Genomic DNA, 56,293 nt, shown 5'->3' with positions numbered 1-56,293 from the left:
TGGCAAAACCAACCTCGCTGTAATCGCCGGTGTCGGTGGTCAGGCTGACCTTGTTGGAACCGAGAAATTTTACCGCCGCGCGGGCGCTCTTGACCGTGTTGCGCATGAACTGGTGCTGCAGCACCTCGACCTCGTGGTCGAGCGTCTTGTGCAGGCGCTCGACCAGATCGCCGACCGAGATATCCTGCTTGACCCGGTAACCGCGCCCGTAGAAGCCGCGCTCGCGCCAGCCCGAGAGGTTGAGCACAGTTTCGCGCAGCGTTTTCGATGGAATGGTGCCGGTATGCACGGAGACACCGCCCAGACGCCGGCCGCGGTCGACCACCAGCACCGATTTGCCGAGCTTGGCCGACTGCACCGCGGCACGGCGACCGGAAGGGCCGCTGCCGATGACCAGCATGTCGTAATCCATATTGCCCCGTCCCCTGCCCCTGGAGCGCTTTGTTGCGCCGCAGCAAGCTAATGCCATCCGCGTCGCAAATTCAACCGATTCAGATTGCGTCCCACGCCGTTCGAGCTTGCGCGCCGCAAGAAGCCCGATCTTGATTCCGCGACAGGCCCTCACCATTTCATTGCTGAGCGGCCCGCACCCTATGCAGGGCCCTGTTACGAGGAAATGACATGAACGCGCGCGTTCTCGACGGCGAAATCATCACCAGCAGGCTCGACGATGTCAGGGCCTATGACGGCGTGCGTACGAAGCGCATCCTGGCCTTCGTGGTCGACTATGTCATCGTCGCGCTGCTCACCATTCCGTTTGCCATTCTGGTGTTCTTCCTCGGGCTTTTGACCCTCGGCCTTGGCTGGATGCTGTTTGGCGTCCTGGTGCCGGCCGTTGCCATCCTCTACATCTGGAACACGCTGGGCAGCGCCGACCAGGCCACCACGGGCATGAAGATGATGGGCATCCGGCTCGACCGGCTCGACGGCAGGCCGATCGACGGTCTCACCGCTGTCGTCCATTCGGTGCTGTTCTGGGCCGGCAACGTCATCCTGTCGCCGCTCGTCCTGCTGGTGACGCTGTTTTCCGACCGCAAGCGCACCTTGCACGACCTTTTGCTTGGCACGGTCGTCAGCCGCACCGACCGCTGAAACGGCCCTCTGAAGAGCAGTCGCAACCGATTGAGCGCAAATGTGAAGGCGTCGAGTCGACCACGCCTCCACAATCCTGTTGAATTTTTCGTCGTCCGCGCCAAAGGTAGAGCGATTCGAAGGAGTGTTTCCAAGGCTCGATGACGCAGCATCCGACCCAGTCGCCGCAGTTCTTCCTGACCGCGCCGTCGCCGTGTCCCTATCTCGACGGCCAGTTCGAGCGCAAGGTGTTCACGCACCTGGTTGGCGACAAGGCGGCGGAGATGAACGACCTGTTGACGCAAGGCGGCTTCCGGCGCTCGCAGAACATCGCCTACAGGCCGGCATGCGAGACCTGCCGCGCTTGTGTTTCGGTACGCATCCTCGCCCAGGAATTCGGCGCCAGCCGCAACATGAAGCGCGTGCTGCAGCACAATTCCGACCTCGTCGGCCACATGCACAATGCCGAGCCCTCGACCGAACAATATTCCCTGTTCCGCAGCTACCTCGACGCCCGCCACCGCCGCGGCGGCATGTCCGACATGACGGTGCTCGACTATGCCATGATGGTCGAGGACACCCATGTCGACACCAAGGTGATCGAGTATCGGCGGCGCGGGCCTGACACCTTCATCACCGGCAAGGGACAGGGCGAACTGATCGCGGTGGCGCTCACCGACAAGATGGCCGACGGCCTGTCGATGGTCTATTCCTACTTCAATCCCGATTTCGAGGAGCGTTCGCTCGGCACGTTCATGATCCTCGACCACATCGCCCGCGCCAGGGCGATGGGCCTGCCCCATGTCTACCTCGGCTACTGGGTCAACGGCTCGCGCAAGATGAATTATAAGATGCGCTTCATGCCGCAGGAGCATCTCGGCCCGAAAGGCTGGGAGCGCTACACCAACGAAGCGGTCACGCGCTAATTATCCTTTCCCAAGTCCGGGCCTAAACATTTTCACCTGAGATGATGCCGGTCTTTCCGCTGGTTGGCGGAGAGTGTGCGATTGCGCCGATCCGCCATCCTCTCCCGAATTCATTGCGAAAGTCGCTGCATGTCTTCTCACGATACTCACACCAAAGGACTTCTGCTCACCGCATTTGGCGGACTGACGCTGACCGTGGACATCCCCCTGATCCGGCTCGCCCATGGCGAGGCATGGACGATCTTGCTGCTGCGCACCTCCTGCACCTTGGCTGCCGCATTGATCGTGTGGAGCGTCTGGCGCTCGTTCAGCAAAAATGCGCCGCAACTCATCCCGGGCTGGTCCGGCCTGATCGTGGCCGCGATCTATGGGCTTGGCGCGATTGCCTTCATCACCGGCGTCTACAACACCTCTACCGCCAACCTGGTTTTCATCCTGGCCTTCACCACCATGTTCGCCGCGCTGCTGTCATGGGTATTCCTGAAGGAGCGGCCGCGGCCGCTGACCCTTGCGGCATTGGCAATGATGATCGTCGGCGTCGCCATCATCGTCGGCGATTCCGTCGGCACCGGACATCTGTTCGGCGACCTGATGGCATTGTGCTCGGCCTTCCTGATCGCTTGCGCCATCACCATCTCGCGCGCCAGCGGCAAGGACATGGGTTTTACCGCGCTGATCGGCGTCATCCTGCCTTTCGGGCTGGCGGCATTCATGGTCTCCAGGACCGGCCTTCATGTGGAGGCGCCATGGTGGATCATCCTCAACGGCGCCGTCATCATGCCGATAGCGTTCTTCTGCCTCGCCAACGGGCCGAAATACATTTCAGGCCCTGAAGTGGCGATGTTCTACCTGCTCGAAACCGTGCTGGCGCCGGTCTGGGTGTGGATGATCTTTGCCGAAACGCCGACGCGCAACAGCCTGATCGGCGGCGCGATCCTGATCGTCACGCTGGTCGCGCATTCGCTGTGGCAACTGCACGAGGGACGCAAGCGCCGTAGCGACCTTGCGGTGCATTATCCGATGTAGCGCGAGCCGCCTTCGAATCAGGCGCTGGCCTTCTTCGCCACGTCAGGTTCCGGCAAGGCCTCGATTTGCGGACCGGCTTCGATTTCGGCTGGCGAGCCGGGGACGATTTCATCGGCCAGCTCCACCTCGCGCAGCCATTCGCGCCAGATCGCGACCAGCAGGGCCATCAGCACCGGGCCGATGAACAGGCCGAGAAACCCCATGGTCTTGACGCCACCGATCAGGCCGAAAAACGTCGGCAGGAAGGGCAGTTTTATCGGCCCACCGACGAGCTTCGGGCGCAATGTCTTGTCGACGATGAACAGCTCGACCGCGCCCCAGAGGAACAGCGCCAGCCCGGCCATCGGCGACCCGCTGGCGGCGAGGTAGATCGAGATCAGCGTGAAGGACAGTGGTGCACCGCCGGGGATCAGCGCCATGACGCCGGTCAGGGCGCCTAGTGTTACCGGCGATGGCACGCCGGCCAGCCAGTAGGCAATGCCTAGCACCAGCCCCTCGCCGATGGCGATGACGGTCATGCCGGTCACCGTCGAAGAGATCGTCGCCGGCACGACGCGCGAGATCCGTTCCCATCTGGCCGGCAGGATGCGTTCGCCAAGGCGGTCGACCTGGCCGGCAAAGTGCTCGCCGTCGCGATAGGCGAAGAACAGCGCGATCATCATGAACAGCAGCGTCAACAGCAGGCCGAAAGCGCTGCCGCCGGCGGCAAGGACGCCGCGATAGATACTGCCGATGTTGGCGCCGCTGACCAGCTGGATCAGCTCACCAATGCCGCCGGGATGGCCAAAATTGGTCGTCCACTGCTCGTTCAGCCACTCGCCCACGACAGGCATGGTGGCGATCCAGTGCGGTGTCACGGCACCGTGCCGGTTGGTCTCGATCGCCCAGGCGACCCACTCGCGAACCTCGTTGATCGCGTAGGTGCCGGCGAGCGCGATCGGTATCACCAGGAAGGCGAGGATGAAGAGGATGGCAAAAGTCGCGGCGATCGTGCGGTTGCCGCTGACTGCAACGAGCAGGCGGCGGTAGAGCGGCCAGCTGGCGAAAGCGATGACGAGCGCCGCCAGCACTGGAAACAGAAACCCGTGGAAGAAATAGACGCCAGCGGCGACGATCAGCACCAGCAGCCAGCGCGCCGCCGACAGCGGCGGAATGACGGCCGACCGCAGCGGCGTCGACAGGCCGAACAGGCGCTGCTGCCGTTCCGGTTTCTGGATTCTTGCTTCCTTCAAACGCCTGCCTCTCCCAAACACCCCTCCCGCTTATGCACTGATATAGTGCAGCAATCGTGACGATAGTCCAAATGGTGATCGTGAAGCTGTGATCTCCCCCCTTGAGGGGGAGATGGCCGGCAGGCCAGAGGGGGTCGCCGCGCGTGAAGCGCTAACCTTCTCTGTTCAAGGTAGGAGGCCGCGTCCAGTCGTACCGACCCCCTCTGTCGCCTTTGGCGACATCTCCCCCTCAAGGGGGGAGATTAGCAGCGTCACCCGAACTTGCCTGTCCTCGGGAAACCCTTCGGCACCATGCGGCCGGCCGAGGCACGCGCGCCGATCCACTCAGTCAGTTCTTCACGCGACCGGGTGAAGGTGCGGTCGGCTGAATCCTGCCAGGAGAGGCCGCTCTCCAGCGTGAACGGCTTGAGATCGAGAAGGCCGCCGTCCTTGTATTTCTGCAGCCGCACACCCTTGCCGCGGCCCATCTCCGGAATCTCGGAGAGCGCGAACACCAGCATCTTGCGATTCTCGCCGACGATGGCGAGATGATCGCCGGTGACCGGGATGCAGCGCTTGGCTTCGTCCGGCGCCTTGACGTTCATCACCTGCTTGCCCTTGCGGGTGTTGGCGACGACTTCCTCCTCCGACACGATGAAACCGTTAGCGTCGTGCGAGGCCAACAACAGCTTGCGCTTCGGATCGTGAACGAAGGCGGTGACGATGTCCTGGTCGTTGTCCATGTCGACGATGATGCGGATCGGCTCGCCATGGCCGCGCCCGCCGGGCAGCCGGTCGGCGCCGATGGTGTAGAACTTGCCGCCGGTGGTGAAGACCAGCACCTTGTCGGTGGTCTGGGCATGGAAGGCGAGCTTGAGGCTGTCGCCCTCCTTGAAGGTCAGCGTCGAGAGATCGGCCAGATGCCCCTTCATCGCCCGCAGCCAGCCCTTTTCCGAAACGACCACGGTGACCGGCTCGCGCTCGATCATGGCGTGGGCGATGTCGGTCAGATCATGCTCGGGCGCGTCGGCGAACTGCGTGCGGCGCTTGCCGAGCTCGGTCTCCGGGCCGAACTTGTCGCGGATGTTGGTGACTTCCCACTTGATCGTCGCCCACTGCTTCTCGTTCGAAGCAAGCAGCGCCTCGATCTGCTTCTTCTCGGCGCTCAGGCCGTCGAATTCCTTGCGGATCTCGAATTCTTCAAGCTTGCGCAAAGCGCGCAGCCGCATGTTGAGGATGGCTTCAGCCTGGGTGTCGGTGAGCGACCAGCGGGCCATCATCACCTGCTTGGGCTCATCCTCCTCGCGGATGATCCTGATCACCTCGTCGATGTTGAGGTAGGCGATCAGGTAGCCGGCAAGAATTTCCAGCCGTCTTTCGATCTCGCCAAGCCGGTGTTTCGAGCGGCGGACCAAAACCTCGCGGCGATGCTCGAGCCATTCCTGCAGCACGCCCTTCAGCGACAGCACGTTCGGCACCTTGCCGCGCGAAAGCACGTTCATGTTGAGCGGGAAGCGGCTTTCGAGCTCGGTCAGCTTGAACAGCGATTCCATCAGGATGCCGGGATCGACCGAACGACTCTTCGGCACCAGCACGACGCGAACGTCCTCGGCGCTCTCGTCCCTGATATCCTCGAGCAGCGGCAGCTTGCGTGCCATCAAGAGCTCGGCGATCTTCTCGATCAGCCGCGCCTTCTGCACGCCATAAGGAATTTCGGTGACGACGATGCTCCAGGTGCCCCTGCCCTGGTCCTCCTGGAACCACTTCGACCGCACGCGAAAGCCGCCGCGCCCGGTTTCATAGGCTTCGAGAATAGAGGCACGGCTGTCGACGATGATGCCGCCGGTCGGAAAATCCGGACCCTGGACGAAATCCATCAGCTTCGCCACCGGCGCGTCGCGATGCTCGATCAGATGCAGTGCCGCGTCGCACAGCTCGGCCGCGTTATGCGGCGGGATCGATGTCGCCATGCCCACCGCGATACCGGACGAGCCGTTGGCCAGCAGATTCGGAAAGGCGCCGGGCAAAACCACCGGCTCCTCGTCTTCTTCATTGTAGGTCGGCCGGTAGTCGACGGCGTCTTCGGTGATGCCGGACAGAAGTTCGGTTGCCACATCGGTCATGCGCGCTTCGGTGTAGCGCATGGCGGCTGCGTTATCGCCGTCGATGTTGCCGAAATTGCCTTGCCCGTCGACCAGCGGATAGCGCATCGAAAAATCCTGCGCCAGCCGCACCAGCGCGTCATAGATCGACTGGTCGCCATGCGGATGGAACTTGCCCATCACCTCGCCGACGATGCGGGCGCATTTGGCAAAGCCCTGGTCCGGATTGAGCCGCAGCAGACGCATGGCGTGCATGATGCGGCGATGGACCGGCTTCAGTCCGTCGCGCACGTCGGGCAGCGCCCGGTGCATGATGGTCGACAGCGCATAGGCAAGATAGCGCTCTTCCAGCGCCTTCTTCAGATCGACCGGCTCGATATGATCGCCACCGCCATTTTCAGGCGGCAAAAGCCTTTTTCCCATGGGCTGGGACTAGCCGAGCGGGTGATTCGCGGCAAGAGGCAGGCAACCATGCCGGCCCTTCGGCAACATGAAACCACACACTTGACGATGTCGACCAACATCAGCCTGTTACATGCGGGTTCTATGGCCAAGCGCGACGATATCAGGCAACCGGCTCTTCATGACAAATTCACCGGTTTGCGCAAAGACGGTGGGATCGGGTTTGCCTTTCACCGTGAATTTTGACCAATGTGCCGGGACACGCCTTTTTCCCGTCCAGTTCGTCACGGAATGGTGACGGCGCAAAGAATTGAAAAACAATTTCAGGACACTCTCAGGGACCTTGCGATGACAATCAAACGCTCAACTCTTAGGAAATTCGCCCTTTCGACCTTTTTGCTCACACTGCCGCTGAATGCCGCCCTCGCCCAGGATACTGCGGTTGCCGACCGGCTGAAGGCGGCACTTTCCGCCCAGGGTGTCGACATCACCTGGACCGGCGTGACCGGTGACAACACCAGCATGTTGCTGCAGGGCGTGGCCATCAAACCGGCGGCGGAAAAGGAAGCCCTTCCCATCGGCGATGTCAAACTTGAAGGCGTCACCGAGGCAAATGGCGGCTATGACATCGCCACCGTGTCGACCGCTGCCTTCACGCACAGCAAGGATGGCGTCACCCTCGATCTCAGCCCTTTCGTCATCCATGACATGACGGTTCCGGCCGATGGCGCCACCGGCCCGCTCGGCTCGCTGATGATGTACAAGTCGGCCGAACTGTCGAACATGACCGTCAAGGTCGCCGACAAGACCGCCTTCTCGATGGATGGGCTTGCCGTCGAGATCACGCCGCCGGCGGACGGCAAGGCGATGGAATTCACCGCCACCACGGAAAAGTTCAACGCCGACCTGACGCTGGTCGACGACCCCAAGTCCAAGGAAGTCATCAACGCGCTCGGCTACCAGAACATCGCGGGCAATCTCGAGATGGCCGGCACCTGGCAGCCTTCAGACGGCAAGATGGAACTGTCGAAATATGACATCTCCGTCGAGAATGCCGGCACGCTCGGCATGACCTTCGATCTCGGCGGCTACACCATGGACTTCATCAAGTCGCTGCAGGAAATGCAGAAGAAGATGGCGGCACAGCCTGAAGGCGCCGACAATTCGGCGCAAGGCATGGCCATGCTCGGCCTGTTGCAGCAGCTTTCGTTCAACAGCGCCTCGATCCGCTTCGACGACGATTCGCTGACCAACAAGGTGCTGGACTATGTCGGCAAGCAGCAAGGCATGTCCGGCAAGGACATCGCCAACCAGGCCAAGGCGATCGTGCCGTTCGGCATGGCGCAGCTCAACAATCCCGAGCTGACGGCGCAGGTCACGGCCGCGGTCAGCAAATATCTCGACGATCCGAAGAGCCTGGAGATTTCGGCCGAGCCGCCGGCATCGGTACCGTTCGCGCTGATCATGGCGGGCGCCATGTCCAACCCGCTCGACCTGCCGAAGACGCTCGGCGTCACCGTCAAGGCCAACGAAGACTGATCGAAGCGACCTCAAGATCAAGAAAAAGCCCGGCAGCGATGCCGGGCTTTTTCTTGGGATTAGCGAATCGAAAGAATCGGTTCGGGTGGTTCTTTAAAGCATCGCCCGAAGCGTTCGATCACGCGTCCTTCTTGGGCATCGCAACGCGTAGCGCCAGGTCGCGAAGCTGCTGCGGGCTCGCTTCCGAGGGCGCGCTCATCAACAAATCATAGGCCTGCTGGTTCATCGGGAACATGGTGATCTCGCGCAGGTTCTTCGCCCCGAGCAGCAGCATGACGACGCGGTCGACGCCGGCAGCCATGCCGCCATGCGGCGGCGCGCCATACTGGAAGGCGCGGTAGAGGCCGCCAAAGCGCTCCTCGACCGTGGCGCGATCCAGCCCGACCGTCTCGAACGCCTTGACCATGGTTTCGGGCAGATGGTTGCGGATGCCGCCGCTCGCGATCTCGAAACCGTTGCAGACCATGTCGTACTGGAACGCCTTGATGCCGAGCAGATCCTCGCCGTTCAGCGCGTCGATGCCGCCCTGCGGCATCGAGAACGGGTTGTGGGCGAAGTCGATCTTCTTCTCTTCCTCGTTCCACTCGAAGAACGGGAAGTCGACGATCCAGCACAGTTCGAAACGCTCGCGGTCGACAAGGTTCAGTTCCTCGCTGGCACGGGTGCGCGCAGCGCCTGCAAAGGAGACGAACTTCTTCGGGTCGCCGGCGACGAAGAAAGCGGCGTCGCCGTCGGCAAGGCCGAGCTGAAGGCGGATCGCCTCGGTGCGCTCCTCGCCGATATTCTTGGCCAGCGGGCCGGCGCCTTCGAGCTTGTCGCCCTCCTTGCGCCAGAAGATGTAGCCGAGGCCCGGCTGGCCCTCGCCCTGCGCCCAGGAATTCATGCGGTCGCAGAAGGCGCGGCTGCCGCCGGTCTTGGCCGGAATGCCCCACACCGCGGCCTTCGGATCGTTGGCCAGGATGTTGGCAAACACCTTGAAGCCGGAGTCGCGAAAATGGTCGGAGACAGCCTGCATCTCGATCGGGTTGCGCAGGTCCGGCTTGTCGGTACCGTATTTGCGCATGGCGACATCATAGGGGATGCGCTGGAAGTTCTGCGTCACCGGCTTGCCGTTGGCGAAGGTCTCGAAGACCCCGCGCATCACCGGTTCCATGGTCGACAGCACGTCGTCCTGCTCGACGAAGCTCATTTCGAGGTCGAGCTGGTAGAATTCGCCGGGCAGACGGTCGGCGCGCGGGTCCTCGTCGCGGAAGCAGGGGGCGATCTGGAAGTAGCGGTCGAAGCCCGACACCATGATCAGTTGCTTGTACTGCTGCGGCGCCTGCGGCAGCGCGTAGAAGGTGCCGGGGTGGATGCGCGACGGCACCAGGAAGTCGCGCGCGCCTTCCGGCGACGAGGCGGTGAGGATCGGCGTCGAGAATTCTGTGAAGCCGACATCGGTCATGCGCTTGCGCATCTCGGCGATGATTTTCGTGCGCGCCACGATGTTCTTGTGCAGCGTATCGCGGCGCAGGTCGAGGAAGCGGTATTTCAGGCGGATGTCCTCGGGATAGTCCGGCTCGCCGAACACCGGCAGCGGCAATTCCTTGGCCGCCGACAGCACTTCGATCTCGCGGGCGAAAATCTCGATCTCGCCGGTCGGCAAGTTGGCATTGGTGGTGTCGGGCAAGCGCGCCTTGACCTCGCCGTCGACACGGATGACCCATTCGCCGCGCACGGTCTCGGCGACCTTGAAGGCCGGCGAATCGGGGTCGGCGACGATCTGGGTCAGGCCATAATGGTCGCGCAGGTCGATAAAGAGCAGGCCGCCATGATCGCGCACGCGATGCACCCAACCCGACAGGCGAACGGTCGAGCCGACGTCGCTCTTCCTCAACTGGGCACAGGTATGGCTGCGGTAACGGTGCATTGTCATTGGCAAAGTCCGGGGTGCTGGGTTGCGGGCCGAAGCATTACAGCCCGGCCGGAAAATTTGCGCGAAAAGCGCATGAGAGGCCGGATTTGTCAAGGCAAGTGGACTTCCGTGTCCATGGTGTTCGCCGCCCGGTAGCCGCAGCGAGGCAGCGCGAGGATCAGCGCGGCGCTCAGCCTGTGAAGGAAACCACCACAGGGCCACAACCGTCAGGCTTGCTCTTCAGCTTCATCGTTGCCTTCCAGTTTTTTCCGCAGCGCCGTCATGATCCTGTGCGTGGTGTTGATGTCCTCGACCAGCAGTCCATCCGCGAGGTTTTCGATCCAGGGCGCCTGCAAATGCATCGCGGCATCGAAAGTCTGTCTTCCCTTGTCAGTCAAAACGACAAGCTGCGCACGCTGGTGATGCGGGTTGGCCTCGAAGGCGACGAGCCCCTCCCTATGCAGGTCGTTGACGATCCGCTGGACGTTCTGGCGGCTGGCTCCCAGATCGCGCGCCAGCCACGCGACCGGCTGAGGGCGTTCGGCGGTCACGACAGCGCCGAGAATCTGCCAGCGGGCGCTCGTCAAACCGAGGTCGGCGACCAGCCGGTCACCCGATGTGAGCATTCGGCTGTTGAGCCTGAACAGGTCGAGAACGAGATCAGTCAAGGCATCACCGGCAGGTGTCCGCTTGGAATCAGGCATATGACATCCTATATTGATATTGACATCATGTTGTCAAATACATATGTAATCAGCGTAACAGATTGACACCATAACACCATATTAAACGGAGCCTATCATGTCGCTCATGCGCCCACTGGACCCCGCTTTCCCGATTGACCGCCAGATCGCGATCGATGCCACCGCCATCGTGCTGGTCAACGTCTTCACGCTCGACAAGACCGACGAGCAGACCTTCCGGCGCAAGTCCGGCCTATTTCAATTATGCCATATGGGAATCGACCGCCGCCTTCCGGGCAGCATTCTCCAATCCGGAATTCCGGGCAAAACTCTCGGCCTATCCGTCCTCGGCCGTCGCCTCTCCGCATCTGTTCCAGAAGGTTGCGGTGCCGGGCATCTGCGTCGCATAGCCACGCGCAAGAACGGCGGAAAATCATGATCAAGATTATCCATCCAATCGCAGGCGCGCTCGCGTTTCTCACGATCGCAACCTTCTGGCTTTCGACCGCCGTGGCCGAACTCTTTGCCTCGGAGGCGACAGTCGTCGTCGTCAAGACGGCCATACCGTGGGGCTTCCTGCTGCTGATTCCGGCATTGGCGGCAGCGGGAGGCTCGGGCTTCGCATCGGCAAAGGGACGGCGGGCTGGCCTCGTGGGCACCAAGATCAAGCGCATGCCATGGATAGCCGCCAACGGCCTCCTTGTTCTCATCCCCTCCGCACTGTTCCTCGCATCCAAGGCGAAAGCCGGCGAGTTCGACACCAGCTTCTACGCCGTGCAGGCGCTCGAATTGGCCGCCGGCGCGACGAACATCACCCTGCTCGGCCTCAACATGCGCGACGGGTTCAAAATGAAGGGCCGGTTCCGCCGTCGGCCCGCTCGGCCCGTCAAAGCATCACCTCTATGAGCCAAGCGCCGACAGCCGGAGGCGATGGGCAAGGTGATCTACGACCAGTAGAGCGCTGGCGGAAGACGTCTCGGCCCGGTGAAGACGGATTTCTGCCCCGGGCAGCGACGGTACGTGTCGGCCTGGACGGATGCTGCGCAGGCCAGGCGCAAGCATGCTGCCTTTGACCACGGTGACCGCCAGGCCCTGTTCGACGATTGCCTCCGTGGCTGAAAGGCTCGGGCTGACATAGGCCAATCGCCATGGCCGGCCTGCTTTGTTGAGCGCCTCAATGGCCCAGGAACGAAACAAGCAATCGGGGCTCGACAGAGCGACGGGCAGAGGATCGAGTTCCTCGACAGCATGGGCCGCCGCCGCCGCCCAAATCGCCCTTTCGCGGCATATCAGATCACCCTCGACTGTGCCTTCCGGATGCATGGCGATGACAGCGTCGAACGACGACCCAAGTCGTTTGAGGAGTCGGGCAGTGAGACCGATCTCCATTTCGACCTGTACGAACGGAAATCGCTCAGCGATGTCTGCGAGGAGGCGCGGCAGGATCTTGGTGCCATAGTCTTCCATGACCCCGATGCGAACCTGTCCGGCCACCCGCTGACTGGAAACACGTGCAATCGCCTGCTCACCGAGAGCAAGAATGCGGCGGGCATCGATCAGAAAGCCCTCCCCGGCGGCCGTCAGTTCGACGCGCGCTGTCGAGCGTCGGAACAAGATGGTCTCGAGACGCCCCTCAAGACGTTTCACCTGCAAGCTGATGGCCGCCTGCGTTCTATTGAGCTGCTCGGCGGCTCGCGTGAACGAGAGGCGCTCGGCGACGACGACGAAGGCCCGCAGCAGGTCCGGATCGAGACTCGGGGTATTCATAGCGGAACATTATCAAACTCATTGAGCTTATTCGATTCCTTTTGACCCGCCTGCCCGATATCGCTGGCTCCAAGCCGGCAAGGTCAGGAACAATGGAAATTACAGGGGTGCTCGCCGCCATTCTCTCCAGCGCTTTTGGGGGCACCGCCGTTGGCGCAACGCGATATCTCGCGGGCACGCTCGATCCTCTCACTATCGGTGCGGTCCGGTTCGGCGGCGGCTTTCTGGTTTTGGCCGCCGTAGCTCTTTGGCGGCGAGACAGGTGGCCGCCGAAGAGCGACTGGCTCGGCACTGGTGCATTGGGTCAGCTGTTCTTCGGCCTGTTTCCCGTGCTCTTCAATGGAGCCCTTGTCTACACGACGGCAGCGCGAGGTGCGCTCGCGCTTTCGACACTACCTCTGCTCACCATGCTTGCCGGGGCAGTTCTGAGGATCGAGCCGCCGACCATCCGCAAGATCGTCGGTGTCCTGATCGCAATGGCAGGGGTGGCCGTCGCGCTCGGCACGAGCCTGACGACTGCTCCCCCAAATGCCTGGCGCGGAGATCTCCTCATGGTCGCGGCTGCCTTCTGCATGGCGCTCTACAACGTCTGGTCGCGACCATTTCTATCCCGCACCGCGCCGATCCCGTTCGTGGCGTTTGGCATGGGCGTGGGCGCAGTCTGCCTATCGGTCCTGGTGGTTTCGAACGGAGGCTTCGCGCGACTTGCCACTCTCAGCGCACCTCAGTGGATCGCGAGCGGATATCTGGCCATAATTTGCGGCGCCTTCATTTTCTTCCTCTGGGCATTCGCGCTCGAGCGCGCGTCGCCGACACTGGTTGCCGTCTCCGTTGCGGTAAATCCGGTGACGGCATCGATCTTCGGTGTCGTCTTCCTGGGCGAACAGGTAAGCGCGAACCTGATTGTCGGGCTGATGGCAGTCCTCGCCGGAATAGGTATCGCAACGGGAGCAGCCGAGCGGCTCGGCCTGTGGCCCGACGATCGGCAGTCACGTCGCCGGCAGCGCTGAGCGCAGACCAAAGCGAAATGCGCGAAACGAATCCAGGCGAACGCGGCGATCATCCCTGTTGGCGCAGGGAATTGCTGCTGGCGTTGGCGAAGGCGATGGTCCAATAAGGGATCACCGACACGTGATCGCCTCTTCATGTCCTCCATCCGTCCGCTGATCCCGCTCCTTCTCGCCGCAGGCATCCTGCTCGGCGGCAATGGGCTGCAGAGCACGCTGATTGCCTTGCGCGGCGCGCAGGAAGGGTTTTCGGCCTCCGACATCGGCCTGATGGGCACCTTCTATTTCGCCGGCTTCCTGCTCGGCTGCCTGGCCATTACCCGCATCATGAAGGCGGTCGGCCATATCAGGGCGTTTTCGGCGCTGGCGGCGATCGCCTCGGTCGGCACCTTGCTGCTGGTGCTTGTTCTCGATCCGGTGATGTGGTGCGCGGTGCGCTTTGCCGGCGGTTTCTGCTTCGCCGGGCTGTTCACCATCGTCGAAAGCTGGCTGAATTCCGGCGTCGCCAACAAGGATCGCGCCCGCGTGCTGGCGATCTACCGGATGGTCGACACCGGTTCCGTGACCGGCGCCCAGTTCCTGATCCCGGTCTTCGGCGCCGGCGGGTTCGCCATCTTCGCCATCATGTCGATCATGATCACGTTGTCGCTGGTGCCGGTTTCGCTCGGCGACCGCTCCAACCCGACGCCGCCCGAGGACGTCAAGCTCGACCTGGCGCGCGTCTGGCGGATTTCGCCGCTGGGCTGCTTCGGCTGCATCGCCGTCGGCGTCACCAACAGCGCCTTTCGCACCTTGTCGCCGGTTTATGCCGAGCAGATCGGCATGTCGGTCGCCGATGTCGTCACCTTCGTCAGCGTCGGCATCTTCGGCGGCGCCATCATCCAGTATCCGCTCGGTTACCTCTCTGACCGCTGGGACCGGCGCCGGGTGCTGTTGATCACGACCTGCTGCGCGATGTTTTCAGCATTGGCGCTGGTGTTCATTGCCGGCAGCAATCCAGCGCTCAACTTCATCCTCATCTTCATCTTCGGCTGTTTCGCCATGCCGCTCTATTCGCTGTCGGCGGCGCATTCCAACGACCGCGCCGACACCGGCGAGTTCGTGCTGATCAACGCGGCCTTGATGCTGTTCTATTCCTTCGGCGCCATTGGCGGGCCGTTCGCCGCCTCGACGGCGATGCAATATTTCGGACCGGGCGCCCTGTTTGTGTTCAGTGCCGTGGTCTATGCGATCTTCATCGCCGTCATTCTCTACCGGATGCAGGCCCGGTCAAGCGTGCCGGCAGGCAGGCGCAGCCGCTTCACCGCGCTCTTGCGCACCTCGACGGTTTTCGCACGGTTGGCCAAGAGAAACGGCGATTCCGACGGACCGACGGGGTCGTGACGATGGTGCCAAAGCTTGACGAAAGCCCCGCCTGCTGAAATCTAGGAAGACCTTACTCCTGCCAAAAGCGATTTGATGAACGTCATCACCACCCAGAAAGAACTCGAGACCGTTCTCGCCGCTTTCGAAAAGTCGGATTTCGTCACCGTCGACACCGAATTCATTCGGGAAACGACCTTTTGGCCGATCCTATGCCTGATCCAGATGGCCGCACCCGGCGTGACAGCGCTGATCGATCCGCTGTCGTCAGACATCGACCTGAAGCCGTTCTTCAAGCTGATGGCCAATGAAGCGGTGGTCAAAGTCTTCCACGCCGCGCGGCAGGACATCGAAATCATCGTCCACCTCGGCGATCTGGTTCCGCATCCGGTGTTCGACACGCAAGTGGCGGCAATGGTCTGCGGCTTCGGCGACAGTGTTTCCTACGATCAGCTCGTGCAGCGCATTACCGGCGCGCGGCTCGACAAGTCATCGCGCTTCACCGATTGGCGCCACCGGCCGCTTTCCGACAAGCAGCTCGACTACGCGCTGGCCGACGTCACCCATCTGATCGAGGTCTATCAGCACCTCAGCGCCGAACTGGAGCGGGAAAACCGCGCCCATTGGCTCAACGAGGAAATGGAGGTCCTGACCTCGCGCGAAACCTATGATCCGCATCCCGAGGACGCCTGGAAGCGCCTGAAGATGCGGCTACGCAAACCGCAGGAACTGGCGATCGTGCAGGGCGTGGCGGCATGGCGCGAGCGTGAAGCGCGCGAACGCGACGTGCCGCGCGGCCGCGTGCTCAAGGACGATGCGATCTACGAGGTGGCGCAGCAGGCGCCGCGCGACGCGGCAGCGCTTGGCAAGCTGCGCACGACGCCGAAGGGCTGGGAGCGCTCCTCGACGGCAACGGCGCTGCTTGGCGCGGTCAACACCGCGCTTGCCTTGCCCAAGGAGCAGATGCCGAAGCTGCCGAAGAATTTCCAGCCACCCGAGGGCTCGAGCGCCGCGGCGGAACTGTTGAAGGTGCTGCTCCGGATCGTCGCCGAAAAGGAAGGCGTCGCCTCGAAAGTGCTGGCCTCCAGCGACGACATCGACCGCATCGCCGCCGAGGGCGAGGAGGCCGACGTACCGGCCTTGCAGGGCTGGCGCCGCGCGGTGTTCGGCGAGGCAGCGCTCAAGCTGGTGCGCGGCGAGATCGGCATCAAGTTCGACAAGCGCAAGATCGCGCTGTTTGATCTGTAGACGAGCGTTCTTTCCTTCTCCCCTTGTGGGAGAAGGGAGAACTGCTCTGCTCAGACCACTGTGAGCAGATGCAGCGCGAACCAGATCCAGCCCAGCAAAAGAATCACCGCTCCGACGAAGAAAGAGCGGCTGCGCAGCAACAGATTGTTGCTGGTCAGGTGAACCCAGGCATGGAAATAGCGCGACGCGACAAAAATCCACATCAGCGCCAGGGTCAGATAGTTGACGCCGTTGGTCAGGTGCAGCGTCAGGCACAGCACATAGAAGAGCACCGGCAGTTCGAACTGGTTGGTGAGATTGGCGGCAACGGTGATGCTGGAGGCCGGCTCGGCCGAACGCACCTTGAACTGACCGGCCTTGGCTTCACCTGACTTGACTGCGCCGTATCTGCGACGACCCAGGACTGCGTAGACGATGTAGATCAGCAGCACATGCGCCAGAACAGGCCAGAAGATCGTGGTCTGGTTCATGAAGTGCCCTCTGCCCGGTTGGGTTTTGCTTGCGGCGTCAAGCCTGGCGTTTCTGGCCTGCCAGCCAGAAGGCGGCAATGACGATCACCGGAACAGCGAAAAGCGCGAATTTGGTGACGATCAGCGACGAGGCGAAAGACAGCGAGTCCGGGTTCGCCGACAGGAAATCGGACAGAAGCCGTGCCAGCGCGAGATTCTGGGCGTAGTCGGCAAGCGTGTAGGGCAGCACCAGGACCACCGCGAAGATCGACTGCATTTGTGCCGTCAGCCCGCGGAAAGCCTTCAATCGCCGGCCGGTGGCCAGGATCAGGCTGACCAGCGTCACCGACAGCAGCACCGGGAACAAGAGATCGAAGGTCAGATAGTGCCAGACGAGAATGATCTCGCCGCCGCGCCGGCCGAGCGCCGTCAGCCAGGCCATGCCTTCGTCGGGCGTAAACCCGAAAATACGCATGTCGAGTGATGGCAAGCCGCCGCTCAACTGGCGGAAGTAGAAGAATTCCAGCGCCGTCATGACGATGAAAACCACCGCCGACAGGAAACAGAGTGCGGCCGCGTGGCGCGACAGCCGCAGGATCGTTGCCGTCAGGTTCCGCCCGAGCCCGTACTGGTCAGGCTCCGCCGGGATAATTCGGGCTTTCGCGGGTAATCGTGACGTCATGGGCGTGGCTTTCACGAAGTCCGGCATTGGATATGCGCACAAAGGTGGCGCGCTCGCGGAAATCGGCAAGGTCGCGGCCACCAACATAACCCATAGCGGCTTTCAGGCCGCCTGCAAGCTGGTGCAGCACTCCAGACACAGGTCCCTTGTAGGGAACCTGGCCCTCAATGCCTTCCGGAACCAGTTTCAGCGTGTCGCGCACCTCGGCCTGGAAGTAGCGATCGGCGGAGCCGCGGGCCATGGCACCGACCGAACCCATGCCGCGATACGCCTTGAACGAGCGGCCCTGGTGCAGATAGACCTCGCCCGGGCTTTCGTCGGTTCCGGCCAGCAGCGAGCCGATCATGGCGGCACTTGCGCCGGCGGCGAGCGCCTTGGCGAGATCGCCGGAATATTTGATGCCGCCATCGGCGATCACCGAGACGCCTGATTTGTGCGCGGTCTCGACCGCCGACATGATGGCCGAGAGCTGCGGCACGCCGACGCCGGCAACGATGCGGGTGGTGCAGATGGAGCCCGGACCGATGCCGACCTTGACGGCGTCGGCACCGGCGTCGATCAGCGCCTGCGTGCCCGCGGCGGTGGCGACGTTGCCGGCCAGGATGCGAACCGAGTTGGAGAGCTTCTTGGCGCGCGTCACCGCGTCCAGCACGCGCTGCGAGTGGCCATGCGCGGTGTCGATCACCAGAAGGTCGACGCCGGCATCAATGAGACGTTCGGCGCGCTCATAGCCGTCATCACCGACGCTGGTGGCGGCGGCGGCGCGCAAGCGGCCCTGCGCGTCCTTGGTGGCGTGCGGGTTGAGCTGCGACTTCTCGATGTCCTTGACGGTGATCAGTCCGACGCAATTGCCCCTGATATCGACGACGACCAGCTTTTCGATGCGGTGCTGGTGCAGAAGCCGCTTGGCCTCGTCCTGGTCGACGTTCTCCTTGACCGTGATCAGGTTGTCGCGGGTCATCAGTTCATGGACCTTCTGCGCCGGATCGGACGCAAAGCGCACGTCGCGATTGGTCAGGATGCCGATCAGGCGTCCGATCTTGTGGCCACCGCTGCCGCCGTTCTCAACCACCGGAATGCCCGAGATCGAATAGCTGCGCATCAGGCCCAGCGCGTCGGCGAGCGTCGCGTCGGGGCCGATGGTGACGGGATTGACCACCATGCCGGATTCGAATTTCTTGACCTGCCGCACCTGCTCAGCCTGTTCGGCCGGCGAGAAATTGCGGTGGATGACGCCAATGCCACCGGCCTGGGCCATGGCGATGGCAAGCCGCGCCTCGGTGACGGTGTCCATCGCCGCCGACAGGATCGGCACGTTGAGGTCGATGTCGCCGGCGATGCGGGTGCGGACATCGGTTTCGCCGGGCATCACCTCGGAATGACCGGGCTGCAGCAGCACGTCGTCAAAGGTCAGCGCCAATGCGCCGGTGGACGTTTCTATGATTTTTGCCATGGCCAGTCCTCGGAATACAGAAAAAGCGCTTGACCAGAATGGACAGCGCCGACTCGTCTTCTTCCCTTTCAGGATTGGCGCTGGCTCGTAACACGTCCCGGCGCCAATGAAAAGCCGATGATTTCGCGCTCTCGGAAAGGTGACTTTTCGCCCAAGGAATGCCACCTGTGGTTGCCGGTCGCACAAAAGTGACAGCAAATTAATGCGACATCCAGGCAAAGGCATGATAACCGCCGCCTCAAGGCCGACATGCAATCGGCGACGCAACATTCAGTCTGGACGCGTTCCTTGAATCGCACCATCCCGCTCATACTGGCGGTCGCCCTTTTCATGGAAAACATGGATTCGACCGTCATCGCGACATCATTGCCGGCGATCGCCATCGACATCCACACCAGCCCGATCGCGCTGAAGCTGGCGCTGACTGCCTATCTGGTATCGCTGGCGATCTTCATTCCGATCAGCGGCTGGATGGCCGACCGTTTCGGCGCCAAGAATGTCTTTCGTGCCGCGATCGCGGTCTTCATCGTCGGTTCGATCGCCTGCGCGCTCTCCGGCTCGCTGCCTGCATTCGTGGTGTCGCGCTTCCTGCAAGGCATTGGCGGCGCCATGATGACGCCGGTCGGGCGGCTGGTGCTGGTGCGCGCTACGCCGAAAAGCGAACTCGTCGCGGCGATGTCCTGGCTGACCGTGCCTGCACTGGTCGGGCCGCTGGTCGGACCACCGGTCGGCGGCTTCATCACCACCTATTTCACCTGGCACTGGATCTTCCTGATCAATGTGCCGATCGGCGTGGTCGGCATCTGGCTGGCAACACGTTTCCTGCCGGAGACCGAACCCGCGCAGACCCCGCCACTTGATTTCATCGGCTTCGTGCTGAGCGGGCTGGCGGCATCCGGCGTGGTGTTCGGCCTGTCGGTGGTCAGCTTGCCCTATCTGCCGCCAATCGTCGGTGTCATCACAGTAGCGACTGGCCTCGTGTCGGGAGCGCTCTATCTGCTACACGCGCGCCACGCCAAAAACCCGCTGCTGGCGCTCGAACTGTTCCGCAACCAGGTGTTCCGCTCATCGGTCCTCGGCGGGGGATTGTTCCGCATCGGCATTGGCGCCGTGCCGTTCCTGCTGCCGCTGATGTTCCAGATCGGCTTTGGGCTGACGCCATTCCAGTCCGGCATGATCACCTTCGTCTCGGCGATCGGCGCCATCGGTATGAAATTCGTCACCGCACTGATCTTCCGCGTCGCCGGCTTCCGTCGCGTGCTGGTCGTCGGTTCGCTGGTCGCCGCGGCCTCGATCGCCATCAACGGCCTGTTCACACCCGACACACCCTATCTGCTGATGCTGGCCATGTTGCTGGTCGGCGGCTTCATCCGCTCGATGTTCTTCACCGGCGTCAATGCGCTCGCCTATGCCGAGGTTTCGGCTGAAGACACCAGCAAGGCGACGCCGATTACAGCGGTCTTCCAGCAGCTGTCGGTCGCGCTCGGCGTGGCGCTGGCCGGCGGAATCCTGGAAGTATCGACGTCAATCCATGGCGGCCCGCTGGCGCTGGACGACTTCCACATTGCCTTCTTCATCGTTGCAGCGGTCTCGGCGGCGGCATCGCTATCCTTCATCCGGCTGGCACCCGATGCCGGCAACGCCATCTCCGGCCACGGCCGGCTGACAACACCCAAGACGCTGGAAACGGTAAGCCCACCCGGCAATTGATGCGGCTTACGCTTCGGGCTCGTCCTCTGGACGTTCCGATCCGCCTGACGGCGGACCGGCGGTGGGTTGCCCTGTCAGTCGTCGGCGTCCCCCGGCCCTTCGCTATGGCTCCGGGCGCTCAAGGCCTTCGGAACGTCCACTGGACGTTCCGATCCGCCTGACGGCGGACCGGCCTCTCGCCCCTTGAAGTCCTTGGCCAGCAGGTAGAGCTCGACCGATTCATCCCGCGACGCCGGCGGCTTGACGTGATGGACGGAGCGGAAGTTCTTCTTGAGCATGGAGAGGAGCTCGTTTTCGGCGCCGCCCTGGAAGGTCTTGGCGAGGAAATGGCCGCCCGGCTTCAGCACCGACAGCGCAAAATCGGCCGCCACCTCGCACAGATGCATGGTGCGGATATGGTCGGTCCGCTTGTGGCCGGTGGTCGGTGCCGCCATGTCGGACAGCACGATATCCGGATCGCCACCCAGCGCCTCGGCCAGCTTTTGCGGCGCCAACGGATCGAGGAAATCCATCAACAGCACCGGTGCGCCGGGCACGGCGTCCATTTCGAGATAATCGATGCCGATGACATGCGGCTTGTCGGCCGTCGATTTCGTGCGCGCTGCCGCGACCTGGCACCAGCCGCCGGGGGCAGCGCCCAGATCGATCACCTTCATGCCAGGTTTCAGGAGATGATGCTTGTCGTCGATCTCAATCAGCTTGTAGGCCGAACGCGAGCGATAGCCGTCAGCCTTGGAGCGCTGGACATAGGGATCGTTGATGTGGCGCTGCAGCCAGCGGCGCGACGATTCCTTCAGGCCGCTCTTCTTCTTGATCCGTGTCTTCAGCACGCGAATGCTGGCTGATCCTGGTTTTTCCGGTTTCTTGGTCATTGTTTGATTTCTTGTCTGAGTTTTCTCGCTCGCCGGGTTGTGGCCGTTTTTCGGCGGCTACGCGTTTCATGAACGGCTTCCCCCACTCCGTCGCTGCTTCGCAGCGCCACCTCTCCCCCCTCCGGAGGGAGAGGAAGGGAGCCAAGGTCGGCGAACTCGCGCCTTTCCTCTCCCCGTCGATCGGGGAAGGTGTCGAGCGCAGCTCGACGGAGTGGGGGTCGACTGTTCACGGGATCATGCTCTGCCACGCCCATCATTGCGCCAGACGCCGTCATCGGCCATCAGCTCGCTCAATATGCCTTCGCGCAGGCCACGATCGGCGACACGCAGCCGCTCCGACGGCCACACCGCGCGGATCGCTTCGAGGATGGCGCAGCCGGCCAGCACCAGATCGGCACGATCGGCGCCGATACAAGGGTTGGCGCAGCGCTGCTGGAAATCCCAGCCGACCAGTCGTTCGACCATGCGGTCGACGCTGTCGCGGTCCATCCACAACCCATCGACGCGACGGCGGTCGTAGCGTTCGAGGTCAAGGTGGACGCCGGCCAGTGTCGTCACAGTGCCTGACGTGCCAAGCAGATGGAAATTCGGGCTGGCCTTGAGATGGCTCAGCCGGTCGCGACCGTCGAAGCTGGCCAGCCGGCCGGCGACATCATCGACCATGGCGGCGAAGATGTCGCGTGTCACCGTGCGGCCGCCAAAGCGCTCGGCCAGCGAGACAACGCCGACCGGCAGCGACGTCCACGACACGATGTGGTTGGCGAGCCTTGGCGAGCGGCGGCCGGCGAGGTCGATCAGCGCGATTTCCGACGAACCACCGCCGATATCGAACAGCACGACGCCTTGCGTATCGCGCTCGACCAGCGAGCCGCAGCCGGACACCGCCAGCCGCGCTTCGGTCTGGCGATCGATGATCTCTAGCTTCAGGCCGGCCTCGCGTTCGACGCGGTCGAGGAACTCGACGCCGTTGTCGGCGGTGCGGCAGGCTTCGGTGGCGATCAGCCGGGCTTTGCGGATTTTGCGGTTGCGCAGCTTGTCGCCGCAGATTTTCAGCGCCTCGACAGCGCGGTCCATCGCCGGCTGGCTAAGCCGGCCATTGGCGGTGAGCCCCTCGCCCAGCCGGACGATGCGCGAAAAGGCGTCGATGACGCGGAACTGGCCATGACGCGTCGGCACGGCAACCAGCAGCCGGCAATTGTTGGTACCGAGGTCGAGGGCCGCAAATACGGGAAGCTCGTGCACCGGCGGCCGACGGGTGCCTTGTTCGGGCCGCGCCAATGCAGCGGCGGGCGAGGCCACCGCTTCCGCCGGCCTGTGCACCTCCGCCGCCGGGGCACCGGTTTTGCCTGGCGCCGGCGCTCGATTCTCCGTGGGACGTGCTTCGTCGCGCGCAAAGACCTTGCGCCCGCGCCTTCGCTTGCGCCGCTTCTTGGGCTTGCCCTTCTGGGTCGTGTCGCCCGCCTGCCCGTGTGCGGAGTGGGGCTCCGTCGGGCGGCGTTGCTGCCAGCTTGCGGTCCCCGGGCCAGCTGGCCCCTGGGAAGCGCTGGACACGCCCACCTCCGGCGCGCCGGCGCCGGTGTCGTGGTCTTCCACTGTCGTTCCTTCCGGCGCCGCGCGAACCGATGATGGACGCAGCAGGCGCTTCAGTGTTTTAAGTTGCCGCCAGACTAACAGTGCCGCGCCCGATCACCAAGAGCCGCGTGCCGAATTTTGCCGGCTGGGCGCGCAAACAGCCGTTCCGGCGCCGCCGCGTAATGGATCCGCAAGCTCGGATTGGTAGGTGCAACACCGGTTGGCGTTCCGTTCGGCCGCTTGCAACGTGGACAATCCTGCTGGTTGCCACCGCGAAAAACGATCGCGGTTGAATAGCCGGCTTCAATGAGGCATTTCTGAAATGAGCGGAAGAATCCGGCGCGACCGGTCTCCTCCCATCACCAACAGAAAAGGAAGCGGACCCGCAACGCATGGCAGTCAGGCAATGAACTGGAGACGCTATTTCTGGCCGGTCGTCGGCATTGCGGCGGTGATCTTCTCGCTGCTGCTGCTCTGGCACGAACTGCGCGGCATTTCGCTCGACGATGTCTGGGACGGCATCGCCGCCATTCCGACCCGCGGCTGGATTCTTGCGGCCGTGAGTTCGGTCATCGCCTATGCCTCGCTCGCCGGCTACGACCACATCGCGCTTCTGCATATCGGCAAGCGCGTGTCGTGGCTGTTCGTCACGCTCTGCTCCTTCACCACTTATGCACTGTCGCACAACATCGGCGGTTCGGTGTTTTCCGGCGCCGTCATCCGCTACCGCGCCTACGGCACCAGAGGCCTGACCGGCCAGGATGTCGGCGTGCTGGTGGCTGTGTGCTGGATCACCTTCGTGCTGTCGACGATTCTCGCCTCGGGCCTCGTACTGGTCTTCGAGCCTGAGATACTCGACCGGTTTTCCGGCATCGCCCATCACGGCCTGTCGGAGGCAGCGGGTATCGCAATGCTGATCCTCGTCGCCGCCTATGTCTTCGGCAGTTGGCTTCATCTGCGCCCGCTGAAGATCGCCAGCTTCCAACTGCACTATCCGGCGCTGCCTATCGTCGCGCGGCAATTGCTGATCGGCCCGATCGAACTGCTGGCCGCCGCCGCTATCATCTTCTTCGCCCTGCCCGCAGCCCACAATCCCGGCTACTTCGTCATACTGGGCGTCTTCCTCGTCTCCTTCTCGATCGCGCAGATCTCGCACGCGCCGGGCGGCCTCGGCGTGTTCGAGGTGGTTTTTCTCGCCGGACTTTCCGACATGGACCCGGTCGGCGTGCTGGCGGCGCTGCTGGTGTTCCGGCTGTTCTACCTGATCATCCCGCTGATTCTGGGCTTGGGGGTGGTGCTGTTCTTCGAACGCTCGCAGTTCAGCCGGACGGAGCCTTGAGGCGTGAGATTGGACTTGGAGCCGCACGCCGCATCCGAAGCGTGGTGTCTGAAACCACCTGACGAAACGTGCCATTGAACCACAGAGCAGGCTTGACTATTTTCCGCTGGCGGCTACAAGGCAGCGCTCACAGCGGCTTGCCCGCTCGGCCCGCACGGTTTTCACGTTTGTCGTGATATTCAAGATCGTGCCTGCTGGGGAATAGGTTAACGGTAGACCCACGGACTCTGACTCCGTTAGTCCTGGTTCGAATCCAGGTTCCCCAGCCACACATCTTTTTTCCTTATTTTTCAGCCACTTAGTGAACATTAGAAAATGCTAAGTGTTACAGTCGAGTGGATGATCCACATGGCATTTCATCTGTTTAGATCGGACCGGGAGGCAGGATGAATCTTCGATGGCCAATAAACCTGCTTGAGGACGGCACTGTCGTCACTCAGGAAGGCGAATACCTCGGGACTTGGTGCACCGATGAATCGGACGCGATCTATGAATTCACGCCAGACGGTGCAGCCGAGCCGTTGCTGCGCTCCGGATTTATGAAGTTGCTATGTGACAGCATTAAAGAGTGGCACAGCCAGCAACCAGCCGAACGCGCCTAGCGCGATGATCACGACAAGCGCGAGTAACCTTCACTAACCTGCCAAGAGGTGCTGCGCCCACGTCGCAATTGATTCAGCAACGGCCATGAGATTCGCGTATACAACATCAGGGCCAGCAAGCATCCACGCCGCTCCTACAACAGGCACGGCCCATTTGATCGCACTATCGACTGCCGTGTCTGCCTTGCGCCCCAGCCACGCGAAGATGGAGCCCGCGACTGTTCTCAACGTCGATGCGTGGGCTTCCAGCTTTACTGGGTCCGGCAGCGGTTGCTGAGCTTCTGCCCGTATTTCAACGGTCGCTTCGACAACCACCCGCCATTCGCGCGGCGAAATCGGGTCAGGCTCCACAAGCTCAGGCGGATGGTTGTGGTTTCGAGGGGGCAGGTTTTCTTCGTAGGTCTGCAGTGCGGCCTCGAGCCTATCTAGCCGCGACAGCATCTCACGTCTTAAAGCATCGCCTTGAGCGGTTGCACTCGTTTCTCGTTCTGAGACAGGAATATCACCTATAAGGATGCGACCACCTTCGTCGGTGAGAATGCTGCCATCTTCGTTGGTCAAGTGTGGTTGCCCCGGCGGCAACTCCGGAAATGGATTCCCTACATCCTCATCTTCAAATGAATTCAGAGTATCGGGCAATGGCTCATCGATGGAGTATATCCCGTCATCCGGCTCATCATCCTGTTCGTAATCTTCTCGGCGCACCTTCGGCGCCCAATCGAACAGGCCATCGCTTGTCACTTCAGCAGATGCTGCTTCAACAATATCTTCGTCAGCAATGTCCGAAAACTCGTCTCCGATTTGCTCACGAGCGTCATAAGGCCCGCCCCAAATCCATTGATACCCGCCTTCTGCGCTTTCGTAAGGCGTTCTAACGGCGGGATCTTCGTAATTCTCATGAAACCACTGCACCATGGCCTCGACCTTCCGCTTGCGGGAAAGCCGGCGGAACTGAGAGGGTGTGAAGCGCTCATCATTGATGTAATAGCTGCGCCGGCCATCGTTCAACCGCTCAAGTGGTTCAACAAACTCGAAATCGTCTGGCTCTGGCTCCGGCTCATCAAACGCATTAACACTAAGCTGGCGGGAAAACTGGCCGGGGGTCACGCCAAGCTGCGCCAGAACCTCTGGCGCTGTCCCATCATCGAAGCGCACAATGTATCCATAAATCTCACCGTCATTGCCATCGATTGTCTCGACTACCCAATCAGTCTCTTCCAACAAGTCAACATCTACACCCCATTCGGCGGCAATGGGTTCCGCCTGCCGATCTTCTTCAATTTCCACAGCGCGCGATCCCCTCACCTCCCTCTCAGAATACACTCAACCCTAAAAACGGAAAGCCCGCCGTGGTGAGCGGCGGGCTTCTGGTCGGCTGGCGAGGAACGGGCGTCTATTACGTTTCCTGCACCGTGTCCACGATCATTTCGGCAAGCTCATGCACGCCGATAGCCGGGCCGGCGAGTGCTTCGCTAATCATGGTAGCAATTTCGTAGATCAGCACGTCACGCGGATCGATTTCAAGCGGCTCTAGAGGGGAATGATACCTCGCGCTAGCTGACTCTTTGGAGGCGCGGCGGTAAGGTGCGCAAGGCTCTTCTCGCGACTCATGCTGCACCGCGTATCTCAGTGATCGCGCCGCCCTTCCCGCTCTTGAAGCGCGGCCCAAAGCCGGCCCCAACGCCGACCAAGCAGGTGGGGTCTTCAATAGCCTCCAACGTGAAAGCGATTGCCGTCAGATCTGCTAGATAGTGATTGGTCGAGACGGGAACGAACCCGTCACCAATCCTTGCCTGATAATCGATGATGATCCTTGCAAACGCTTCGATCTGCGCCGCATCAAGGTTGTAAAAGACATTCCTGTAGCGCACCAGCGCGGGGTTGCTCTCTTTAAGGGACCGCAAGTCATTGGCGATACGTTCACACCTCTGCCTCGCGCGACCATAGCTGCGGGCAGCCTCACCAATTGCGTTGTGCTTTTCGGCGCAATGCTCAAGATAGCTGGCAGTCATCTCCAGTGATCTGGCAAGGGCGTCCGGCGCGGCAAACCTTCGGTAAAGGTCGGGTGTTGCCGCCCTGGTAGCGGCTGTAGTATTCCTAGAGCGCATTTGTTGATCTCCTATGGTTGACAATGTTGGCCCTGCCGGGCGGCTCGACGTCCAATCAACGCCGTCCGGTGGGGTATTCCCAAAAGCCTCTCAGCCTTTGATCCTTAGATACCTTTGACCTCATAGGTCGGGATCGAGACGCGTGCTGTCTTGTCGAGATGTTCAAGGATCTTGTGGAGACGAGCGCCTTCTTGAATTGCCACTTTGTGCTCCGGCCACCCTTTTGGCTCAGCTTTTGCCAAATTATCTAGAGCAGTCAGGACTGCTTCCCGCTTATAATCATTTATGATTGCGGCAAGCTCCTGAGCAGCATCGATCCATGCGGTAACCATCAATTCGGCCCGGCCAATAGATCCCTGATACTTGCCATAGTCGAGATACTCGCCCCTTTCGATCTCGCCGGTCGTAGACTGAGCGCCACGTTCGTCACTAAGATCTGGAAAGGGCAAGCCGCCTACGTCAAGCGCCATATGCACATTAAATTGGTTATGATGCCGTTGGACAAACTTAAAGAACGGCTCGGCCGGAAGGCTTCTGGTCGCTTCAGGCATCGCCTCAAGCGCTTCACGCTTGCGGTCTAGCGACTCCCTCTTTCTCTCTAAAGCCGTCTTAGCCATCGCTTTAATCCTCGTTTCGTGAATGTGAATATAGCTTTCACGTTCACGATTAGCAAGGGGCGTTCAAACTTTATTTTGGAGGTCTTCAGGTTGAATGCTAGCCGGCCATATCTCAGCCGCCATGAGCGCCTCGACCATCTGGTAGGGCTCGCGCTTGCCGCTGAAAGGGCAAGCCTCGATCTCGGCGAGTGCCAGGGCGAGCCGGTCGTGTCGGTCGTTCAGGATGTAGACGTTTTCCATGTGCGGGATCTCCGTTGGCTGGTTTGCCCGCAATGTATGAGTCATTGCGCAACGGCGCGCAAGACAAATATCATAATAATTTCAATTACTTAGACTAAGTCACCGATGACTTATCAGCAAAGAAAAACCGCCGGAGCAGAACCCCGACGGTTTGACGCTTGTCGTAGACCAGTGAAGAGGACCAGTCCCCACTTCTTACACTATAGCAGAATCCGAGCCGGAATGACAGGCCAAGAGGAAATAATTCCTATGAGCGATTTGGTAACGTGACCGGTTAGAACCGCCCGTAGTTCGGGTGATCCTCGGTTCTGGTCCGCTTCTTCGGCCCGGTGGCGTTCCCACGGGCTGCGAGTTCGGCGTCGATCATCGCCCGTGTAGTTTCGAGCCATTCGACAGACGCTGATCTGATCGTCAATGAGATATCGGTAACGTTACCCTCAGCCAAAGCCGACAGCTTCAGCTTTTGTCGATCGCGGTAACGTGCCTGCTTTTCTGCGGGTGTAAATGCCATAGCGTCCTATGGTCTTTGGTAACGTTACCGTCAAGGGGCAAACACGTCTACTCGGGCCTTCGGCCCTCCCTGCGCGGCCTTCGGCCTTGCTCGCGCTTCGCGCGACCTCTTCGTCTTCTTGAACCGGTTGTTGTTTCTTTGAAGACCCAAACCATGACACATCAGGAATAGGACTATCCCCCCCCGGTTGGACCTTAACGAAGGATAGGCGCTCAAGAGCGCTGTATGAATCATTCGAGAGAAAGACGGAAGATGTCTGTCTGGTCCAACCGGGGGAGATCGTCTGCTATCAGTCTACAGTTGGTGAAGACGACTGCCTTGCTCAAGGGCGACACGGCCACGTCCTAGCCATATCATCATCGTCCGAATCCAGCGGCCTTCGCCGCTACGTAAGGGTTGTCTGCCGAGGCAGATGCACAAGAGGGAACTTGCCTTCAATTCCGGGTCTTGTAGCAGGTTGAGGCAATTAGCTCAGCGCCTGCTTTAGAGGTCAAACTGGTGATGCCTTGTCGAAACTCCATCCGCAAACAAGCTTTGGTTTGTGTTTCGATATAACTATGTTGGCAACTATGGTCACGACAAGCGGGTCGGATCACAAAATTATACGCGCAACAGGACGAGTCACCTAACGAAATCGCGAAGATACATGCACATTTCTTCCACGAAAATTCGAAGCATTACATTATAGCAGTCTCGCGACCGTGGAGAGAAAGAAAGTTACGCCTGAAGCGAAAAGCTTTCGACCAGTGTAGCCGTCATTTGCCAAATGCCTTGATCGGTCTTCCGGTCCCACTCCTTACAAGTCCAGAGCCGAGCGGCGGCGTCACCGACAGGCGCGAACCAAAACGGTTCGCTGCCACGTCTCGCCCGGAAGAAATCATTGATCTCGACCATCTGCCAATCGGTCAGCCCGCCCCACGCCAATGTCAATGTCTCCCGGATATTGTTGAGACCCTTCGGCGTCGGCTGGGAGTAGCCGTCGCCAAAGTCAGCCTCGAGGATTTTGATAGTCGGCTTGAACGCGGTGCCTGGTGACGGGGCGACAGGCGGCGAGAACGTTGGAAGGCTCATGAGCGTCTACCCCTGTTGTTTGCGAGATTTCCTGGCCGGCTGGCGCGTTGCAATTCTGAATTTACAAGACCGCGTAGGCTTGATTCTACCTGCCGGCCAATCCTCTTTGACAAGTCGGCATTGTCGGCCGGTGTGCCGCCGCCGTTGGTGTTCACGGTAACCTGAGTGTTGATGGCGACGTGCTGGCCAGCGCGATTATCGTTGCCGGCGAACACTGGCGCACCTCCACCGACAAGCCCGCCGTCGGCGAAGCCCGGAAGTCGGTTGTCGTTGATGGCTTCAAGCAGCGCCCGGTTACGAGCCGTTGCGTGAGCATTCACGACAAACTCGCCGTCGCTAAGCCGGGCCGGAATGCTGTCTGACGTAGCCGTGCCGGGCCCGCGAACATGCCCTCCCCCTGCGAGCCGCATGCCGGTCCGGGCATCCGCCTTCGCAAGCCCTCCGCCGCTGAAGCCAAACAGCGAACCGACAATTCCCATGATGCCGCCGCCACCGGTCGTGCTGAAAATCGCGTTCAGGGCAATGTCGAGAAGCTTGTCCTCGATCTTGCCGAGGGCGTTGAACAGCATCTGAGATGCGGACGTGCCGGCCCGCAAATCTGAAATGAAGCCGCCTAGAACGTCCCGACCAAGGCCGGACATTTCTTGCGCCGTCGTGCGGGTTTGATCCTGACTGTCGGATAGCTTCTGTGCCTCTGTGGAGGCGCTGGCGTAGGACCGGGCTATTGCGTCGATCGTTGCCGCCAGTTCGGGCGTGATAGCCTTGCCGGCCTGCTGTGCGGCGCTGAGCAGGTCTTGCTTCGTGCGGGCGAAGGCGAGCGCATCGCCGTAGTCATCGACCAGCGGATTGAGGCTGGCTTGCGCGGCTGTCTCAGCCCGCAATAGCGCCGTGCGCCGTTGCGTCTGCGCCAACTCACGTTCGAAACCGTCTGGCGCAGTTGACTTGGCCTTTGCACCGCCGGCCTTGGTGGTGCTCTCGCCCGGAATGATGGTAGCCCGGTTCACGGCGTTGCCGTATCGGGCCTTCAGGTGCTCGACAATCTTGTTATCGGCCTTGGCGATCTCGCCGCCGAATGCCTGTGGATTCGAACGTCGATCGCGTCCGGCTTGTCGCCCTTGCCCGGCCCGGTCAGCACGTCACCGGGCTTGCCGACCAGCGAGCCCGCCATGTCGCCCATCTCGGCGGCCTGCCGGTTCTTCATGAAGTCCTGCATTCGGCCGTTGAGTTGATCCATGCCCTCCAGCGCGGTCAGGATGGCCGATTGCGAGCTTACGGTGAAGCGGTGCCAAGCAGCGTCCCAGCGGTCGCCCATCTCTTCAGCACGGCGCAATAGCTGCTCATCGATGACGCCACCGGCATCTTCGGCGGCCTTCTTCATGTTGAGGATGCCCTTCGCGCCGTCGTTCAGTCCGACGAGCATTGCGCCGCCACCACGGCCGAACGCTTCGGTGACGAGCAGCATCTTCTCTTGGTCGGAGGTGGCATTGCGGATCAACTCGGCGTAGCTGGCTAGCAGCTGTTCCGACGTGCGTATCTGCCCGTTGCTGTCACGAAGGGCGATGCCGTTCGCCTTCAGGATATCAGCAAGCCGCCCGCCCTTGGTCGCCGCCTCGCCGATGCGCTTCGAAAACTGCTCCATGCCGGTTTCAAATTCGGATTGCTCTACGCCAGCCTGCGCAAAGCCGAAGCCGAGTTCCTGCAACGCGGTTGTTGAAAGGCCGATGCGGTCGGCCGTGTCGACCAAGTGCGAAGCTATGTCGATTGTGTCGAGCGCCTTGTTGAAGAGCGCAAGCGGTGCCAGTGCAGCCGTTGCGGCTGCGCCTGCGCCCAGAAACATGCCGGCCAAGCCGCCCTTAAGCCCGCCGCCGATGTTCGCAAACGTCGCGTCCAGGCGCGATGTCATCGTCTTGGCGCGCGTTTCGATCTTGTCGAAATCCGACACGGCAGAAATGCGGGCGCGCTCGAAGCTTCGTCGGAAATCGCTGTCGCGGGCAATAAGGTCAACAGCTAAGATTTGGTCGTCTGCCATGGTCGTTCCTATGCAAAAAGCTCTTCGGGATCGTCGGAATCATAAATCGAGCGGGCGTTGTCGTTAGCAGCGGCCCGGCTGACTGCCATCGCGGTGGCGATAGCGCCGTCGATCCTGTTGCGGCTGGTCGCCTTGTGCATTCGGGTCAAGCCGGTGTCGCCGGTCGATGCCACGACGCTATCGAAGTGATGACGAAGGACAGGGTGGCCGCTATGCCGGATTTTGCGGCCGTTCACTGTGCGCTCTAGGTCGCCGATCGCCGGTGCCATCGTGAGCGGCCCTTGGCGCATCTCGATTGCCGGGAGCCCATCATTGTGAAGGCGCTGCATCATCATGCGCGCAAGATGTGGGTCGAAGGCGACTTCCTCGACACGGAAGCGCGCGCACAATTCGCGGACGTGCGCCTCCACCACTTCAGGCTCAATGATCGGCCCGTCGATCGCCGTGAGAAAGCCGTCTGCCTTCCACTGCTCATAGGGAACGCCGTCGCGGTCGGCACGGCCGCGCAAATCATCGCCGGGAACAAAGAACCATGGATAGACCGTGATCCGGCCATCGTCGTGCCGCCATGCCGCGACAACCGCCGTGAGGTCGCCATTGACCGACAGGTCGACGCCGACGAAGCAGGGCAAATCTTCAAGATCGGAAAGCTCGAACTCGAACCGGCCTTCGTCATAGACGGCCATGTCGAAAAGCGGTGTCCGGCTGTGAGCCTGCCAGATGTTGAGGTTGAATTGCTTGAAGGCGTGGCGTTCGGCCGGCCTGTGTTCCGCTTCCTTCGCCAGCGAACGCAAGCCGTCCAGATTCGGGAAGCCGTGTTTCAGGCCGGGGTTGACGCGATGCCAGAGGGCTTCGTCATTCCAAACGTTGTCATTGGCGGCTTCGAAGATGATCGGCAGGAACGCGGGGTTGTCGATGTTGCCGAGCGCGATCTTGCGGGCATAGTCGTATTGCTCGAAACCGATGTTCTCGGAACCACGGCCGGCGGTCGTAGCAATCACCATGAGCGTGCCGGGCGTCTTCACCAAGCCAGACTTCAGGGCCTCCCAAAGGTCACGGCCTTTCCAGACGTGGATCTCATCGACCAGGATGAAAGCTGGCGTCTTGCCGTGCTGCGATGCGCCGTCGCTCGAAATGGCCTGAAGCGATACGTCCTGCTTTTTGTAGACGATCTTTTTGACGCTGTTGTGCGCGTCGTAAATCTTGGTCGCGGCAATCAAGCGGCGATCCATGCGGATGATGTTTGCTGCCTCTTTGAAGCCGAGCCCGGCTTGCTCGCGATCGGAAGCGGCAAAAATCACCTGCCCGGCCGGGACTTTCTCGGGGCCGATCGTGTGAAGCAGCGCAAGAGCCGCGGCGAGACTGGTTTTGCGGTTACCGCGGGGAATCATCCAGAAGACAGTTTCGACAATGCGCCGACCATCGGCATGGCGCGGGCCATAGATGCGCCGAACAATGCGTTCCTGCCAGTCATGAAGCTGGAATGCACCACCGGGCGCGGTGCTGTTCGGATGCTTCAGGCTTCGCAGGAACCGCACGGCGCGGTCGCCACAGCCAAGCGGGTCGGCTATCGGCGAGCCGTCAAAAATCCATTCGGGATAGGTGCTGGCGGTCATCGGATATCCAGTGGGTTCGTGTCGTCGTGGTCATCGTCGCGACCACCGACACGCGTCCGCGACGTAGGCGACAGGCCATACTCGGCGGCAAGCTGGCGAGCCGTCTGCATGGCCTTGTCCTGTGCGCGCACAAGCTTCAGGTCGATCGCGCCGTCGGCGCTGCGCATGATGGCGTCGATCTCACGAACGAGACCGCGCGCCAGACAGAAATCTTCGACGCCGCCAAGATCGGCTTTGGTGATGATGCGATCATCAATGAGCCGGGGCATGACACGCGCCCATTCGGCCTTCGCGAACGCGCTGAAGTAGCGCGGCGGTGGCGGTGCCTTTGTGAGCGGGTCGCGATCGTAAGATAGGGCCGGCTTTACGCCGCGAAGATGCGTCACTAGCGAGCGCGCTCGCACCGCAGTTCAAGACCACGCCGCCGGCCGATCTCAGTGATGCCGACAAGGTCGAACGCCACGCCCTCATAGATCACGCGATCGGCCGTGGTGAGGTTGCCGACATAGCGGATGCGGAATGTCATGGAGATCGTCTCGGCCTCGCCGAACGTGCGCGCGGTTTCGTCGGCGGTCGCGTCGATCTTTTCAGCACGAAGGCCGGTGGCAAAATTCGTCCAGACGGACGTGACCGAACCGGTCGAAGATTTGGTTTCGACGTTGCGTTGAAGGTCGATCGACCGATCTAGCTTGCCTGCGCGCATCACAGTTTCCACCGAATAACGGCCTCGAGCGTGAATATGCCGTGCGCGAAATCAGGGTCAGGGTCGCGAGGCCAGCGGATATCTTTCGCCTCGAAGAAATCGAGATCGCAATCGGTCATTACGAGAGGGGCGCGAAGCGCTTGGTGCAGTGCGAACCCGATAGCCTTCGCCAAGTCGCCGCCGGCATCGAGCGCCCAGATGTGAAGGTCGAGCCAGACGCGGGCAAGATATTGGTTGCCCGACGCGTAGCCGAGATACTGAGTTTGTGAGCCTTGCATGATGACGGAAGGCAGTTGCTCGCGGCGCATGCTGCCGGTGCGGATTTGATCGGCCGCGACGAGTGCTGTGACGGCCGGTGTAGAACTCAGGCGGGTGTTGATGGCCGTCTGAAGGGCAAGCGAGGGCTCAATCATGGCCGCTGCCACGCGGCTTTGACCAGCTTGCCGAGCGCCAGCTTGATGGCGCGCTGCGCGCGTGGCCCATAGGTGCGAACCGAAGGCCAGAAATACGGCTGTGCCGCCATCTTGGAAGTGCCGTATTCGATGAGATGCGGGTAGCGAACAACGTGATTTCCGACGGTGATGATTGCTTCGTTGTTCGCAGCGATGCGCGAGCCACCCGGCTGAGAATAGGCAGGTGTCGATTGGCCGGGCGCGGTGACCGCGACGGAATCCTTCAGGTCGCCGCTATCTTCGGGCGCTGCGCGCTGTATACGGCCGGCGATCTTGTTCGCCTCGATGACAAGTTTCGGCTCAATGGCCTTCGCCACGGCTTCGGGAAGCTCCCGCATCACCTTGTCAAAGGCCTGAAGCTGCTTGGAATAGGCCATCAAAGCACCCATTCGCGGTAGGGTCGAATGAGATCGCGGACGCCGAAAGGCACTTCATTAGCGCCCATGCCGATCAACACGGCCTCGCGCTGCTCATACCAAGCGGCGGCAAGCTGAAGGACGGCTTCAGTGAGCGTCGCCGGCATCGGGTCGATCTCGGCAAGATCCTTTCCGATCTGGTCGGAAATCCACTGTTCGGCCGCCGCGATCTTGTGCAAGAGCAGGGCGTCGTCGTCGGTGCCAGTGAGGTTCATCTGTGATTTGAGAAGGTCGAGAGACACGCTCATTTTGAAAATCCTATATTCGTGCTCTCTTGCGCGGTGCTCCCCCCGCCGGTCCCAACGGACACCGTCAGGTCGCGAGGCACCCCCCGGTCATCGCTCTCCTCGACGTGGCTCTCCTCGACGTGGCTCTCCTCGACGTGGCTCTCCTCGACATTGGACGCACGCCTTCTCGGGCCACTCATGGCGACGGCTTCGGCGAGCGAGCGGCCCTTGTGAATGCGGGCAATGAGGGCTTGGTATTTGATGCCGGCATGAGCGGCCCATTCGCGTAGTGTCTTCGACACGCCGTCGATGGTGTGAAGTGTCTTAGGGCGGTCGCCGTGCTTGGCGGTTAGCGCCTGTTCAATGGTTGCGCCTTGCTTCATGCGACGAAGCAGGGTGGCGTATTGAATGCCGGTTTGGGTCGACCAATGACTCAATGATCTGGTCATGCCTTTGAAGCTGTAGAGCTTCACGGGACGAGGTTGACCGACCTTGAAATTAGATCTCCTGCTCTTCGGCAGGTTGCCCTTGCGAAGAACATCCTTCATCGGATGCCCGGCCTTGATGCGCGAGCGCATTGTCTCAGGCGATATGCCGGTGATTGCTGCCCATTCAGTGACTGTGAGGCTCTTGCCATCGTGACTGTGGCGATCGACAGCACGAGGCTTAACGACCTTGATGGTGCGCGGCCGTGCTACTATCGGCTCGGGCAACTGGTCGCCCGGTCGTGCAATCATCGGTTTAGTTATAGCAATCTCGACCGACGCGCCGGCATGAAGTCGCCTCATGATGGTTTGCGGTGTGACGCCGTAGTCCAACGCCCATTCATCAATTGACTGCGTGATGCCGTCGAAGGTGACAAGATCATCGCGTGTCATAGCTGGCGTTCCTGTCGCTGCTTACGGCTTGAATGGCACGGTGACGCGGCCATGGGTTGCCAGTTGGCGCGGTCCCAAAAGAGGCGCTTGTCGCCACGGTGCGGAATGATGTGATCGACCATGTTCGCGACACGGCCACAACCACACGCGCAATGGCGATGTTGGGGCATGGCGAGGAACGCCTTGCTTTCTTTCTCCCACTTGGAGTCATAGCCGCGTTCGCGGGCGCTAGGCCGGGTCTGGTCGAAGCGTGCTTTGCGGGCGCGGTCGCGGATGACCTGACAGGCGCAACGCTGGTCGGCAGGAACGATCTTGCCGCATGTGCAAAGGTGGGGCGGACGGGTTGCCATCACTGTGCCTGACGGGAAAGAGCGCGAAGTGTGGCGATGCCTTCTCTGACCTGTTGCGGGCTGACAGGTTCGCGCGGATCGTATTCGGGCTTGTCGTTGTCTTCAGCCGAGCCGTGAATGGCCTTCAGCTTGGTAACAAGGCCACGTTGCGCGACGATGATCTCGGCGGGTGTTGCCGCCCAGGTATCGGCCGGAGACCATCCTAGCCAACCGGTGCCGATCTCGAAAAACTGTTCAAGCCCGGCTTCGATAGAAAATTCCTTGCCCGCCTTTTCGCGGGTTTCGGCCGGGTGTTCCGCGTCGGCATCGATGCCGAAACAGATGGCCACGAACCGGGACAGGTCGTCGTAAAGCAACGGCAGATGACGAACGCCCTTTTCGGCGACGATCTCTAGGAAGATGCGATAAGCGGCCGGGTCGTCGGTCGCGGCCATGACGATATCGGCGATGATGCCGAAGTCACCATGTTCAAGTCCGCGAACGATGCCGCCGAGGCCGTGCTTGTGCTGAAGAGTGGTTGCGGCCCGCAATGACGGTCGCAGCCGCAAGGCGACGTTGCCGTGCCGAATAGCGATGATGTCAGATGCGAGCCGCATGATTGTTACACCGAAACCTTCAGCTTGGCGAAGCGGTCGGGGTTGGTGACGTCGCCACCCACGCGCTTGCGGCTGTGAAGAACAACAATGCCGTTCTTCGCCCTGGTGTAAGGGTCAGACAGGATGCTGAAGTCGGTGCGATCGACAATGCGGTAGCCGGACCAGTCGCCGAACACGATCGGGAACTTGCCAGCCGCCACGTCGGGGAAGTCGACCATTTCGATAACCGGACGGCCGAGCAGCGAAGACGGCTGACCAGCCTGTAGACCGGGCTGCCAGAGATAGTTGCCCTGGCTGTCCTTCCACTTGCGCACGATGCCGAGCGTGTTACGGTTCATCGCCCATGCGCCGTTCTGTGCGTGTGCGGTCGGAATTGCGCTCATAACGTCAATGAGCTTGTCGCCGGGGTTTGCAGCCGGGAAGTCGGCGGCAACACCGGTCTTCACTTCAGCGATGCCGGTAGCGACGAGAATGCCCTTCGGGCGATCGGTGCCGGTGCCGTCAACGAACGCCTTGCCTTCGGCGATAGCGAACGACTCGGCGAGGTCGCTGGAGACTTCGCCTTCGACATTGTAGGCGGCGTCTTCCAAAAGCTGGCGGCTGATCTCGACAAAGGTCGCCATCTCCCACGGCGTCAGCGTTACCTGTTCGTAGGACGGGCCGCTTTCGGTGCGGTCGGCGATTTCGCTTACCCAGGTCGCAGCGGTCGAGCCGATGCGGCGCGGAAACTTGATCTCGGAACCGGCGATGGTCACGACTTTCGCGTATTGGCGAAGCGGGCTGAAAAGGCGCAAGGCCTTCAAGATTTCCGAGCTGAATTCGGTCGGCGCGAGGAAGCCGGCGGTCGCGTCGGTTGCGACCGTGAGCGCCTTCATGTCGATGTCCTGAAGGCCACGATCGCCGCGACGAAGATACGTGCCGAACGCCTTGGCTTCGGGCGTCGGGTTGTCGTTGTCGGCGACGGGAACATTCGAGTTTGCAGCCGCCGGACGGTTCATCTTGGCTTCGAGCTTGTCGAAGCGTTCGGTGAGCTTGACGCTATCGCCGGACTTGGTTTCGACGGCCTTCAGCCGGTCATCGACCGTCTTTGTCAGGTCGGCGAGCGCCTTCGTGACGACGTTCTCAGCGTCGTCAGCTTCCTTCAGTTCAAGGGCGCTGGTCAGCGCCCGCTTATTTGCAGTCTTCATTTCAATGGCCTTTTCGTAAGAGCGCCGTGGCGCGGTTGAGCGCATCGGCGATGCCGAGAGCCTTGATTGCCGACTTCGCGCTTGTGACGCGCGCGCCGGGGTGCATGGGGAGAGAAACAAGGCTCGCCTCCAGCAATTCCAGTTTTGAGATTGTCCGGCCGCCGCCGACGCGGGGCATGGCCTTACGGGTGACGAAGCCGATGCTGATCCCGCGCACCGCGCCGGACTGCACCAGGGCGCGAACCTCTCGGGCGCGCACAACGTCATCGACCAGAAGCCGGCCTTTCAGGCGCAAGCCGTCGGCTGCTTCAGTCGCTTCCGTCCAAACGCCGATAGGTTCGTTCTGGTCGTGGCCAAAGAGCATGGTGAGCGGGAGTTTGACGCCAGCGAAAGCGCCCTTCTCGATGATGTCGCCGACACGATCGGCAGAGCCGAACGGCCATGCCAAGCCCTCGATGTCGCCGGTTTCATCGGTCGTGAATTTCGTTTCGAGATCGAGCTTATCCATTGGCGGGTGCCTGGCCTTCTGTCGGTGCCGGCGCGCCATTCCAGACCGCTTGCAAGACCGCTACCGCGATCGGGAATGATTCAGCGAGCGGACGCTTGGCCGCGTAGGTGTCGGTAAGCGCGGCCGCTTCCTTTGGCGTGGTGCCGCCGCCGACGAGCGAGAGCCGGATGATCTCGATAAGCTCAGCGTGACGAAAATTGCCTTCAGGGAAGCGAAGACAGAGCGAGCCGATGCCAGCGCCAGTCTTGCGTTCAAGTTCGATGATGAGGTCGGGCGTGAGCGCAAAAGAGCGTTCGCCGTCGCCGAAGAATGCGACATGACCCGTCATGCTGCTTCCTTGGCGGGCTTCGCGTTGTCATTGCTGCCGGCGTGCGGTGCCGGCGTGGTGAAGGGGCTGGCGAGCACGTTCCCATCGGCATGCGGCTCGCGGTTCAAGCCGGCGCGGACTTCGTTGGCAGTCAACACGCCCATGGCGCGATACTGCTGATACGTCGTCGCGCGGGTCGCCGAATTGGCGGTCATGAGGTCGTCAATGACGAACTCAACATAGTGGGTCTTACGCTCTTCTGGCGTAAGCAGGACACGGGCGTAAGCCCACTCCCATTCATCCAGCCATGAGCGCAGCGTGAGAGTGAGGAACGATTGAAACATCTCTTCCGCGTTCGACCATGTCGCGCGGGAGAGCTCGAAAAGCAGATGAGGCGGGACGCGGAAAACGCGCGCGATCTCATTGACCTGTTCGACGCGCATCTCTGCGAATTGAGCGTCCGCGCTGGTCAGCGCGATCTGTTCGTATTTCCAGCCGTCGTCCAGAACCATGGGTTCGGTGAAGCTGCCGGACGAAGTTGCGGCCCGGTAAGCGGCCTTGATCTTGGCGATGACTGTCGGGCCGCGCGCGCTGTCTTCACTGCCCTTTTTGTTGTCGTTATAGAAGAGCGCGGACGGCTTGGCGCCACCAGCAAAAAGCTGCGAGGCGTGACGTTCCAAGATGGTCGCCAGGGCGATGGCTTCGCGGCCGGCCTTGATGGGCGCGAGGCTGAGCGGGGACGAGACATGAAGAACGTCACGGAAATCATAGGTCCATTCGCGAGTGCCAACGCGCCGGACGTAGACAGGCTCGCCCGTCAGCTCGTTCGTTTTGATGGCGACGGTTCGCGGGTCGAGGCGGATGAACTCTTGCGGCTTGCCAGCGCCGACGCGGATGGCCAGCGCGTAGCCGTGATCATGCAAGAGCGCGTCGGCCGTGAGCGTGGCGCGAAGCTGTCCGGCCGAAGTCCATTCATTGGCTTCGTCATGCACAAGGCGATAGGCCGCATGATCCTTAGCGGTTCGCTTCCCGCCATCTGCCTCTGCTACAAAGATTTTGGCGGGAAGCGAACCAATCGTGCCGGAGATGAGCACGATAGCTGAATAGACTGCCGGGACGCGAAGCGCGGTAGCGGCATTGATCGAAGGTCCGGCAACTGTCGGGAATGCACCAAACAAGTTGAGCGCCAGAGGGTCAGTAAGCGATATCGATTTCTTCTCGATATCGCCACTGAAGAAATTCTTGAACAACTCAACGGGACGCTTGAACAACACAACCTCGAATTTGATTTCGAGGTTATTATCTCACGAGAAATTATATAATCAAAGTTTCTATATTTGTTCTTGTTGGGGTTTACTTCTGACGGCATTTATGATCTATCAATGCTGCGAGCGGGAGTGGCGTTCGATACACGTAAAAATTGAAGGCTTGGCCGAACCTATCGTAAAGGTGCCGGCTGTAATGTCGATGTTTTAGCCACGTGGGTCGAATATGAGCTTTCTAATCTCGATCTTTTTCGCTGTTCTCGCATCAATTGGACTCACTCTCGCGAAGGCGTTTTCAATCTACGGGCTAATCCGGGATCAACGCTATTCGTGGGTCAGTTTCATAGTATTTTCGTTCGTATGGATCGGCGCAACGGTGCTGAGTGCCTACTCGACGTGTGGTCAATTGGGGTGCAGCTGGGGCCTTCGCTTTAACTGGATTTCAGACATGTTGCCCCACGGCTACGTGACGAATGTTGCAACAGGTGAGACGTTGTTTGTGATTGCGTTTCTTACATATCTGGTGCTCTGCATTTATTTCTTCGGACATGTCATCGGCTGGTTGTTCTACGCAGTCGCTAGCGTTGGGAAGGTGTTCGCCAAGCGGGACAACACGCGCTAGTGGAATAGATGCTTTAGGTCCAGGCCGGGATAGGCAATGGAATTCACGAGCTCGACGCGCTGCTTCAGCATTCCCTGTGGCATGATCCCATAGCGGCCCGTCATGGTCGCGCCGGAGTGGCCCAGGACGATCGGCCCGAAAACATCATCCAGATAGCCCGCTCGCCGGAAGGCATCGGCCGCGCCGTGGCGGAAGCTGTAGAGTGAGAGGCCTCGCCCGGTCTTCATTCCAATGCGTGTGAGATAGCGGCCGAACTCGCGGCTGAATTCGGCAATCATCTGCCCGCGTGAATTGCGCTTCGCTTCGGGAAACAAGCGGGTGTGGCCGGCCGCTTCCATGCCGTCGCGATACCTGATGAAGCCGAGCCGGATAAGCTCTGGATACACTGGCACCACGCGCATAGAGCCTTCGGTCTTCACGCTCTTATCGTCGTCGCCTTCATCGGTGATATGCATGATCCAATGACCGTGCTCATGGCGAACATCGGTGATCGCGAGTTGCGCGATCTCTGCCGGGCGCGCGCCGGAATAGAGCATGACCAGCGGCACCCAATAGCGATGGTCGCGAATCATGACGTTGCCGGGCTTGGCGACGTTGCGCCATTCGTCGGCGCTCTGACATCCGGCGAACAGCGGCGACTTGAACAGGGTGTTCATCTGGTCAGACGTGAAAACAAGGGCCTTGTTGCCTTTTGTCTTCTTCAGGAACATGCCATCGGCCGGGTTGTGGTCGAGGTAGCCGTGATTGACCAGCCAGCTACAAAACGCGCTGAAGCCCGCGATGTAGCGGTTGACGGTGCGCACGGTGATCGCTGGCTTTCCGACCTTCTCATTGTGCCGGACGATTTGCGCAAGCTTCATGCCGGCAAAGACGCTGCTTTCAGTGGCCTTGACCGGATACTTCATCAAGAGCGCCTTCCACTCGCGGACGGCCTTCTTGTCCATCCGATGAACCGGGCAAGTGCTGCCGACATAATCGACAAAGCTGCCAACGTCGCGCCGAGCCTGCGCAATGGTGTCGGTGGCAATGCCCTTCGGGTTTTCGGCTGCGTATTGCTCGAATAGCTCCATGATCCCCTCGCCCGGCGCTGCTTGCTCGCGCCACGTGCCGCTGGCCGGCTTTACGATCGGGTCTTTCGGGGTGCCGCTGTAATCACCCTGGTCGCGCTCTATGGTGCGCTCCAAGCCTTCAATTTCGGATCGCATCATCTTCCGGGCAAGGTCGCTACGATCCGGGGATAGCGGGTCGATCAGAAGCTTGTTCCGGTCAATGTAGTCGTCAACTTCATCGGCGATCAGCGCGGCTTCGCCTTCGACAAGATGCTTGCGCATGGTGTCGAGCTTGGCGCGGCGGGCGTGTGCGTCGAGCGCACGGCGCTGCTTCAGCACCATTACCTCTAGGCCGGCGTCGAGCGCCGCAAGCGGGTCGTGCACGTCGATACCGTCGCGCTGGATACGTTCGACGGCCCGTTCGGTCGCTACCTCAATGTCGGCGGTAGCCGGCATCGATTGCCGGACCTGTTCATCACGCGCAAGGATGCCGGTGTAGTGCTGCCATACCGCGTCCGCCTTGTCGTCGGGCGTCAGCATCCGGCGCGAACGGAGGTCATCGAACTGCCGGTTCCAAGATTCGACCACCGGCCAGAGCCGGCGCTTAGCCTCCTGTTCATCCTTCGTGCCAAGGGCCTTCACAAGCTCATTCTTGCCGACGGCATCGACCAGATCGAGCGGAACGCGGGCGCGGGCGTAATAGGATGCGCCGCGTCGCAAGAGGTAGCTTAAACGTGCCATGACTGCTCCACATGGAAGGCCTGTGTGTTACAGCCATGCGTTACAACTACGGACAAAAAAGGTCAATAACTACAAATATTTATTTGTTTTCATACCCTTGAATAGAGTTGGATTTTGTTCCAGGTTCCCCAGCCAAACATTTCTCGAAAACAACCTGCAGCGTTTCAGGGCGCAGCTTTCGGTCGCCCGACAATTGACGCAGAGTTGCAGCGGAATGTGCTTTAACGCGGAAAACCCGCGCCTCTGGTGGCCTGGTCGGCCTTCTTCCTCGCCGCGCAGATGCTTCATGCGGGCTTCCCGGATTCCGGCCTGGTCGATCTGGCGCCTGGGAGCGGAACATGGTCCTTTAATTAAATTAGCAGTAATGCATAAAAAGGCTTATAATTCGGGACAGCCGGCATTCCCCTCCAAGCCGGTTAGGCTCGGCGCCAGTCCCCCCCTCGATACCCCCCCGACGCCGGGCCGCTGCTCCTAAGCCGCTGGTCAGGATGAGCGCGCGAGCGATATGACGCGTCATCGGTGTCTATGCGACGGAATCATGAAAGGCGAGATTGCCCGGTCGTTGCGTGCGCCTTAGCGAAGCTTCATGAAAGGTTCCTGCACGAGGCCGCGTAATGCTCACTGATAGCCAGTACATTCTCGAAAGCATCAAGCAGGGATGCGTGATGCTTTCCGATGACGAGTTCTTCATCGACAGGCTGGTGAAGTATTTCGGCAATGGCAGGATCCGCTGGCACGTCGAATTCCGTGGGCATCGCATCGAGCTGACGACAGGCCAGCTTAAGAAGCAGCCTACTTTCCGCCGGAAGATACTCGAACAGGCTGGTGTGCTACCGCCCCAGCGTGCTGGGGCCAACTACAGGCGATGGGCGATCGATCTGAGGAAGAATGCCATCGAGCTTCCTTGGCGGGATAGGCCGGTTGATGTCAGTTTCGCCATCGACAGGCTCGCCAGCCACGGGGATGAGCGCTGGACGGTTGAATACCAAGGCAAGGCGATCAAATTCACGACGACCAAGCTCCGCAGGCAAGTTAGTTTCCGCAAACGCATGCTGGCCAAGGCCAAGGTGCTGCCGCCTCAGTTGGACCCGGTTGCCTATCGGAAGTGGATGGACTGGCTCATTCAAAACGCCACCGAAGCTGCCCCGCAGGCCGGCGATGCCTTGATGACGGAAAAGAGTTGGCTGGACGACCTGCCTGAGCTGGCCGGCTGGCAACATGAAGCACCGCCCCAAGAGACCAGCTAAGGGGGGCGGAAGTATCTAAAAGCGAAGCAGCAGTGCTACTCGTTGCGTTTGCCTTGCCTGCCAGTTTCGGCACACATTGATGGCAAAGGAATCTGGCCAGAGCCTGGCTCGCTGGCAATCAGATTGAAATGAAAACACATGGATCGCTTCAACCTCGGCACCTACCGCCGCCGTATCTCCACCCGTTCAGCAGAAACCCAGCGCTGGTTCGATATCGGGCTGAACTGGTGCTACGGCTTCAACCATGAGGAAGGCATCAAGTGCTTTGAGAAGGCGCTCGAAACAGATCCTGACTGTCCGATGGTGCATTGGGGCATCGCCTATGCCGCCGGGCCTTTCTACAATCTGACCTGGAAGGAGCATGGCGTGGCCGAGGCCGACAGCGCGACCAAGCGCTGCTTCGAGCATGTCCAGCTTGCGCGGGCCAATGCGGCTGCCGCCAGCGAGATCGAAAGGCGCTTGATCGAGGCGCTGGCCTGCCGCTTCCAGAAACCGCACCGAGTGGCCCAGGAGGAGTTCGAGCAGTGGGATGACGCCTATGCCGCCGCGATGCGGCGTGTGTATGCCAGCTTTGCCGACGACCATGATGTGATGGCGCTGCTGGTCGAGGCGCTGATGATGCGCACGGTGCGGCGGCTTTGGAACCTCAAGACCGGCGCGCCGGCGCCGAATTCCGATGTCATCGAGGCGCTCGAGGTTTGCGAGCGGTCGATCCGGCTTGCCGATGAGGCCGGCATCGCGCAGCATCCGGCGATCGTTCACCTGCACATCCATCTGCTGGAAATGTCCACCATGCCGGAACGCGGCATGCGCTCGGCGGACTTGCTCGGCGAAATGTGCCCCGATGCCGGGCACATGAACCACATGCCGGGGCACATCTATGCGCTGTGCGGTGAGTACGAGAAGGCGAAGCTTGCCAGCGAGAAGGCGGTGAGCGCCAACGACCTCTATCTCGCCTATGCGGGCGAGCCGACCTACTACCTGCTCGGCTGCTGCCACGATCTGCATCTGATGATGTTCACCTGCATGTTGTCAGGCCAGTACCGGCCGGCACGGTGGGCCGCCGACAAGGTGCGCAGCCTGGTCGCGCGCGACGTGGTCGCCATCCAGGACCGGCCCAAGCTCACGCAGACGGTGGAAGGCTACCACGCGATGAAATCGCATGTGCAGGTGCGCTTCGGCCGCTGGCGGGAGATCATCGACGAACCGGTGGCCGCGGAGCCGGGTCTTTATGTGCTGACCGCGGCCATGCAGCACTACGCCAAGGGTGTCGCCCATGCGACGCTCGGGAACTTCGCCGAAGCGGAGCGCGAGCGCGACCGGTTCCACAGGCATCTGGAAGGCATTCCAGCCGAGCGGCGCTTCCTCAGCAACCCGACGCGGGCTTCGCTGGCTGTCGGTGCAACCCTGCTCGATGGCGAGCTTGCCTACCACCAGGGCCGCCATGACGAGGCCTACGGCCATTTGCGGCAAGCGGTCGAGTTCGACGACAATCTGTCCTACACCGAGCCATGGGCGTGGATGCACCCGCCGCGCCATGCGCTGGCGGCACTGCTTCTCGACCAGGGCCACGCGCAGGAAGCAGAACAGGTCTACCGCGACGATCTCGGCCTGAGCGGCAAGGTGCAGCGCTGCGCCCAGCATCCGAACAATGTCTGGGCGCTGCACGGGCTGGTGGAATGCCTGAAACGGCGCGGCGAGACCGATGAACTGCCGGCATTGCAGGCAAGGCTCGCCACGGCGATGGCCAAAGCGGACGTACCGATCTACTCATCCTGCCTGTGCAGGACGAGCGTACAGCCAGCGCCAGGCTGCTGTCATTGAAACCGGCTGGCCGGCACTGCCACCCCTGTCACCCCAGCCACTTCTCATAGTCGGACACCAGCAGGTGCACGGGGGCGACGTCCTCGTCGATGTTGGAGAAGCGGCCGATCGGCTCGCGAAAGACATTGTCGGTGAGATCGTCATTGACGGTCGACACCTCGCCGATCAGCACATCCTTGCCCTCGGCCCAGAAGGCATGCCAGACGCCGGGCAGCAGCGTGACGCTCTGGCCCGGGTCGAGTTTCAACAGCCCGCCTGCCGGCAGCCGGTGGATGGTTCCGTCGACCGGCACCGACACCTCGGCCTTGGGATCGATACCGCCGTCGCGATCATGCATGAACAGTTCCAGCACCAGCTTGCCGCCGCCACGGTTGATGATGTCCTCGGCCTTGATGTTGTGGCGGTGCATCGGCGACAGCTGGTCCTTGCGCGAGATCATGATCTTCTCGGCATAGAGCATGCCCATGCCCTTCTTCATGTCCTCGTAGCGGCCGTTGCGAACGGTGAACAGGAACAGGCCGAGTTCCTTGAATTTCTCCTGGCCGTAATCGGTGATGTCCCAGCCGAGCCGGGAGGTAAACACGGCCGCGGAGTCGGCCTGGCGCGCCTTCGCCTCCTCGGGCGACCAATAGGCGAAGGGCGGCATGATGTAGCCGAACGAGCGGATGAAAGCGTCGGCTTCGCGGATGATGTCGTTGATGGCGGAGCGTTTCATGATCATGGTCCTTCGTGTCGATTTGTCTGGCAAATCGCATAGCCGAACGCCGATGCGGTGTCGATCCTGCCTGGCCTGCCGCCTCGATCGCATGGACCACAGATCCGCTCCGCTGGCCGCGTGACATCATGCTCTTTCAGGGTCATAACCCCAGCGGATTTCCACAGAGTGACAGATGATGCCGACCGTCCATGACCTCGATACGCCATCGATCCTGATCGACGCCGCGCGCGCCGAAGCCAACATTGCCCGCGCCCAGGCGCATGCCGACAAGAACGGGCTGAAGCTCAGGCCGCATATCAAGACGCACAAATTGCCCTACTGGGCGAAGAAGCAGGTGGCGGCGGGTGCGGTGGGCATCACCTGCCAGAAGATCGGCGAGGCCGAGGTGATGGCCGACGCTGGGCTGGCCGACATTTTTCTGCCCTACAACATCCTTGGGCGCGCCAAGCTGGAGCGGCTTTTGGCGCTGCATCGCCGTGTGACGCTGTCGGTTACAGCTGACAGCACAGCGACGCTCGAAGGACTGGCCGCCTCCTTTGCCGATGGCGGCCATCCTCTGCCGGTGCTGGTCGAATGCGACACCGGCATGGGCCGCTGCGGTGTGCAGACGGCTGACGAAGCGGTTGCACTGGCAAGACAGATCGACAGAGCCGGTGGCCTCACCTTCGGCGGGCTGATGACCTACCCGGCCGCCGGTCGCGCGGCCGAGGCCGAAGCCTGGCTCGCCGGCGCCAGGCAGGCGCTGGTCGCATCAGGCCTCGCTTGCGAACGCATCTCCAGCGGCGGCACGCCGGATATGTGGCGCTCGAGCGAAGCATCTGTTGTCACGGAGTATCGTCCAGGCACCTACATCTATCTCGACCGCTATCAGGTCGCCAAAGGCGTCGGCACGCTCGACGATTGCGCGCTGACGGTGCTCGCCACGGTCGTCAGCCATCCGACGCCTGCCCGGGCCATTCTGGACAGCGGCAGCAAGGCTTTATCCAGCGACACCTTGGGATTGCCCGAGTTTGGCGAGTTGCTCGGCATGCCCGGCGCGCGCGTCACCGGCTTGAGCGAGGAGCACGGCACGGTCACGCTTGCGAACGGCGCAAGCCTGCGCATCGGCGAACGCGTGCGCGTGGTGCCGGACCATTGCTGCGTGGTGACCAACCTGTTCGACCAGGTGCATCTGATCGACGGCGACAAGGTGCTGGAGACGCTGCCGGTGGTGGCGCGTGGGCGGATGGGGTAAGGCTTTGGAGCGCGTGTGCGCTTCACCATAAATTTTGAACGCCGGCGGGACAGCACCCCCCTCTGTCCGGCAGGACAGAGGGGGGTGTGACGGAACTCGACCGACAAGATCAGCCGGGATCGACAACCGAACCCAGCGCCGCCTTCAGCGGATCCAGCGCGTCACCATACAGCTTCCAGCGCTCGACCGAGGACGAATAGATCGGCTGGCGCACCTGCCAGCGGCTCGGCGTCCGCACCGTGCGCTCGGTTTCGTTGAAACGCAGGCAGGCATCGTCCCACTCAACGCCGAGGAATCCGATCAATCCACGCGCACGGTTTTCAAAATCGGCCACCGTTTCTTCGTAGGGCATGTCGTGGATATCAAGCGGGATGACCTTGGCCCAATGGTGCATCAGGCGGTCATATTGCCGGTAATACTGCCCAAGCTTGGTCAGGTCGGCATTGTAGCCGTGCGCCTCGGAAAAATTATGCATGAAACAGGAGGCGCAATTGTCCATCGGGTCACGCTGGCAATGGATGATGCGGGCATTTGGCAGGATGAGGCTGATGAACGCCAGCAGTTCGAAATTATGCGGCATCTTGTCGACAACAAGCCGCGCCTTGCTGTTGCGCTTTTTGAGATCGTCGAGATATTTCGAGCCAAGCTCTTTCGCCTTGGCCGGAGTGAGCGCTGCCATGGCCTTGGTGAAGACAGTCGGATCGAGCTTGTCGAAGCCAAGTTCGCCGGCCAATGAACGAATAGTCGCCAACTCGCCGGCGCCATAGATATCGCGATGGCTGGCGCATATCTGCTCGGTCAGCGTTGTTCCCGACCGTGGCATGCCGACGATGAAGACGGGGCGCCTGGATGGATTTCCCAATTTCGGCCGCGCCGCGAAGAAGCCGGCGTCGAAAGTGTCGATGAAGCTGTCGTAAAGCTGGGTGTGCCGGTCAATGTCGAAATCGTTGCCGGAAATCGCCTTGGCCTGCGCGAAATGGCGGATAGCCGGGCGATACTCGCGCTGATCGTTGAGCATCTTGCCGGCGGCGTGGTGCAAAACCACCCGCTCGCGATCGGTGGTCATCGGCAATTCCAGGCGAGCTCGTATTAAAGGCAGCGCGGGATCGTCCTTGACCGCCCGGCGCGCCAGCGCCATTCCGGCCAGCGCCTCGACATGGCCCGGGTCGATGGCAAGGGCGCGGCTGAAGCATTCGACCGCCTCTGCCTGCCGGCCGATGTCGGTGAGCAGATCGCCCATGCCGGCAAGTGCTGTCACTGACTGGCCGTCGATAGCCAGCGCCCGGCGATAGAAGCCTTCGGCAATGTCGCCCTCGAGCTGGCTCCGGTAGGAGCGGCCGAGATTGCACAACGCTTCGATGAGCCCGCCATCGAGCTCGATCGCCTTTCTCAGATGTCTGCGCGCCTTGTCGATGTTGCCGGTGACATTGTAGGCGTTGCCGAGATTGTTGCGGAAGATGGCGTTGTCCGGTTCGAGCTTGACCGCTTTTTCCATATAGGCAATGGCGGCGTCATGATGCTCGGCCTCGATGGCCAGCGTGCCCATCAGGTTCAGCGCCATGGCATTTTTGGGCTGCGTGCGAAGCACCGTCTGGTAGCAGAACTCGGCCTCGCGAAAACGCTTGCGCCGTTGCAGGTCGATGCCGCGCTGCAATGTCTTTTCCGCCGGTTCACCGGCGGTCGGCAGCGAAGCTGGGATCATTGCCGGCAGACCCAGGGGTTGCCGGCGTGGCAAGAGCGGCATCCGTCAAATCCCGGTCGCGGCCTGCGACAGCCCCAACAAATCAGAACTTGTAGCTAACGCCAAGCTGCACATTGTGGGAATACAACTTGCCGTTTGCGTCTGTGCCGCCGGAAAATTTGTCGTCAAAGTCGACTTCGGAGACTGCCTTGAAGCGATAGCCGAAATCGAGGTCGACATTCTGCGTCACCGCGTAGGTGACACCGGCTCCCACCTGGCCAGCGAAACCCCAGCCGCCGTGCCCGTATCCAAACTCTGGAAGAAAGAAATTCGTGTCGGCCGTGACATAAGCGGCGCCGATGCCGCCGCCGACATAGAGTTTGGCACCGCCGATATGGGCGACATCGGCCCAGACGTTGGCGAGAAGATAGGTAGCCGACAAATTTCCAGAAGCCGGGTAATTACCGGAGCCGCTGTAGCTGTACTCGCTTGCCTTGTAGCGCGCGTAGGAGAGTTCGCCTTCGACACGGAACACGTCGTTGATACGCCGACCGAAAGCGCCGCCGATCACGAAGCCGGTGTCAAGATCGAGCGAAACCTCCCCACCAGGCAGCCCGCCCACACCATCGTTGAAATCCGTTTTCACATCGTTAGCGAAACTGGCGCCGCCAAACAGCGTGACATACCAGAGGTCTTCCGCCCTCGGAACGTCGACGAGCGCGTCGGCGGCATAGGCCGAACTCCAGCCAAGCGCCAGTGCCATTGTCGATACACCAGCCAGCAGACGCAGTTTCATCGCCGATTCCCCTCGCAACAACTACTGATTGATATCACTCTTGCTTGGCGGCCGAGCTGTCAAGAAAGCAAACGAGATCAAGGAGCAAAGTGAGGTCAGGAACAATCTTTTTAAAATTCTTGTTGCCGCACCGCAACATAGCAAGCCCATGCTAATGTTGCTGGCGGTAGGCGCATGGCTGTCGCTTCGGTTGCAAATCGCGCTAGTCGGCTTGCCTTGCCGCCACACGGCGCATGGCAATCACTCGCCGACGGCGGATTTCGGTGCGCATCGCCATCAGGTGCAGCGCAAAGAACAGCACGGTGAAGCCGAGCGCCATCACCAGCAGCGGCCATAGCAGGCTGGGGTCGATGGTCGAGCCGCCCATGCGGAACACCGAAGCCGGCTGATGCAGCGTGTTCCACCAGTCGACCGAGAATTTGATGATCGGAATGTTGATGAAGCCGACCAGCGTGATGATGGCGGCGGCCCAGGCGGCGCGGCTTGCGTCATCGAGCGCGCGGGTCAGCGCGATGATGCCGAGATACATCAGGAACAGGACAAAGACCGAGGTCAGCCGCGCGTCCCAGACCCACCAGGTGCCCCACATCGGCTTGCCCCAGATCGAACCGGTGATCAGTGCCAGCGCGGTGAAGACGGCGCCGATGGGGGCCGCGGATTTCAGCGCGACATCGGCCAGCGGATGCCGCCAGACCAGCGTGCCCAGCGCCGAGATCGCCATCAGCGTGTAGCACATCATGGCGAGCCAGGCGAAAGGCACGTGGATGTACATGATGCGGACGGTGATGCCTTGCTGGAAATCCTCAGGCGCGGCGAAGCTCATGTAGAGCCCGACGGCAAGGATCAGTGCTGCGATCGTCGCCAGCCACGGCACGACCCTGTCGGCCAGCCCGACGAAGCGCGTCGGGTTGGCAAGATCCATCCAGCCGGTCAGGCGTGAAGTCGTGTCGCTCATGCGGCCCTACATAAACCGCCGACGCGTTTGGGGCAATCGAGCGGTGGTGTCGCAGGGCTTGTCACCCTCCCCCTTGTGGGGAGGGTCGCTGCGAAGCAGCGGGGCGGCGGGGGCGCCTGTACCCCCCACCCGGACCTACGGTCCGACCTCCCCACAAGGGGAGGTAAAAGAAAGAAGCTCAGGCAGCCGCTTCCTGCTGTTGCTGCACGGTGCGGCTGAGGCGGCGGACCTCCTCGTCGTTGAGCAGGCCACCGGCGCGCAGCAGGCTGGCGAAGCGGCCGTTGCGCAGCGAGAGTTCGGCGAAGCCGCCCATCTCGACCACCCTGCCCTTGTCCATGAACACGACCAGATCGGCGTCGCGGACGGTGGTCAGGCGGTGGGCGATGATGAAGGTGGTGCGGTCGCGCCGCAACTCGTCGATCGCTTCCTTGACGCGGTCCTCGGTCTCGACGTCGAGCGCGCTGGTCGCCTCGTCGAGCACCAGGATCGGGGCATCCTTCAGCACGGCGCGGGCAATGGCGATGCGCTGACGCTCGCCACCCGAGAGCTGGCCGCCGCGTTCGCCGACCACCGTGTCGTAGCCATTGCTCTTGGACAGGATGAAGTCCCGCGCCGCAGCCGCGTGGGCGGCGGCATGGATCTCGTCATTGGTCGCATCGGCGCGGCCAACACGGATGTTGTCCTCGATCGAGCGGTTGAGCAGGCCGGCATCCTGAAACACGGTGGCGATCGAATGGCGCACCGACTTGCGGGTCACGGCGCGGGTATCGATGCCGTCGATCAGGATACGGCCATGCGACGGCGAGAAGACACGCTGCAGCAGATTGATGAGCGTGGTCTTGCCGGCGCCGGTCGGTCCGACGATGGCAACAGTCTGACCGGCCTGGACTTCGAACGACACGTCGTCGATGCCCTGGCCCGAATTGGCGAATTCGAAGCCGACATTCTCGAAGCGGACATGGCCGGTGACGTTAGTGAGATCGCGCAACCCATCCGGCTCGGCGGCGTCGGCCGCGGAGTCCTCGAGCTGGTAGAAATCTTCAAGCTTGGCGCGTGCCTCGGAAATCTGGTTGGCGAAAGCCGACATCTGGTCGAGGCGAGCGATCAGCATCGTGGCAAAACCGGTGAAGGCAATGACATCGCCGATACCCAACTGACCGTGAGTCACAAGATAGGAGCCGATCGACAACACGATCAGCATCGAGATCGCCGACGACAGACGGTGCAAGGCATTGGCCAGCGCCCACCAGTCGAGCACAGGGTTCTGCGCGTCGAGCAGGTTCTTGACGTAGCGGCGCAGCGTATCGGCCTCGTGGCCGAGGCGATTGTAGCTCTGCAGCACCGCAACGTTGCTGACCGAGTCGGTCACATGCGCGAACACCTTGTGGTAGTGGCGCTCGACCGCAGCCTGGCCCGCCTTGGTGCGGCGCATTACCATCCGACCGATGCCGACATAGAGCAGCCCGAGGCCAAGCAGCACCAGCGACATGCGCAGATCCATGCTGATCGCGGTTGGGACCAGCAGTACGAGGGCGACAGCCGTGGACAGATGCTGGCGCATGAATTCAAGCCAAAGGCTAAACAGGGTTTCGACGGCGCGCAGCATCGTGTGCAACGCATTGGAGGTGCCGTGCTGATGGTGCCAGGCGAGCGGCATGGTGATCACGCGCTCGAAGGACTGGCACAGAACTTCGCTGCGCCGCTTGTGAGCAAAGCGGTCAGCGCCGCGCGCCACCATGACGAAAGCAACGATGTTGAAGGCGCCGAGACCGGCCCACATGACCAGCGTGGTGAAGACAGAGCCGCGCTCGGAGATGGCGCCGATGACGCGACCGAACATAATCGGCTCGAGAAGCGCTACGATAGCGAGAGCCACGTTGGCCGAACAGATCAACGCGACGCGTTTCCTGTCCGCAGCCAGATATCCGAGTGCTCGCCAGTAGATTTGCAGAAGGGTCACCCCAGTTACTCCGCCATGCTGTTTATTGTGCACTGCATCATTTTATTCGTACCGGTTGATACGTCGCAAAACAATGGCCGTGTACCTCTTCAGTTCCCTCAGAGCGAACAAAAGATGGCGACGTTCCGAAATCTGCCGTGATCACCTAACGGTTTGAGAAGACAGGTAAAATGTCAGGCATGCGGCGAAATCATGGCAGCTGGCGCGCGCTGCCACAATTTTAATCAGCAACAATGTCGGGCGGATGACTAAGGCCGAAATCGCCTTCTGCACAGTATAGAGCAAAACTAAGTGGCCTGCGCCCCTCCGGGCGACGCGAGGCCACGTCTCGCGGCTCGACGCGACTTACATGGCTTGCCTCAAGCCTTTGATTTCACGTGTTTCTCAGTGACATGCCCTTCAGGCGGGCCGATGGCAACGCCAGGCGGGATGGCGCCGCTCATCCTGTCACGGTCCAAAAAACCGCGCCCCCGGGCTTAGCCCCGAGAGCACGCTTTTTGGGCACCATGCATCAGGCCGGTATCCTGATGACGAGGTCAGTCACTTCGCCGTCTTTCAGTTCGACTGCCGTAACCTTGGTCTTTGCCCCATTCAGCTCCAGCGAAACCGCCTTGGCCTTATTGTCGCGGATGACGCGAACCTTGAGTTCCGCCCCCAGCATCCTCAGGGTTGCCGAATAGCCGTCCCAGTGGCTGGGCAGTTTCGGCTTGAACTGGACACGCTTGCCGCGCCGTTCGATGCCGAGAATGCCTTCGACCGCCGCCCTGTAAAGCCAGCCGGCGGAGCCGGTGTACCAGGTCCAGCCGCCACGGCCGCCCTTGCTGTTGCCGGCATTATCGTCCCCGGCATAGATATCGGCCGCCACGACATAGGGCTCGACACGATAGTGCTCCGCCGAGGCCTCGTCGGTCGCATGGTTGACCGGGTTGAGCATCGAGAAACAGCGATAGGCCTCGTCGGTGCGCCCCATCTCGGCGAGCGCGATGACAAACCATGTGGCGGCATGGGTGTACTGGCCGCCATTCTCGCGCACACCGGGCGGATAGCTCTTGATGTAACCTGGATCCTTCTCCGTCTTCGAGAAGGGCGGCGTGAACAGCTTGACGATCTTGAGCTTGTCGTCGACGAGCAGTTTCGTCGCCTGCTCCATCGCCGTCGTCGACCGCGCCGGATCGCCCTCTCCCGAAAGCACGCTCCAGGACTGGGCGATCGAGTCGATCTTGCACTCCTGCTGGGATCGCGACCCCAGCGGAGTGCCGTCGTCGAAGCTGCCGCGCCGGTACCATTCGCCGTCCCATGCCGTGCTTTCCAGCGCCCGCTTCAGGACATCGGCATGCTTTGCCCAGGCCTGTGCACGCTTGGCATCGCCCTCGGTCTTGGCAACGGGGGCGAAGTCGCCCAGCGTCTTCAGCAGGAACCAGCCAAGCCAGACGCTCTCGCCCTTGCCGTGCTCGCCGACGCGGTTCATGCCGTCGTTCCAGTCGCCGCCGAGGATCAGCGGCAGGCCGGCAGGGCTGCTGCGCTTGATGGCTATGTCGAGCGCACGCGCGCAATGGTCGTAGAGCGACGCCGTCTTCTTCGAGATTTCCGGGGTGAAGAAGGCATCGTGCTCGCCCTCGCCCAGCGCCTGCCCATCGATGAAGGGTAATTGCTCCTTCAGGATGGTGGTGTCGCCGGTCACCAGCAGGTAGCGCGCCGTGGCGTGGGCCAGCCAGACCACGTCGTCCGAGATCAGCGTGCGCACGCCGGCGCCGGTGCGCGGCAGCCACCAATGCTGCACGTCGCCTTCGGGGAACTGCCGCCGCGCCGCGTTGAGGATCTGGTCGCGCGCCAGTTGCGGGTCATGCGCCAGCAACGCCAGCGTGTCCTGCAACTGGTCGCGGAAGCCGAAGGCACCGCTGGCCTGATAGAAGGCAGAGCGAGCACGGATGCGGCAGGCCAAGCTCTGATAGGGCAGCCAGTGATTGACCATGGCGTCAAGCGCCTTGTCCGGCGTCTCGACCTGGATGGTGTCGAGGAAGCCGCGCCACACGCGCTCATTGTCGGCCAGCCGCTGGTCGAAATCCTTGACCCGGTGTTTCTGCACCAGAGCGCTCGCCTCCTCGACGGACTCGGCGTCACCGAGCAGCCAGAGCAGCGTCACGTCGCCGCCGGCCGGAATCTCGATGTCGCGGGCGATCGCAGCGCAAGGATCGTCGCCGGCCTCGACACGGCCCGATAGTGCAGCACCACTCAGCACCGCCTGTGGAAGCTCGCTGGAGCCATGCCGGCCGAGGAATTCCGAACGGTCTGATGTCACCGAGTGCACGCCGCCGTCGGCGGCAAGGAAGGCCACCCGCTCGCTGAAATCGAGCCCGTAGGGGTTTTGCGCCAGCAACGCCCCGCTGGCAGCGTCCTGGGACGGGACGATGGTTGCCGCCGTGCGCGACCGATGCCCGCCCAGCACCCATTCGGCGTAGGCATAGACACGCAGCCGCGCCGGCACCGAGCCGGAATTCTGGATGCGCAGCCGCGAAATCTTCAGGGGATCAATCGGATCGACGACATGGGTAAGGTCCATCGACAACGGTCCGCGCTTCGAGCGGAAGGTCGAGAAACCCTGGCCATGCCAGGCCTCGTAGGTCATCGAGGGATCGCGCACCATGGCGGCGAGCGGCGAAAACGCCTTGCCGCTGGCCTGATCGTAGATGTAGAGGCCCTCGCCCGGCCGATTCGAAACCGGATCATTCGACCACGGCGTCAGCTGGTAGTCACGGCTGTTGCGGCTCCAGGTGAAGGCAGCCCCCTCGGCGGAGGTGTGGAAGCCGAACGAGGCGTTGGAGACGACGTTGATCCACGGCTGCGGCGTGGTGCGCCGGCCGGCCAGGCGCACGACGTAGTGCCGCCCGTCGCCGTCGAAACCGCCAAAGCCGTTCCACTGGCGGAGCCCGCTGCCATCGGCGCTGACATTCGCCACCGCCTGCGAGGCAGATGCATGCGTCATGGGCGTCGGCGGCGGCAGTTCACGCAGAACCGGCAATGCCGGCAGCAGGGCGTCGCGCGCCTGCAGGGCCGCCGCTTCGGCCCGCTCGATCTGGTCGAAGATGGTGCCGTTGCGCGTGTGCAGGACGACCCGGGCGACGGCCAGCAGCGTCTTGTACGTCGTCTCGTCCATGAGGTCGCGGCGCACCGCGAAAATGTGCTGGCGAGGTCCGAGTTCCTTGCCGCGCAAGCGGCTGTTTTCGCACAGCGTCTCGACTGCCCGCTGCAGGTCCTGGACATAGGAGGACGCCTGCTCGTTGACGACGACGAAGTCGATCATCATGCCGCGGGTGCGCATGTATTCCTGGAAACGCAGCGCCTGGGCGACGATTTCGAGATCGGCGACGTCGCCGATCCTGACCAGGAAGATCGGGAAATCGCCGGAAATGCTGGTCGGCCACAGGCTCGACTGCTTGCCCAGCCCCGTGGCGATGGACTCAGCGGGAA

General features: G+C 61.6%; 54 protein-coding genes, 1 tRNA gene and 2 pseudogenes (2 of these 57 only partly in view). 17 read left to right on the top strand and 40 right to left on the bottom strand.

The window, feature by feature from the left end; genetic code table 11:
• Positions 1–412, bottom strand: the 5' portion of a protein-coding gene (sthA, locus tag ACFOJ9_RS12820; protein WP_378979212.1) for a Si-specific NAD(P)(+) transhydrogenase. It extends 977 nt beyond the left edge of the window; only the first 412 of its 1,389 coding nucleotides appear in the window; the start codon lies at positions 410–412; its stop codon lies off the left edge, out of view.
• Positions 413–621: 209 nt separating this feature from the next.
• Between sthA and ACFOJ9_RS12815 the strand changes: the two genes are divergently transcribed.
• From ACFOJ9_RS12815 to ACFOJ9_RS12805, 3 genes are all read left to right on the top strand, one after another.
• Positions 622–1,092 (top strand): RDD family protein, encoded by a 471-nt coding sequence (locus ACFOJ9_RS12815; protein WP_378979211.1) that lies wholly within the window; start codon positions 622–624, stop codon positions 1,090–1,092.
• A 140-nt stretch (positions 1,093–1,232) separates the two neighbouring features.
• Positions 1,233–1,997 (top strand): arginyltransferase, encoded by a 765-nt coding sequence (locus ACFOJ9_RS12810; protein WP_378979210.1) that lies wholly within the window; start codon positions 1,233–1,235, stop codon positions 1,995–1,997.
• Between the two features lie 129 nt (positions 1,998–2,126).
• Positions 2,127–3,023 (top strand): DMT family transporter, encoded by an 897-nt coding sequence (locus ACFOJ9_RS12805; protein WP_378979209.1) that lies wholly within the window; start codon positions 2,127–2,129, stop codon positions 3,021–3,023.
• Between the two features lie 17 nt (positions 3,024–3,040).
• Here ACFOJ9_RS12805 and ACFOJ9_RS12800 read toward each other — a convergent pair whose 3' ends face one another.
• Positions 3,041–4,255 carry an AI-2E family transporter gene (locus ACFOJ9_RS12800; protein ID WP_378979208.1) on the bottom strand — a complete coding sequence of 405 codons (1,215 nt, stop codon included), beginning with the start codon at positions 4,253–4,255 and terminating at the stop codon, positions 3,041–3,043.
• Between the two features lie 251 nt (positions 4,256–4,506).
• Positions 4,507–6,759, bottom strand: coding sequence for a DNA topoisomerase IV subunit A (parC, locus tag ACFOJ9_RS12795; RefSeq protein ID WP_378979207.1), 2,253 nt, complete (start codon positions 6,757–6,759; stop codon positions 4,507–4,509).
• On the opposite strand from parC, the gene ACFOJ9_RS12790 reads away from it, so the two are divergent.
• Both ACFOJ9_RS12790 and ACFOJ9_RS12785 read left to right on the top strand, forming a co-directional pair.
• Positions 6,715–6,984, top strand: coding sequence for a hypothetical protein (locus ACFOJ9_RS12790; RefSeq protein ID WP_378988339.1), 270 nt, complete (start codon positions 6,715–6,717; stop codon positions 6,982–6,984). The two genes, parC and ACFOJ9_RS12790, sit on opposite strands and share 45 nt — an antisense overlap.
• 102 nt (positions 6,985–7,086) lie before the next feature.
• Positions 7,087–8,277, top strand: a complete 1,191-nt coding sequence (locus ACFOJ9_RS12785; RefSeq protein WP_378979206.1) for a hypothetical protein — start codon at positions 7,087–7,089, stop codon at positions 8,275–8,277.
• A gap of 118 nt (positions 8,278–8,395) precedes the next feature.
• Here ACFOJ9_RS12785 and aspS read toward each other — a convergent pair whose 3' ends face one another.
• Both aspS and ACFOJ9_RS12775 read right to left on the bottom strand, forming a co-directional pair.
• Positions 8,396–10,186 (bottom strand): aspartate--tRNA ligase, encoded by a 1,791-nt coding sequence (aspS, locus tag ACFOJ9_RS12780; RefSeq protein WP_378987745.1) that lies wholly within the window; start codon positions 10,184–10,186, stop codon positions 8,396–8,398.
• A gap of 212 nt (positions 10,187–10,398) precedes the next feature.
• Positions 10,399–10,875, bottom strand: coding sequence for a MarR family winged helix-turn-helix transcriptional regulator (locus ACFOJ9_RS12775; RefSeq protein WP_378979205.1), 477 nt, complete (start codon positions 10,873–10,875; stop codon positions 10,399–10,401).
• A 97-nt stretch (positions 10,876–10,972) separates the two neighbouring features.
• On the opposite strand from ACFOJ9_RS12775, the pseudogene ACFOJ9_RS12770 reads away from it, so the two are divergent.
• Positions 10,973–11,264 (top strand): annotated as a pseudogene (locus ACFOJ9_RS12770) (antibiotic biosynthesis monooxygenase family protein).
• 25 nt (positions 11,265–11,289) lie between these two features.
• A complete protein-coding gene (locus ACFOJ9_RS12765) occupies positions 11,290–11,760 on the top strand; it encodes a hypothetical protein (RefSeq protein ID WP_378979204.1) in 471 nt (156 codons plus the stop codon).
• On the opposite strand, the gene ACFOJ9_RS12760 is transcribed toward ACFOJ9_RS12765, so the two are convergent.
• The gene (locus tag ACFOJ9_RS12760) at positions 11,755–12,621 is read right to left on the bottom strand and encodes a LysR family transcriptional regulator (protein WP_378979203.1); all 867 of its coding nucleotides are present in this window, start codon (positions 12,619–12,621) and stop codon (positions 11,755–11,757) included. The two genes, ACFOJ9_RS12765 and ACFOJ9_RS12760, sit on opposite strands and share 6 nt — an antisense overlap.
• Before the next feature lie 92 nt (positions 12,622–12,713).
• Between ACFOJ9_RS12760 and ACFOJ9_RS12755 the strand changes: the two genes are divergently transcribed.
• From ACFOJ9_RS12755 to rnd, 3 genes are all read left to right on the top strand, one after another.
• Positions 12,714–13,631 (top strand): DMT family transporter, encoded by a 918-nt coding sequence (locus tag ACFOJ9_RS12755; protein ID WP_378979202.1) that lies wholly within the window; start codon positions 12,714–12,716, stop codon positions 13,629–13,631.
• A gap of 135 nt (positions 13,632–13,766) precedes the next feature.
• The gene (locus tag ACFOJ9_RS12750; RefSeq protein ID WP_378979201.1) at positions 13,767–15,011 is read left to right on the top strand and encodes an MFS transporter; all 1,245 of its coding nucleotides are present in this window, start codon (positions 13,767–13,769) and stop codon (positions 15,009–15,011) included.
• Positions 15,012–15,086: 75 nt separating this feature from the next.
• Positions 15,087–16,238, top strand: coding sequence for a ribonuclease D (gene rnd / locus ACFOJ9_RS12745; protein ID WP_378979200.1), 1,152 nt, complete (start codon positions 15,087–15,089; stop codon positions 16,236–16,238).
• A 50-nt stretch (positions 16,239–16,288) separates the two neighbouring features.
• On the opposite strand, the gene ACFOJ9_RS12740 is transcribed toward rnd, so the two are convergent.
• The 3 genes from ACFOJ9_RS12740 to guaB are packed head-to-tail and all read right to left on the bottom strand — an operon-like array spanning position 16,289 to position 18,822.
• Positions 16,289–16,708, bottom strand: coding sequence for an MAPEG family protein (locus tag ACFOJ9_RS12740; RefSeq protein ID WP_378979199.1), 420 nt, complete (start codon positions 16,706–16,708; stop codon positions 16,289–16,291).
• 37 nt (positions 16,709–16,745) lie between these two features.
• On the bottom strand, positions 16,746–17,369 hold the full coding sequence (locus tag ACFOJ9_RS12735) for a hypothetical protein (protein ID WP_378979198.1): 624 nt from the start codon (positions 17,367–17,369) through the stop codon (positions 16,746–16,748).
• Positions 17,320–18,822 (bottom strand): IMP dehydrogenase, encoded by a 1,503-nt coding sequence (gene guaB / locus ACFOJ9_RS12730; protein WP_378979197.1) that lies wholly within the window; start codon positions 18,820–18,822, stop codon positions 17,320–17,322. The genes ACFOJ9_RS12735 and guaB overlap by 50 nt, the downstream gene beginning before the upstream one ends.
• Before the next feature lie 288 nt (positions 18,823–19,110).
• On the opposite strand from guaB, the gene ACFOJ9_RS12725 reads away from it, so the two are divergent.
• On the top strand, positions 19,111–20,532 hold the full coding sequence (locus tag ACFOJ9_RS12725; RefSeq protein WP_378979196.1) for an MFS transporter: 1,422 nt from the start codon (positions 19,111–19,113) through the stop codon (positions 20,530–20,532).
• A 74-nt stretch (positions 20,533–20,606) separates the two neighbouring features.
• On the opposite strand, the gene ACFOJ9_RS12720 is transcribed toward ACFOJ9_RS12725, so the two are convergent.
• Both ACFOJ9_RS12720 and ACFOJ9_RS12715 read right to left on the bottom strand, forming a co-directional pair.
• Positions 20,607–21,404: an RlmE family RNA methyltransferase gene (locus ACFOJ9_RS12720; protein WP_378979195.1), complete on the bottom strand. Its 798-nt coding sequence runs from the start codon at positions 21,402–21,404 to the stop codon at positions 20,607–20,609.
• A 234-nt stretch (positions 21,405–21,638) separates the two neighbouring features.
• Positions 21,639–22,997 (bottom strand): Ppx/GppA phosphatase family protein, encoded by a 1,359-nt coding sequence (locus tag ACFOJ9_RS12715; RefSeq protein WP_378979194.1) that lies wholly within the window; start codon positions 22,995–22,997, stop codon positions 21,639–21,641.
• Between the two features lie 385 nt (positions 22,998–23,382).
• Here ACFOJ9_RS12715 and ACFOJ9_RS12710 point away from each other — a divergent pair, with 385 nt between their 5' ends.
• From ACFOJ9_RS12710 to ACFOJ9_RS12700, 3 genes are all read left to right on the top strand, one after another.
• Positions 23,383–24,315: a lysylphosphatidylglycerol synthase domain-containing protein gene (locus ACFOJ9_RS12710; RefSeq protein ID WP_378979193.1), complete on the top strand. Its 933-nt coding sequence runs from the start codon at positions 23,383–23,385 to the stop codon at positions 24,313–24,315.
• A gap of 195 nt (positions 24,316–24,510) precedes the next feature.
• Positions 24,511–24,584 (top strand) — tRNA-Gln (locus tag ACFOJ9_RS12705).
• Positions 24,585–24,701: 117 nt separating this feature from the next.
• Complete coding sequence (locus tag ACFOJ9_RS12700; protein WP_378979192.1) at positions 24,702–24,917, top strand: hypothetical protein; 216 nt, start codon at positions 24,702–24,704, stop codon at positions 24,915–24,917.
• A 33-nt stretch (positions 24,918–24,950) separates the two neighbouring features.
• On the opposite strand, the gene ACFOJ9_RS12695 is transcribed toward ACFOJ9_RS12700, so the two are convergent.
• From ACFOJ9_RS12695 to ACFOJ9_RS12585, 23 genes are all read right to left on the bottom strand, one after another.
• The gene (locus ACFOJ9_RS12695) at positions 24,951–26,204 is read right to left on the bottom strand and encodes a hypothetical protein (RefSeq protein ID WP_378979191.1); all 1,254 of its coding nucleotides are present in this window, start codon (positions 26,202–26,204) and stop codon (positions 24,951–24,953) included.
• 320 nt (positions 26,205–26,524) lie between these two features.
• Entirely contained in the window at positions 26,525–26,929 is a 405-nt protein-coding gene (locus ACFOJ9_RS12690; protein WP_378979190.1) for a hypothetical protein, read from the bottom strand.
• Between the two features lie 200 nt (positions 26,930–27,129).
• Positions 27,130–27,642 carry a hypothetical protein gene (locus ACFOJ9_RS12685; protein ID WP_378979189.1) on the bottom strand — a complete coding sequence of 171 codons (513 nt, stop codon included), beginning with the start codon at positions 27,640–27,642 and terminating at the stop codon, positions 27,130–27,132.
• Between the two features lie 63 nt (positions 27,643–27,705).
• Complete coding sequence (locus ACFOJ9_RS12680) at positions 27,706–27,882, bottom strand: hypothetical protein (RefSeq protein WP_378979188.1); 177 nt, start codon at positions 27,880–27,882, stop codon at positions 27,706–27,708.
• 274 nt (positions 27,883–28,156) lie between these two features.
• Complete coding sequence (locus ACFOJ9_RS12675) at positions 28,157–28,393, bottom strand: hypothetical protein (protein ID WP_378979187.1); 237 nt, start codon at positions 28,391–28,393, stop codon at positions 28,157–28,159.
• Positions 28,394–29,110: 717 nt separating this feature from the next.
• A complete protein-coding gene (locus ACFOJ9_RS12670) occupies positions 29,111–29,464 on the bottom strand; it encodes a phage tail protein (protein ID WP_378979186.1) in 354 nt (117 codons plus the stop codon).
• Positions 29,461–30,375: a hypothetical protein gene (locus ACFOJ9_RS12665; protein ID WP_378979185.1), complete on the bottom strand. Its 915-nt coding sequence runs from the start codon at positions 30,373–30,375 to the stop codon at positions 29,461–29,463. Before ACFOJ9_RS12665 ends, ACFOJ9_RS12670 begins: the two co-directional genes overlap by 4 nt.
• A 113-nt stretch (positions 30,376–30,488) precedes the next feature.
• A complete protein-coding gene (locus ACFOJ9_RS12660) occupies positions 30,489–31,493 on the bottom strand; it encodes a hypothetical protein (protein ID WP_378979184.1) in 1,005 nt (334 codons plus the stop codon).
• Positions 31,494–31,501: 8 nt separating this feature from the next.
• Positions 31,502–33,109 (bottom strand): terminase large subunit, encoded by a 1,608-nt coding sequence (locus ACFOJ9_RS12655; RefSeq protein ID WP_378979183.1) that lies wholly within the window; start codon positions 33,107–33,109, stop codon positions 31,502–31,504.
• The gene (locus ACFOJ9_RS12650; protein ID WP_378979182.1) at positions 33,106–33,495 is read right to left on the bottom strand and encodes a P27 family phage terminase small subunit; all 390 of its coding nucleotides are present in this window, start codon (positions 33,493–33,495) and stop codon (positions 33,106–33,108) included. The genes ACFOJ9_RS12655 and ACFOJ9_RS12650 overlap by 4 nt, the downstream gene beginning before the upstream one ends.
• Positions 33,495–33,812: a phage head closure protein gene (locus ACFOJ9_RS12645; RefSeq protein WP_378979181.1), complete on the bottom strand. Its 318-nt coding sequence runs from the start codon at positions 33,810–33,812 to the stop codon at positions 33,495–33,497. Before ACFOJ9_RS12645 ends, ACFOJ9_RS12650 begins: the two co-directional genes overlap by 1 nt.
• Entirely contained in the window at positions 33,812–34,225 is a 414-nt protein-coding gene (locus ACFOJ9_RS12640; RefSeq protein WP_378979180.1) for a DUF3168 domain-containing protein, read from the bottom strand. The genes ACFOJ9_RS12645 and ACFOJ9_RS12640 overlap by 1 nt, the downstream gene beginning before the upstream one ends.
• Entirely contained in the window at positions 34,222–34,641 is a 420-nt protein-coding gene (locus tag ACFOJ9_RS12635) for an HK97 gp10 family phage protein (protein ID WP_378979179.1), read from the bottom strand. Before ACFOJ9_RS12635 ends, ACFOJ9_RS12640 begins: the two co-directional genes overlap by 4 nt.
• A complete protein-coding gene (locus ACFOJ9_RS12630) occupies positions 34,641–34,928 on the bottom strand; it encodes a head-tail connector protein (RefSeq protein WP_378979178.1) in 288 nt (95 codons plus the stop codon). Before ACFOJ9_RS12630 ends, ACFOJ9_RS12635 begins: the two co-directional genes overlap by 1 nt.
• Positions 34,925–35,785: a hypothetical protein gene (locus ACFOJ9_RS12625; protein ID WP_378979177.1), complete on the bottom strand. Its 861-nt coding sequence runs from the start codon at positions 35,783–35,785 to the stop codon at positions 34,925–34,927. Before ACFOJ9_RS12625 ends, ACFOJ9_RS12630 begins: the two co-directional genes overlap by 4 nt.
• Positions 35,782–36,135 (bottom strand): HNH endonuclease, encoded by a 354-nt coding sequence (locus ACFOJ9_RS12620; protein WP_378979176.1) that lies wholly within the window; start codon positions 36,133–36,135, stop codon positions 35,782–35,784. The genes ACFOJ9_RS12625 and ACFOJ9_RS12620 overlap by 4 nt, the downstream gene beginning before the upstream one ends.
• On the bottom strand, positions 36,135–36,683 hold the full coding sequence (locus tag ACFOJ9_RS12615) for a hypothetical protein (protein ID WP_378979175.1): 549 nt from the start codon (positions 36,681–36,683) through the stop codon (positions 36,135–36,137). Before ACFOJ9_RS12615 ends, ACFOJ9_RS12620 begins: the two co-directional genes overlap by 1 nt.
• 53 nt (positions 36,684–36,736) lie before the next feature.
• A complete protein-coding gene (locus ACFOJ9_RS12610; RefSeq protein ID WP_378979174.1) occupies positions 36,737–37,918 on the bottom strand; it encodes a phage major capsid protein in 1,182 nt (393 codons plus the stop codon).
• Between the two features lies 1 nt (position 37,919).
• Positions 37,920–38,426, bottom strand: coding sequence for an HK97 family phage prohead protease (locus ACFOJ9_RS12605; protein ID WP_378979173.1), 507 nt, complete (start codon positions 38,424–38,426; stop codon positions 37,920–37,922).
• Positions 38,419–38,754 carry a gene transfer agent family protein gene (locus ACFOJ9_RS12600; RefSeq protein WP_378979172.1) on the bottom strand — a complete coding sequence of 112 codons (336 nt, stop codon included), beginning with the start codon at positions 38,752–38,754 and terminating at the stop codon, positions 38,419–38,421. Before ACFOJ9_RS12600 ends, ACFOJ9_RS12605 begins: the two co-directional genes overlap by 8 nt.
• Positions 38,751–40,004 carry a phage portal protein gene (locus ACFOJ9_RS12595; RefSeq protein ID WP_378979171.1) on the bottom strand — a complete coding sequence of 418 codons (1,254 nt, stop codon included), beginning with the start codon at positions 40,002–40,004 and terminating at the stop codon, positions 38,751–38,753. The genes ACFOJ9_RS12600 and ACFOJ9_RS12595 overlap by 4 nt, the downstream gene beginning before the upstream one ends.
• Before the next feature lie 612 nt (positions 40,005–40,616).
• Positions 40,617–42,410 (bottom strand): DUF6538 domain-containing protein, encoded by a 1,794-nt coding sequence (locus ACFOJ9_RS12590; protein WP_378979170.1) that lies wholly within the window; start codon positions 42,408–42,410, stop codon positions 40,617–40,619.
• 69 nt (positions 42,411–42,479) lie between these two features.
• A complete protein-coding gene (locus tag ACFOJ9_RS12585) occupies positions 42,480–42,698 on the bottom strand; it encodes a hypothetical protein (protein ID WP_378979169.1) in 219 nt (72 codons plus the stop codon).
• Between the two features lie 326 nt (positions 42,699–43,024).
• Between ACFOJ9_RS12585 and ACFOJ9_RS12580 the strand changes: the two genes are divergently transcribed.
• A complete protein-coding gene (locus tag ACFOJ9_RS12580; protein WP_378979168.1) occupies positions 43,025–43,657 on the top strand; it encodes a hypothetical protein in 633 nt (210 codons plus the stop codon).
• Between the two features lie 138 nt (positions 43,658–43,795).
• A complete protein-coding gene (locus ACFOJ9_RS12575) occupies positions 43,796–45,481 on the top strand; it encodes a hypothetical protein (RefSeq protein WP_378979167.1) in 1,686 nt (561 codons plus the stop codon).
• A gap of 28 nt (positions 45,482–45,509) precedes the next feature.
• Here the strand turns inward: ACFOJ9_RS12575 and ACFOJ9_RS12570 are convergent, their stop codons facing one another.
• Positions 45,510–46,196, bottom strand: coding sequence for a D-lyxose/D-mannose family sugar isomerase (locus tag ACFOJ9_RS12570; RefSeq protein ID WP_183453469.1), 687 nt, complete (start codon positions 46,194–46,196; stop codon positions 45,510–45,512).
• 178 nt (positions 46,197–46,374) lie between these two features.
• Between ACFOJ9_RS12570 and ACFOJ9_RS12565 the strand changes: the two genes are divergently transcribed.
• Positions 46,375–47,433, top strand: coding sequence for a D-TA family PLP-dependent enzyme (locus ACFOJ9_RS12565; RefSeq protein WP_378987742.1), 1,059 nt, complete (start codon positions 46,375–46,377; stop codon positions 47,431–47,433).
• A gap of 109 nt (positions 47,434–47,542) precedes the next feature.
• Here the strand turns inward: ACFOJ9_RS12565 and ACFOJ9_RS12560 are convergent, their stop codons facing one another.
• The 5 genes and pseudogenes from ACFOJ9_RS12560 to ACFOJ9_RS12540 form a co-directional block, all read right to left on the bottom strand.
• The gene (locus ACFOJ9_RS12560; RefSeq protein WP_378979166.1) at positions 47,543–49,135 is read right to left on the bottom strand and encodes a tetratricopeptide repeat-containing sulfotransferase family protein; all 1,593 of its coding nucleotides are present in this window, start codon (positions 49,133–49,135) and stop codon (positions 47,543–47,545) included.
• 82 nt (positions 49,136–49,217) lie between these two features.
• On the bottom strand, positions 49,218–49,910 hold the full coding sequence (locus ACFOJ9_RS12555) for an outer membrane protein (protein WP_378979165.1): 693 nt from the start codon (positions 49,908–49,910) through the stop codon (positions 49,218–49,220).
• A 202-nt stretch (positions 49,911–50,112) separates the two neighbouring features.
• Positions 50,113–50,865, bottom strand: a complete 753-nt coding sequence (locus ACFOJ9_RS12550) for a heme ABC transporter permease (RefSeq protein WP_378979164.1) — start codon at positions 50,863–50,865, stop codon at positions 50,113–50,115.
• Positions 50,866–51,043: 178 nt separating this feature from the next.
• Positions 51,044–52,765 (bottom strand): annotated as a pseudogene (locus tag ACFOJ9_RS12545) (glucan ABC transporter ATP-binding protein/ permease); the annotation flags it as partial.
• Positions 52,766–53,336: 571 nt separating this feature from the next.
• A protein-coding gene (locus ACFOJ9_RS12540; RefSeq protein ID WP_378979163.1) for a GH36-type glycosyl hydrolase domain-containing protein crosses the window boundary here: on the bottom strand, positions 53,337–56,293 show its 3' portion. 5,644 nt of this gene lie beyond the right edge of the window; 2,957 of the gene's 8,601 nt are visible here — the last part of the coding sequence; the start codon falls outside the window, past its right edge; the stop codon is at positions 53,337–53,339.

Origin of the sequence: Mesorhizobium cantuariense (assembly GCF_042647205.1) — a bacterium.
GTDB lineage: Bacteria > Pseudomonadota > Alphaproteobacteria > Rhizobiales > Rhizobiaceae > Mesorhizobium > Mesorhizobium cantuariense.
Note: the sequence above shows the minus strand (reverse complement) of the source record. Positions and strands in the feature narration are given on the sequence as shown.

Coding starts and splice junctions, on each gene's coding strand:
- ACFOJ9_RS12815 (WP_378979211.1), top strand. CDS start 622: ATGAACGCGCGCGTTCTCGACGGCGAAATCATCACCAGCAGGCTCGAC.
- ACFOJ9_RS12810 (WP_378979210.1), top strand. CDS start 1,233: ATGACGCAGCATCCGACCCAGTCGCCGCAGTTCTTCCTGACCGCGCCG.
- ACFOJ9_RS12805 (WP_378979209.1), top strand. CDS start 2,127: ATGTCTTCTCACGATACTCACACCAAAGGACTTCTGCTCACCGCATTT.
- ACFOJ9_RS12790 (WP_378988339.1), top strand. CDS start 6,715: ATGATCGCCACCGCCATTTTCAGGCGGCAAAAGCCTTTTTCCCATGGG.
- parC (WP_378979207.1), bottom strand. CDS start 6,759: ATGGGAAAAAGGCTTTTGCCGCCTGAAAATGGCGGTGGCGATCATATC.
- ACFOJ9_RS12785 (WP_378979206.1), top strand. CDS start 7,087: ATGACAATCAAACGCTCAACTCTTAGGAAATTCGCCCTTTCGACCTTT.
- aspS (WP_378987745.1), bottom strand. CDS start 10,186: ATGCACCGTTACCGCAGCCATACCTGTGCCCAGTTGAGGAAGAGCGAC.
- ACFOJ9_RS12775 (WP_378979205.1), bottom strand. CDS start 10,875: ATGCCTGATTCCAAGCGGACACCTGCCGGTGATGCCTTGACTGATCTC.
- ACFOJ9_RS12765 (WP_378979204.1), top strand. CDS start 11,290: ATGATCAAGATTATCCATCCAATCGCAGGCGCGCTCGCGTTTCTCACG.
- ACFOJ9_RS12760 (WP_378979203.1), bottom strand. CDS start 12,621: ATGAATACCCCGAGTCTCGATCCGGACCTGCTGCGGGCCTTCGTCGTC.
- ACFOJ9_RS12755 (WP_378979202.1), top strand. CDS start 12,714: ATGGAAATTACAGGGGTGCTCGCCGCCATTCTCTCCAGCGCTTTTGGG.
- ACFOJ9_RS12750 (WP_378979201.1), top strand. CDS start 13,767: ATGTCCTCCATCCGTCCGCTGATCCCGCTCCTTCTCGCCGCAGGCATC.
- rnd (WP_378979200.1), top strand. CDS start 15,087: ATGAACGTCATCACCACCCAGAAAGAACTCGAGACCGTTCTCGCCGCT.
- ACFOJ9_RS12740 (WP_378979199.1), bottom strand. CDS start 16,708: ATGAACCAGACCACGATCTTCTGGCCTGTTCTGGCGCATGTGCTGCTG.
- ACFOJ9_RS12735 (WP_378979198.1), bottom strand. CDS start 17,369: ATGACGTCACGATTACCCGCGAAAGCCCGAATTATCCCGGCGGAGCCT.
- guaB (WP_378979197.1), bottom strand. CDS start 18,822: ATGGCAAAAATCATAGAAACGTCCACCGGCGCATTGGCGCTGACCTTT.
- ACFOJ9_RS12720 (WP_378979195.1), bottom strand. CDS start 21,404: ATGACCAAGAAACCGGAAAAACCAGGATCAGCCAGCATTCGCGTGCTG.
- ACFOJ9_RS12710 (WP_378979193.1), top strand. CDS start 23,383: ATGAACTGGAGACGCTATTTCTGGCCGGTCGTCGGCATTGCGGCGGTG.
- ACFOJ9_RS12700 (WP_378979192.1), top strand. CDS start 24,702: ATGAATCTTCGATGGCCAATAAACCTGCTTGAGGACGGCACTGTCGTC.
- ACFOJ9_RS12690 (WP_378979190.1), bottom strand. CDS start 26,929: ATGACTGCCAGCTATCTTGAGCATTGCGCCGAAAAGCACAACGCAATT.
- ACFOJ9_RS12685 (WP_378979189.1), bottom strand. CDS start 27,642: ATGGCTAAGACGGCTTTAGAGAGAAAGAGGGAGTCGCTAGACCGCAAG.
- ACFOJ9_RS12680 (WP_378979188.1), bottom strand. CDS start 27,882: ATGGAAAACGTCTACATCCTGAACGACCGACACGACCGGCTCGCCCTG.
- ACFOJ9_RS12675 (WP_378979187.1), bottom strand. CDS start 28,393: ATGGCATTTACACCCGCAGAAAAGCAGGCACGTTACCGCGATCGACAA.
- ACFOJ9_RS12670 (WP_378979186.1), bottom strand. CDS start 29,464: ATGAGCCTTCCAACGTTCTCGCCGCCTGTCGCCCCGTCACCAGGCACC.
- ACFOJ9_RS12660 (WP_378979184.1), bottom strand. CDS start 31,493: ATGGCAGACGACCAAATCTTAGCTGTTGACCTTATTGCCCGCGACAGC.
- ACFOJ9_RS12655 (WP_378979183.1), bottom strand. CDS start 33,109: ATGACCGCCAGCACCTATCCCGAATGGATTTTTGACGGCTCGCCGATA.
- ACFOJ9_RS12645 (WP_378979181.1), bottom strand. CDS start 33,812: ATGCGCGCAGGCAAGCTAGATCGGTCGATCGACCTTCAACGCAACGTC.
- ACFOJ9_RS12640 (WP_378979180.1), bottom strand. CDS start 34,225: ATGATTGAGCCCTCGCTTGCCCTTCAGACGGCCATCAACACCCGCCTG.
- ACFOJ9_RS12635 (WP_378979179.1), bottom strand. CDS start 34,641: ATGGCCTATTCCAAGCAGCTTCAGGCCTTTGACAAGGTGATGCGGGAG.
- ACFOJ9_RS12630 (WP_378979178.1), bottom strand. CDS start 34,928: ATGAGCGTGTCTCTCGACCTTCTCAAATCACAGATGAACCTCACTGGC.
- ACFOJ9_RS12625 (WP_378979177.1), bottom strand. CDS start 35,785: ATGACACGCGATGATCTTGTCACCTTCGACGGCATCACGCAGTCAATT.
- ACFOJ9_RS12620 (WP_378979176.1), bottom strand. CDS start 36,135: ATGGCAACCCGTCCGCCCCACCTTTGCACATGCGGCAAGATCGTTCCT.
- ACFOJ9_RS12610 (WP_378979174.1), bottom strand. CDS start 37,918: ATGAAGACTGCAAATAAGCGGGCGCTGACCAGCGCCCTTGAACTGAAG.
- ACFOJ9_RS12605 (WP_378979173.1), bottom strand. CDS start 38,426: ATGGATAAGCTCGATCTCGAAACGAAATTCACGACCGATGAAACCGGC.
- ACFOJ9_RS12600 (WP_378979172.1), bottom strand. CDS start 38,754: ATGACGGGTCATGTCGCATTCTTCGGCGACGGCGAACGCTCTTTTGCG.
- ACFOJ9_RS12590 (WP_378979170.1), bottom strand. CDS start 42,410: ATGGCACGTTTAAGCTACCTCTTGCGACGCGGCGCATCCTATTACGCC.
- ACFOJ9_RS12585 (WP_378979169.1), bottom strand. CDS start 42,698: ATGAAGCATCTGCGCGGCGAGGAAGAAGGCCGACCAGGCCACCAGAGG.
- ACFOJ9_RS12580 (WP_378979168.1), top strand. CDS start 43,025: ATGCTCACTGATAGCCAGTACATTCTCGAAAGCATCAAGCAGGGATGC.
- ACFOJ9_RS12575 (WP_378979167.1), top strand. CDS start 43,796: ATGGATCGCTTCAACCTCGGCACCTACCGCCGCCGTATCTCCACCCGT.
- ACFOJ9_RS12570 (WP_183453469.1), bottom strand. CDS start 46,196: ATGAAACGCTCCGCCATCAACGACATCATCCGCGAAGCCGACGCTTTC.
- ACFOJ9_RS12565 (WP_378987742.1), top strand. CDS start 46,375: ATGCCGACCGTCCATGACCTCGATACGCCATCGATCCTGATCGACGCC.
- ACFOJ9_RS12560 (WP_378979166.1), bottom strand. CDS start 49,135: ATGATCCCAGCTTCGCTGCCGACCGCCGGTGAACCGGCGGAAAAGACA.
- ACFOJ9_RS12555 (WP_378979165.1), bottom strand. CDS start 49,910: ATGAAACTGCGTCTGCTGGCTGGTGTATCGACAATGGCACTGGCGCTT.
- ACFOJ9_RS12550 (WP_378979164.1), bottom strand. CDS start 50,865: ATGAGCGACACGACTTCACGCCTGACCGGCTGGATGGATCTTGCCAAC.